This is a genomic window from Bacillus sp. AFS002410 (assembly GCF_002556365.1).
GTDB lineage: Bacteria > Bacillota > Bacilli > Bacillales > Bacillaceae_G > Gottfriedia.
The window spans coordinates 1-57671 of the sequence record NZ_NUEU01000028.1 but is presented as its reverse complement, the minus strand read 5'-3'; the positions used below and the strand labels follow the sequence as shown (position 1 = coordinate 57671).

Here is a 57671-nt window from a genome sequence, read left to right as displayed (position 1 = left end):
TGTTGCTGGCTGAGATAACATCCTTAAGATGTTGACTCTTAGAACCTGATCTGGGTGATGCCAGCGTAGGGAACAGTATCTCCTTTTAGATATGTTTTTTACAGCGCATTAACGCCCGGGTTATTATCCGGGCGTTTTCTTTTTGTATAAACCAAAAACAAAAGGGAGTATTAGTAAATGAAAAGATTAGTAGTTTTTTTAGTAGCTATTTGTTTAATGTTAACTGGGTGTGGTCAAAGTAAAACCGCGACTAGTGGAAAGGGCAAGCAATTAAAAAAGGTGACTGTCGTACTAGATTGGACACCAAATACAAATCATACGGGGCTATTTGTTGCGAAAGAAAAAGGATATTTTAAGGAACAAGGACTTGATGTAGATATTATCAGTCCAGGAGAAACAGGAGCAGATCAATTAGTTGCTTCAGGTAAAGCGGATTTTGGCGTTTCTTATCAAGAGTCAATTACACAGGCTAGAGTTCAAAATGTACCACTTGTTTCAATTGCAGCAGTTATTCAACATAATACTTCTGGTTTTGCATCGCCTGCGAAAAAAGAAATTAAGTCTCCAAAAGATTTCGTTGGTAAAACATATGGTGGATGGGGTTCACCGGTTGAAAAAGCCGTTTTAAAATCACTTATGTCAGAAGAACATGCGAATGTTAATAAGTTAAATATCGTTAATATGGGCGATGCTGATTTCTTTACAGCTGTAAAAAGAGATATCGACTTTGCTTGGATTTATCAAGGATGGACAGGTATTGAAGCTGAGCTTCGTGGAGAGAAGTTAAATATGATTTATTTAACAGATTATAGTAAAAAACTAGATTACTATACGCCAGTATTAGCTACAAACGAAAAAATGATTAGTAAAAACCCAAAAGTAGTAAAAGCGTTTGTTGCCGCTGCATCCAAAGGATATAACTTTGCGATTGATAACCCGAAGGAAGCTGCAGCGATTTTACTTAAAGATAATCCAGATCTAGATAAAAAATTAGTAGAAAAAAGCCAAGAGTGGTTAGCATCTAAATATAAAGACGATGCAAATCGTTGGGGTGAGCAAAAGTTAACGGTTTGGAAAAACTATGCAGATTTTTTAGCTGAAAATAAATTATTAGAAGGTAAATTTAAGCCAGAAGAAGCTTTTACAAATGAATTCTTACCAAAATAAGGAGGAGTAAAAATGAAAACTACATTAATGAGTGTTCAAATAATACCAAAAACAAATAATATTGAGGATGTCATTCCTGCAGTTGATGAAGCGATTAAGATTATTGATGAATCAGGTGTGAAATATCAAGTACAACCATTGGAAACAACAATGGAAGGTGATTTGAATGAATTATTACAAGTTGTTCAAAAAATGAATGAAAGAATGATCGAAATAGGTTGCCACAATGTTATAACTCAAATGAAAATCCTTTATCAACCACAAGGGATTACAATGGATGTGTTAACGGAGAAGTACCGTTAATGAAACGAAAAAATATGAAAGGATGGCAGCCATTTGTTGTCATCCTGCTTTTTTTAATCTGTTGGCAGCTCAGTATTAAAATTTGGAAAATAGAGCCTTGGCTATTGCCAGGACCAATTGCAATCTTTAAAGAAGGAATTCATTCTTTGGATTCTTTACTTCCACATATAACTTCTACAATTCAATTAACGATTATCGGATTGTTAATAGGGAGCTTACTAGGACTTTTAATAGCGTTTCTATTGCATTTAATACCAGGTGTAAAAAAAGCTTTTTATCCATTATTAATTCTTTCGCAAAATGTACCAATTATTGTATTGGCACCACTTTTAATTATTTGGTTCGGTTTTGGAGTACTACCAAAATTAATCATCATTTCACTTGTGTGTTTTTTCCCCATAACTGTTTCAGCATTGGATGGATTTCGACAAACACCAAGTGAGTTAATAAATTATATGAAAATGGCAGGAGCATCCAAAGCACAGATTTTTTGGAAAGTTGAATTTCCGTTTTCTCTACCTTCAATCTTTTCAGGCTTAAAGATTTCAGCTACCTATAGTGTAATGGGAGCAGTAATATCAGAATGGCTTGGAGCAAAATCAGGAATTGGAGTATATATGACTCTAGCTTCATCGTCATTTAGAACAGATCGAGTATTTGTTTCCATTTTTGTCATTATGTTTTTAAGTATGCTGTTCTTCTTCCTTATTGTAATGATTGAGCGATTTACTGTTAAATGGAAAATTAAAGGAGAGAAACAGAAATGACATTACAAGTGGAACAGCTATCAAAGGGTTATGGTAGTAATCAACAAGTACTAGACAATATTTCTCTTTATGTAAATGAAGGAGAATTTGTATCGATTTTAGGTCCATCTGGTAGTGGGAAAAGTACATTGTTCCATCTAATAGGTGGTTTATTAAAACCTGATTCTGGAGAAATAAAGTTAAATGGATCAATCATAAATGGTGAGCTTGGTCACATTAGTTTTATGCCACAGGATCATGCGCTTCTACCTTGGAGAACGGTATTGAAAAATATTGTTTTGTCGCAGGAATTAAAGCATAAACCTGACGAAACGTTAGCGAGAGATTGGCTTAAAAAGACAGGGTTAGAAAACTATGAAAATGCTTACCCTCATGAACTATCTGGTGGGATGAAACAAAGAGTTTCATTTTTAAGATCATTACTGGCACCGCAATCATTTATGTGTATGGACGAGCCTTTTTCAGCCTTAGATGAGTTTACTAGACTTGAAATGCAACAATGGCTTTTATCCATTTGGGAAAAGCAACGACGATCTATTTTATTAGTTACCCATAATATTGATGAAGCGCTGTTATTGTCTGATCGGATTTATATATTTTCTGACAAGCCCGCCAAAATCAAAGAAGAAATCATTGTGCCATTTCCAAGACCACGAAAAAAAGAATTATTATTAAGTGACGAATTTACGGCGTGGAAAAGAAAAATCTATTTGGCTTTAGAGAAGGAGTAGTACGATGAAAATGATAGATGCTCATATTCATTTAGATTCTTATGATGCTAGTCAAAGAGAAGAAATAGTAAATAGTACGGAAAGTCACGGAATCGAAGCAATCATTTCAGTTTCAATGGACTTAAAATCTAGTAAGAAAAATTTAGATTTTAAAAAACAAAATAATAATGTCTATCCAGCATTCGGATTTCATCCTGAACAACAGCTCCCTTCTGATAATGAGGTTGAAGAATTGATCGAATGGATGAAAGAACATCAGCATGAAATGGTCGCGATCGGGGAAGTTGGATTACCTTATTATAAGAATTTAGAAGAACTAATTGACTATGATCCTTATATTCAATTACTAGAAAAATTTATCTCACTTGCAAACGAGTTAAATAAGCCGATTGTATTACATGCAGTATACGAAGACGCCGAAATCGTATGTAATTTATTAGAAAAATATTTTATTCAAAAAGCTCATTTTCACTGGTTCAAGGGTGACGATCTTACAATTAGTCGGATGATAAAAAATGGGTATTTTATCTCAATTACACCAGATGTATTATATGAGAAAGAAATACAAGATCTAGTAAATAAGTATCCGATCGAGTTGATGATGGTTGAAACAGATGGACCGTGGCCATTTGAAGGACCTTTTGAAAATGAGTGGACACATCCTAAATTTATGCATCAATCGATTGAAAAGATTGCAGAGTTGAAAAATTTAGATTTAATAAGTGTTTATAAAATTTTGTATGAAAATACTAGAAGGTTTTATGGAATAGAAATTTAGGCAAATATTGATCGCATGAAAGAGGTTGTCTCATAAGTGTTCTTATGGGGCAACCTTTTTTATTTAGGTGAGCGGCGAGCAGTGTTTGTCCATTTTTATAAGAGTATGTGCTTTAACATAATAATAGAAAAACACGAACACTATGTGAACTATATTGATAAAGCTGTGAACTCGGTTGATATATTGCTGTTTCTCGTTGATATTTAGTAATTTCTCGTAGATATATTACAAAAACAGGTTGATATATTGCGATTTGATCGTCAAACCGAGCCATAATCACTAAAAACCACTCAAAACTTGGGAGTATAATGAACGAGAGATGAAAAAAGACAAAATAAATCCCCCTCTAGTAGTAAATCTATCCTGTTTTTAAGATAGGCTTTTTAAACTACTATAAGCAGGGATATAAATGTAAGCTTTTTATTTTAAGATAATCAGATATTTTACGAGCAAGAAAATAGTGAAATGTAAACATTAATTTCAATGTAAATACCAAAACCGGCATGTCGGTTAGAATGCCGGCAGTATGTTGGTTTGTAGAAGAATTCTACAAGTAACTACAGTTCAAGCTCTCCCATACGAAGAAGCTCAATAACTGCTTGTGATCGCCCCTTAACCCCAAGCTTCTGCATTGCATTTGAAATATGATTTCTCACAGTTTTTTCACTTATAAAAAGTTCTTCAGCAATTTCTCTTGTAGTCTTATCTTGAACAAGAAGCTCGAATACTTCTTTTTCACGCTTTGTGAGTGTGTGCTTTGTTTGATAGTCTCTATCCTTCAACTGTGCTAACCCTCCTTGCTTGACCGAGCTGTTCTTCGGATGGGTATTCATTTAGTCTTTTTATCATATGAACGATGTGCGTATTAGGTGAATATTTCCAGTAAATTTAGAACTAGATTTAAATTATTTATTTTTTTCTTTTTAGCTTGTTCTAAAAAATGTACATGCTCGTATAAATAATAAAAAAGCGTGGGGGGAGTATGGTGATGAAAAAAAGATTGTTAGTAACAGCTGCTGCAGTTTGTGGAATTGCGACAATGAGTGGATGTAGTTTACTTCCGACTAAATCTTCTACAGATATTGATCCGCCAAAAACTGTAGTTTATAAAAGTGATGAGCCTTCAAAACAAGTACAAGCAAAGAAAGAGGAAATGGTAAAAAGGGAATTGTATTTAATTGACCGTAATGGATATGTCGTACCGCAAACCTTCCAATTACCAAAATCTACAAGCTTGGCGAAGCAAGCGTTAGAGTATTTAGTAAAAGATGGTCCTGTTACTGATGAACTACCGAATGGCTTCCAAGCAGTTTTACCTCCTAATACGGAAGTGTTGGGGGTTACGCAAAAAGATGGAACTATTATTGCTGATTTTTCTCCGGAGTTTAAGCAATATCGTGCTGAAGATGAATTAAAAGTATTCCAAGCGGTCACTTGGACGTTAACTCAGTTTGATAATGTTACAAAAGTAAAGATTCGAGTAAATGGGAAAGAACTAGCTTCTATGCCAGTAAATAAAGCACAGATTGGCGATGGGCTGACAAGAGATGATGGGATTAATTTTGATAAAGGCAACATCGTGGATATTATGAACTCTCGCCCAGTTACTTTATACTATGTTTCTCAAGGTGAAATGGGAGACACTTATTATGTCCCTGTTACAACAAGAATTTCAAATGCTGAATCAGATTCTTATTCAGCAATAGTAAGTGAACTAATACAAGGGCCTTCAGAATATTCAAATTTAATTTCAGATTTTGGTGCAGATACGAAATTAGTCAGTCAACCTGTCTTTAAAGGTGGCAAGCTAGTGCTTAACTTTAACGAAGGAATCTATGGCAATATTGCAAAAAGTATGATCAATAATGACGTATTACAGCCACTCGTTCTTTCTTTAACAGAGCAAAAAGGAGTTAAATCCATTGAGATTCAAATTAATGGCAAGCTAACTGCTTTAGACCAACAAGGCAAACCATTAAGCCAACCAGTATCTAGACCTAAAGACGTAAATACGAAAAAACTATAAAGCAAAAGAGATCAGTTAATAGGATTTGGTGAATAAGCAAAAGACAGTTTTTTACTGCCCATTGCATATTCCTTATTCCTTTACGAATTATTTACCTGCATTTAAAGCCTTGAACATTTTGTTCAAGGTTTTTTCACATTAAGCGAGTTTTCTTTACATTTATCTTATTAATTACATTTAATTAGTAGAAATGAAATCGTATTTTTGTCTATACTAGTAATTGGAAGATTTTGTAGGAGGAACAAACATGACAAGAACAGATGGAAGATTAAATAATGAACTAAGACCAATTGAGATTATTACTCATTATACGAAGCATGCTGAAGGCTCTGTGCTTATTTGCGTTGGTGATACAAAAGTAATTTGTAATGCTACTGTTGAGGACCGTGTACCTCCATTTTTAAGAAATAGTGGAAAAGGTTGGATTTCAGCGGAATATTCTATGTTACCTAGGGCTACGCAAGACCGTACAATTCGCGAGTCATCTAAAGGAAAAGTTACTGGTCGTACGATGGAAATTCAACGTTTAATCGGTAGAGCTTTAAGAGCGGTAGTTGATTTAGAAGCACTTGGTGAAAAGACAATTTGGATTGATTGTGATGTTATACAAGCAGATGGAGGAACTAGAACTGCTTCTATTACTGGAGCGTTTGTTGCAATGATGCTTGCCTTTGATAAATTAGTTAAAATGGATAAATTAAAATCTTATCCAGTAAAAGATTATTTGGCGGCAACTTCTGTTGGTATTTTAGAAGAAGTTGGACCAGTACTAGATTTGTATTATGTAGAAGATTCAGCTGCAAGTGTCGATATGAATATTATAATGACTGGGAAAGGTCAGTTTGTTGAATTACAAGGTACTGGTGAAGAAGCGACTTTTTCTAGAGAAGAATTAAATGAATTACTATCATTAGGGGAGTTAGGTGTTAATTCTCTAATTGAAAAACAAAAAGAAGTATTATTACAAGAAGGCATTAAGTTCCAATCATAATTTCGAGGAGAGACTTTAAGGATGGATACGATCATTATTGCGACTAATAACAAGGGTAAGGTGAAGGACTTTGAAGCTCTTTTTAACCCAATGGGATTTCAAATTAAATCTTTAAAAGACTTTCCTGGAATTCAAGAAGTTGAGGAGACAGGAACTACATTTGAAGAGAATGCGATTTTAAAAGCTGAGTATTTAGCTAATGAGTTAAAAACACCTGTTATTGCGGATGACTCTGGTTTAATAGTTGATGCACTTGAAGGTAGACCTGGTGTTTATTCTGCTCGATATGCTGGATTACATAAGAGTGATGAAGATAACTTACAAAAAGTAGTAAGCGAGCTAAATGGAGTTTTCCCTGGTAAAAGAACTGCGCGATTTTATTGTGCCTTAGCTTTAGCGGTTCCTGGTAAAGAAACAATCACTGTAAATGGAACAGTTGAGGGGTATATTGCCAATGAAAAAAGAGGAACAAACGGTTTTGGCTACGATCCGATATTCTTTTTGCCCGAATTAGATAAAACAATGGCTGAATTAACAACAGAGGAAAAAGGTGGCTTAAGCCATCGAGCAAATGCAATTAAATCATTAATGAATGTGATAAATAATGAAGGTAAAGAATTTTTATTTAGAGGAACAAATTAATGAAAGTATTAATTGTAAGTGACAGTCACGGATTGACGAAACCGTTGCAAGAAATCGCTGACCAATATCGAGACAGTGTAGATTTAATGATCCACTGTGGAGATTCGGAATTAGAGTTAAATGCTAAAGAATTAAAAGATTACAATGTAGTTCGAGGTAATTGTGATTTTCGAGGAGAATTCCCTGAAGAATTTATTCATCATGGAAATGAACATACAATCTTTGCTACTCATGGCCATTTACATGAAATAAAGCAGTCATTACAAAAGCTATATTATCGTTGTAAAGAAGTTGGAGCGACAATCGCATGTTTCGGTCATTCACATGTATTAGGAGCCGAGGTAATTGAAGGGGTACTTTTTATCAATCCTGGTAGTATTCTTTTACCTAGAATGAGGAAAGAAAAGACATATGCAATTCTTGAAACAATAGATAAGAAAGTAAATGTTACGTTTTATAATACTGACGGCACGGAACTTATCACTACTTCGTTTGAAATATAATAAAAAATGGAGGTTAGTAGCTATTAGCTGCTAACCTTATTTAAAAGCGAAAAATTTGTAAGTACTAAAAGCCATATAGCCTTAATAAAATAAGGTAATTCTAGGTGATTTAAAAAATTTCCTTTATTTTGGAAAAAAGTTTAAAAATAGTGTTGACTTTCTTTTGCCTAGCGACTATACTAAGTTATGTCGACAGGGGATGTCGCAAAGAAATAAAAAATATGCGGGTGTAGTTTAATGGTAAAATAGAAGCCTTCCAAGCTTCGGTCGTGGGTTCGATTCCCATCACCCGCTCCATATGTCCTGGTAGCTCAGCAGGATAGAGCAACGGCCTTCTAAGCCGTCGGTCGGGGGTTCGAATCCCTCCCAGGACGTCCAAAAGACACTTGTTTTACGTAATGTAAAATAAGTGTCTTTTTTTGTATTTTAACCAATTTCCAAATTATTGAAGAATGACGAATTATTTTAAAAAAAGTGTAACAATAATACTACATAAAACAAAAAGTATTAGAGATCCATAACAGAAGTGAATGATTTGTAAATAGACTCTAATAGTATTTAGATATGATATTCTAAAATAAAAAAAGTGTGGAGTGATATAAATGAACGAAAAAGAATTTTGGGGTTTAATTTCAAAAATGCATATTGTTGAAGAACCTTATGAGTGGGTAATAAGTCATTTAGCGAAACAGTCAGATGAGGAAATAGCTGGTTTTGAAATTCAGTTTGAAACCGCGTTTTCTAATGCGTATAATTCAAAGTTACTAGGAGCTGCATGGGTTACTATGGGAGGTTGTTCTGAAGATTCATTTGCTCAATTTAGAGCTTGGTTAATTGGTCAGGGTGAACAAGTATATAAGAAAACGTTAAATGAACCGGATTATTTAGCTGAATATATCTTCCCAATTTATGAAGAAGAGGGACTGACTCCAGAATTAGAGGAGATGCTAGATTTGGCATTACAAGCATTTACGATAAAGCGTAAAGGCGATGAAGATTGGGATGATCAGTTGTGGAATGAGTTTAATTCACTAATAGAAAGCAAGGGTTATCATTACCCAGAACAACAATTAACAGTGGATTGGAAGTCGAATGACGAATTAAAAAGTAAATTTCCAAATTTATGGAAACGATTTGGTCAAAAGCCATTAGGACATTAATATGTGGGTAAAATAGATTCAGTCAGAAAGTGGATTGAATAAAGAATTTAATTAGACTGTTAATATAAGTATCTTTCATATTTTAAATAAAATTAATTCATGATACACTTTTTCATAACTAGATTGTGCAGAGAATAACAAATGTTAGGGGGAGAGTAGTATGGAAGACAATATTGTCTTTTTTCCTAAACTAAAGGATCGGATAATAAATTTAGGTAAGAAAGCGTTAGAAGAAAAAGATTTTATTAAAGCGTTAAAGTTATGTGATCAATTAAAGGAAATGAATCAGCATAATTCACAAACAGAACTAGCTGCAGTTGCATGCTTATTGGAAGGTAATCGGGCTAAGGAAGCTAGAGAAAGATGCGAGGAATTAGTTTTCGGTCCATTTGAAAGTGATGAAGCGATTGAAATATACATAAGTATTTTGTTTCAAATAAAAGAATACGAAGAATTACAAAGAAGTATAAAAAGACTGCTTACTCAAAATCGCATTGATGAAAATCAAATGGATAAATTTCAAGCGATGCTAACATTGTCTAAAAAAGTAGTTTCAGATCGTGAAGGCGGAAAGTTCCAAACGCTTGATTTACATAATTTAGTCGAAAATTCAGAGCCGATTAATAAACAACTAGAACTAATTAATGAATTACGAGCAACGGATTGTACGCTTGTTTTAAATCAAATTGGTGATATTTTAAAAAGCTCTAAAGCTAACCCTTTAATTCAAAGTTTTATTTTATTTATATTACAAGAACAATCCATTGAAAAAGACTTTGAAATCAACAAAGTAAACCAACGAATGACTTGGAATGTAACAATTTCAGTAGATGAACACAACTCTTTTGTAGATGCAATTTTAAAAAAATTAAGTGAAATATTAGAAAGTGAAAACCCTTCAGCATTTGAAATTGCAAAAGAACACTTTCGACATTTTATGACGATCTACTTTCCTTTCGTACCAATGCCGGCTGAAGTAAATACATGGGCAGCATGCTTTTATTACATTGTTCAACAATATTTTGATCACGATGTAGACGAAGAAGAACTAAAAGACTTATTTAATGTAGAATACTTTCCAGTAAAAAGTGCAATTGCTTTAGTAAAGCGTTTTGAGGACGAAGGATATTTTAACATAACGAATTAGTTAGAGCTTAAATAGTTCTTTGACTATGAGTTGTAGTATTTTTGGTGATCCAGTAACCATTGATCTTAAGACTGAGATTAAAAAATCCTAATATTTTTGCTTTAGATTTGAAATATCAAAATAGGAAATATTGAAACAAAAAAGTAATGTGTTATAATAGAATGGTTGTAGCGACTATTTACTTAATTATACCTGCATGATCTTGGGAAAACGGACAGGCATGTATAGTACGAAAATACGTAAACACATATATATTTTTAGATAATTTTGGAGGGAACTAACAATGACTGCTAAATGGGAAAAATTAGAAGCTAACGTTGGTCTATTAACTGTAGAAGTTGAAGCTTCTGAAGTAGATAAAGGTTTAGATGCAGCTTTCAAAAAAGTTGTAAAAACAATGAACGTACCTGGATTCCGTAAAGGGAAATTACCACGTCCAATGTTCGAACAAAAATTTGGTGTTGAAGCACTTTACAATGATGCTTTAGATGTAATCTTACCAGAAGCTTACAGCAAAGCTATTGAAGAAGTTGGTATTGAGCCAGTTGACCGTCCAGAAGTTGACGTTGAGCAAATGGAAAAAGGTAAAACTTTAATCTTCAAAGCAAAAGTAACTGTAAAACCTGAAGTAAAATTAGGCGAATACAAAGGCTTAGAAGTTGAAGAAATAGATGCAACTGTATCTGAAGAAGACGTACAAGCTGAATTAACTGCTTTACAAGAGAAACAAGCTGAGTTAGTAGTTAAAGAAGATGGTACTGTTGAAAACGGCAATACAGCTGTAATTGATTTCGAAGGTTTCGTTGATGGCGTAGCTTTCGAAGGTGGTAAAGGTGAAAACTATCCACTAGAAATCGGTTCTGGTTCTTTCATTCCTGGATTTGAAGAAGCTTTAATCGGCGCAAAATCAGGTGTAGAAACTGATGTTAATGTAACATTCCCAGAAGAATACCACAGTGCTGAGTTAGCAGGAAAATCTGCAACTTTCAAAGTAACTGTTCATGAAATTAAAGCGAAAGAACTTCCTGAGTTAAATGATGAGTTTGCTAAAGACGTAAACGATGAAGTTGAAACTTTAGAAGCTCTTAAAGCTAAAATCAAAGCTGACTTAGAAGAGTCTAAAAAAGCTCAAGCTGAAGGTAGCTTACGTGATGCTTTAGTTCAAAAAGCGGCTGAAAATGCTGAAGTTGAAATCCCAGAAGTAATGTTCGAAAGCCAAGTTGACCGTATGGTTAAAGATTTTGAACAACGCATTTCTGGTCAAGGATTAAACTTAGAGCTTTACTACCAATTCACTGGTACTAAAGAAGAAGATCTTCGCACTCAAATGCGTCAAGATGCTGAAGCTCGTGTAAGAATCGACTTAACAATCGATGCAATCATCGAAGCTGAAAAAATTGATGCAACTGAAGAAGAAATGAACGAAGAATTAACTCGTTTATCTGCAATGTACAACATTCCTTCTGAGCAATTAGTAACTATGCTTGGTGGAACTGACGCAGTACGTGATGATATCCAAATCCGTAAAGCTGTTGAGTTATTAGTAGATAGCAGAAAAAAATAAGCGTTATATAAACATACAAAGATTCAAACAAGGCGCGAAATTTTTCGTGCCTTGTTTTTAAATAAAATGAAATATTTGGTAATAAGAACTGTTTCCTTTAAAACACACATATACATATGTTAGAATCTGTTATACAGATTTTTAAAATTTTTTGTGGCTATACTAAAAATAATTCTTTAAAAGAAGGATTATCTACTTTACATTAGAATATATATATTCTAAAAATTTAAATAATTTTAGAGCAGTAAATAATTGCATTGTTTATTTTGTATGCTATCATATAGCTACAAGATACATATTTTTTGGATTACATACATATTGAGTGGTTTTAGAAATTTTAGAGGGAGTGAACATATGTTCAAGTTTAATGAAGAAAAAGGACAGCTAAAATGTTCGTTCTGTGGAAAGTCACAGTCTCAGGTTAGAAAATTAGTTGCTGGACCTGGTGTTTATATTTGTGACGAGTGTATTGAGCTTTGTACTGAAATTGTTCAAGAAGAATTAGCAAAAGAAGAAGAAGTAGAGTTTAAAGATGTTCCAAAACCGAAAGAAATTTGTGAAATTCTTGATGAATACGTAATCGGCCAGGACAATGCCAAAAAAGCGTTATCTGTAGCTGTGTACAATCATTACAAACGTATTAATTCAAACAGCAAAATCGATGAGGTTGAACTATCAAAAAGTAATATTGCGATGATTGGGCCAACTGGTAGTGGTAAAACATTATTAGCTCAAACTTTAGCGCGTATTTTAAATGTACCATTTGCGATTGCTGATGCAACTTCATTAACAGAAGCGGGATATGTTGGGGAAGATGTTGAAAACATTCTCCTTAAATTAATCCAAGCAGCTGATTATGATGTTGAACGAGCTGAAAAAGGTATTATTTATATCGATGAAATTGATAAAGTTGCACGTAAGTCTGAAAATCCTTCAATTACACGTGACGTGTCAGGTGAAGGTGTTCAGCAAGCACTTTTAAAAATTCTTGAAGGAACTGTTGCAAGCGTACCTCCACAAGGTGGTCGTAAGCATCCACATCAAGAATTCATTCAAATTGACACAACAAATATCTTATTTATTTGTGGTGGAGCATTTGATGGAATTGAACAGATCATCAAACGTCGTTTAGGTAAAAAGGTAATTGGTTTTAGTGGCGATTCTGAAAAGAGCGATTTAAGCTCAAAAGAAATCTTAAACCACGTATTACCAGAAGACTTATTACGTTTTGGGTTAATCCCTGAATTTATTGGTCGTTTACCAGTTTTAGCTAATTTAGAGCAACTTGATGAAGAATCATTGGTTGAAATTTTAACGAAACCAAAAAATGCTTTAATTAAGCAATACCAAAAATTACTAGAACTAGACCAAGTTGATCTTGAGTTTGAGGAAAAAGCTCTTACTGAAATTGCTAAAAAGGCAATTGAGCGTAAAACTGGGGCTCGTGGACTACGTTCTATTATTGAAGGTATTATGTTAGATATTATGTTTGAATTACCTTCTCGCGAAGATATTCAAAAATGTATTATCTCTGCAGAAACTGTTAAATCTGGTGCAGCTCCAAAACTTGTATTAGAAGATGGAACAGAGTTAGATTTAAAAAATAAAGAAAAGAAAAATAAATTAGCGTAAATGAAAAAACCAAATGCACTTTTGCATTTGGTTTTTTATTTTGGAGTTATGTAAAAAATACTGAATCTCCTAAAGAGTGTTGAGTAACCTTTCACGTTGTAGTGTCTTTAAAACCATAGACTAAAGATAAGTTAATTTTAAATTATGGTTTATCCTTCCATTTCACGGGCGATACTAAAAGTAATTTCTACTTCAGTGGAGGGGTAAAAAATGAGTTTTACAACAATTATATTATTAGCTCAACTTGCATTAGGTACAATCGTTGCATTGTATTTTATTCATTTATTAAAAGGTCAACGGACAACAAAAGTTTCAATCGACAGAGAATCAAAAAAAGAAATGGAACAATTACGTAAGTTAAAATCAATTTCTTTAACTGTACCATTAGCAGAAAGAGTTAGACCGAGTTCTTTTGATGATATTGTTGGCCAAGAGGATGGAATTAAGGCTTTAAAAGCTTCATTATGCAGTGCAAATCCTCAACATGTAATCATTTATGGACCACCTGGTATAGGGAAAACGGCTGCAGCTAGACTTGTATTAGAGGAAGCTAAAAAGAGTCCGAATACTCCATTTAAACCAGATGCGGTCTTTATTGAATTAGACGCAACAACAGCTCGTTTTGATGAAAGAGGGATTGCTGATCCTTTAATTGGTTCAGTACATGATCCAATTTATCAAGGTGCAGGTGCAATGGGGCAAGCGGGAGTTCCGCAGCCTAAAAAAGGTGCTGTTACGGATGCACATGGAGGTATTTTATTTATAGATGAGATTGGGGAGCTTCATCCAATTCAAATGAATAAAATGCTAAAAGTTCTTGAAGACCGTAAAGTTAAATTTGAAAGTGCTTACTATCAAGAAGAGAATCCATCGATTCCAGCACATATTCATGAAATTTTTAAACATGGTTTACCGGCGGATTTCAGATTAGTTGGTGCTACTACAAGATCACCTGATGAAATACCTCCAGCAATACGTTCACGTTGTTTAGAAATATTTTTCAGAGAGTTAGAACAGGATGAAATTCAAGCTGTTGCTAAACGATCGGCAGAAAAAATTGAAATAAGCATTTCAGAAAAAGCTCTAGAATTAGTTGGTACATATGCTAAAAATGGTCGAGAAGCAATTAATCTAATTCAATTAGCCGGTGGAATGGTTTTAACTTCTGGAAGAAAAGAATTAATAGAGGATGATATTCAGTGGGTAGTTTCTGTAAGTAGATTATCACCTAGATTAGTAAACAAAATTCCAGAAGTTCCAACTGTTGGTTTAGTAAACGGTTTAGCGGTTTATGGAGCAAATATTGGTGCTTTATTACCAATAGAAGTAAGTGCAATGAAGGCAAAAGAAATTGGTAAAGGTTCAATTACGATAACTGGAATTGTTGAAGAAGAAAGCTTGGGTAATCAATCTAAATCAATTCGCAGAAAAAGTATGGCAAAAGGCTCTTTAGAAAATGTTACAACAATCTTACGTAAAATTGGTGTACCGATCGATGATTATACAATTCACATCAATTTTCCAAGCGGTGCTCTAATTGATGGACCATCTGCTGGGATTGCGATGGTAGTCGGAATATTTTCAGCAGTTAATAATGTTCCAGTATTAAATACGATTGCTTTGACTGGAGAAATGAGCATACAAGGTGATGTGAAGCCTGTAGGTGGCGTTCCAGAAAAAGTTAAGGCGGCTATTAAAGCAGGAGCTACAAAAATTATTGTTCCAAAAGAGAACGATCAAGCTTCATTACATCAATTTAAAGATGTAGAAATTTTAGCTGTTGATCGCATTGAAAAAGTTCTTCATGAGGTCTTTAAAGATAACTGGAAATTTGACATACCAACTCAAACTAAAAATGACTTCCAGCAATTAACATTGTTTGAAGAGAATCAATCGCAATCTATGTAGATAAAAATAAGTGTTCGAATCATTTCATTTTGAATAAATAAAGAATACAAACTCTTTTTGTATTCTTTTTATCAATGAAGTGGTGCGAACACTTTTTATTTGGTTTTCACTCGTTTTTTAGTTAATAGAAGATAATCGTTATGAAATCATATTAATAGGTTGTGTTCTAGGCCGATATTGACTGTTTATTTCTTTTCCACATTTCTTTTAATGCATATCATTGTAAATGATATGAGTGTTAAGGTAAAATAACTAGATAGAATGAAAAACTTGGAGGTGTAACGTAAATGAATGTTACAAAAGAAAAAGTTGTACCCCTCCTACCTTTAAGAGGAATTAGTGTATTTCCTGCCACTATTGCACATCTAGATGTAGGAAGAATGAAGTCGATTAAAGCAATACAAGAAGCTGATGAGTTAGATCATTTAATTTTTGTTGTTACTCAAATAGATGCAGATACTGAAAATCCAAAGATCGACGAATTGTACCAATTTGGAACGCTAGCTAAATTAACGCAAAAAATTACGCTTCCAAACGGAACGGTTCGAATTACTGTCGAAGGATTACACAGAGGAAAGATTAAATCAATAATTGATCAAAATGATTTCTTAACTGCGAAGGTAGAAGAATACCCAGATGTAGAAGATGAATCTAAAGAGTTACGTGCTTTAATGAGAACTTTATTGCAGCATTTTAAACAATATAGCAAATTGTCTAAGCGAATTTTGCCTGAGACAATCGCTTCTATTGTTAAACAAGAGCGCCCGGGTAATCTTGCGGATGCAATGATTGATTCAATTCCATTAAGAGAAGAAGAAAAACAAAAAATATTAGCAACAATTGACGTTACCGAAAGAATACATATTATCTTAAATTTCCTTCAGGATGAAAAGGAATTATTAAAGCTTGAAGAGAAAATTGGTCTTCAAGTAAAGAAAAATATTGATAAGACACAAAAAGAGTATTTTTTAAGAGAGCAATTAAAAGTTATTCAACGTGAACTAGGCGATCGCGAAGGTAAAACAGAAGAAGTTGATAAGTTTTTAACGAAAATTGAAGAAGCAAATATGCCTGAAGAAACGAAAGAAGTTGTCTTAAAAGAATTAGCTAGATATGAAAAATTACCTCCAAATGCTGCAGAAGCAGGAGTAGTTCGTACATATTTAGAATGGATGGTAGCTATACCATGGTCAAAACAAACAGAGGACACACTAGATATCCATCGTTCAGAAAAGATACTAAATAACGAGCACGAAGGTCTTGATAAAGTTAAAGAGCGAATATTAGAGTATTTAGCTGTACAACAACTTACAAATTCATTACGTGGCCCAATTTTATGTTTAGCTGGACCTCCAGGGGTTGGTAAAACTTCTTTAGCTAAATCAATTGCAAACGCATTGTCTAGAAATTTTGTACGCGTTTCACTTGGTGGTGTAAGAGATGAATCAGAAGTAAGAGGACATAGAAGAACGTATATCGGGGCAATGCCAGGTCGCATTATTCAAGGGATGAAGAAAGCAGGGACAAAAAATCCTGTATTCTTACTTGATGAAATTGATAAAATGTCTAGTGACTTTAGAGGCGATCCATCTTCAGCGATGCTAGAAGTACTTGACCCAGAACAAAATAATACTTTTAGTGATCACTATATTGAAGAGCCATTCGATTTGTCTCAAGTTTTATTTGTGGCAACTGCAAATGATTTATCAACTATTCCAGGGCCATTAAGAGATCGAATGGAAATTATTACTTTATCTGGTTATACTGAGCTTGAAAAAGTTAATATTGCCAAAAAGCACTTATTCCCTAAAAAATTAGCCGAGCATGGCTTAAATAAATCAACTGTTCAAATTCGCGAAAGTGCATTGAGCTCAATAATACGCCATTATACGCGTGAAGCAGGAGTAAGGTCTTTAGAACGAGTTCTTGCAACATTATGTAGAAAAGCTGCTAAATTGATTGTTTCAAATGAAAGACAAAAAATAATTTTTACTGACAAGAATATTGAAGAATTCTTAGGTAAGAAAACATTCTCATACGGTCAAATGGAAAGTGAAGATCAAATCGGTGTAGCTACAGGTTTAGCGTATACTGCATTTGGTGGAGACACACTTTCTATTGAAGTATCACTATATCCTGGAAAGGGTAAGCTAACCTTAACTGGTAAGCTAGGGGATGTAATGAAAGAGTCAGCACAGGCTGCGTTTAGTTATATTCGCTCTAAGGCTGAAGAACTAAATATTGAACAAAATTTCCATGAGAAATATGATATCCATATCCATGTTCCAGAAGGTGCTGTACCAAAAGACGGTCCTTCAGCAGGTATTACGATGGCAACTGCATTGATTTCAGCATTAACAAATAAACCAATCCGAAAAGAAGTAGGGATGACGGGAGAAATCACATTACGTGGTCGCGTATTACCTATCGGAGGATTAAAAGAAAAAATGCTTAGTGCGCATCGTGCAGGTTTAACTACAGTAATCATACCAAAAGAAAATGAAAAAGATTTAGAAGATGTGCCGCCAATGGTGAAAGAAGGTTTAACAGTTATACCTGTTTCCCATTTAGATGAAGTGCTGGCACATGCAATAGTAGGAGTGAAAAAATGAAAGTAACAACAGCGGATATTGTCATTAGTGCAGTCCGACCAAATCAATATCCAGATACTCAATTTCCCGAAATCGCTTTAGCAGGTCGTTCAAATGTTGGGAAATCTTCGTTTATAAATAAAATGTTAAATCGTAAAGCATTAGCTCGTACGTCATCAAAGCCAGGAAAAACGCAAACATTAAATTTCTTCTTAATAAATGAACAGCTGTTTTACGTTGACGTTCCAGGTTATGGTTATGCTAAAGTTTCTAAAAAGGAACGAGAAGCATGGGGCAAAATGATTGAAACATATATTACAACTCGTGAACAATTAAGAGCTGTCATTTTATTAGTAGATTTACGTCATTCACCAACCCAAGATGATGTAATGATGTATAATTTCTTAAAGCATTACGGTATTCAAGTAATTGTTGTAGCAACAAAAGCAGATAAAATCCCTAAGGGTAAGTGGGAGAAACATGCGAAAGTTGTACGTGAAACGTTACAGATTGAAGAAGGGGATGAATTAATTTTATTCTCATCTGAAATTGGTCTTGGTAAAGAAAAAGCATGGTCTGCAATAGAGCGTGCGTGTAAATAAAAAATGCTGGTGGNNCCACCAGCATTTTTTATTTATGTAAAAAAGATGATAAATTTTTTAAGTAATATGTATAGTTATTGAACTGAATGAAACAATTAGAATAGATAAAATTAATATGGAAACATAATAAAAAGATATAAGTTTTTTCCTAAACGTGAGGAAATATAACATGGACACTCTTAGCATCTTATTTTTTAGAGAATAAAAGATATAATCCGACTACTGCAATGAAAATTGGCCAGTATTGTTGAAAATAAGAAACTTGTGACTGAAGTGAACTAAGCATTGATGAAAGCTTATCATTAAAAAGAAAAAATAAAGACATAATAAATAATAGTAAACCAGGTAATAAGTCACTTCTGCTTTTTTGGGATTGCAATAACATACCAAACGAGATAATTAGTGTAAGAACGGACCAATGGTTAGGCCAACTTTGAAAATGCTTGATTGCATAAAAATGAATTCCAAAACCAAGAACTACAACCCCTGGGAATACATATTGGAATTCACGACCTTTAAAGGCTTGAACTAGAAGTGCAATACCTGTTATGACGATCGGTGTAGTCCAATAAGTAAAAAAATGTAGTGCAGGGACATGCCATTTTGAAACAAGATAATAAGTGCCAAAGCCAATTAATAAGATTCCAATAAATAATCGATTTTTTTTCATAGTAACTCCCGTTTAACATTATTTGTAATCACTTTTATTTAAAAATTAATGTATAATAAACTTTGGATATAGTTCATATTATAATTCGGATTAAAAATTCTACAATTTATTACATTTATGATAGCATATTGAAGTGGAACATATTTATGATATGATATTTTGCTAAGTAAATATAGATATAAAACATCGTTTGTACAAGTTTTTTTTAGGGGGGCTTTAGGGATGCACATCATTACAATAGGGATAAATTATAAGACTGCCCCGGTTGAAGTGCGGGAAAGGGTAGCGTTTTCTCCAAATGAACTTCAAGATGCAATGGATTCATTAAAAAATGAAAAAAGCATTTTGGAAAACATTATTGTTTCTACTTGTAATCGTACAGAGATTTATGCAGTTGTTGACCAAATTCATACAGGTCAATATTATATGAAACGTTTTCTATTACAACGATTTGGATTAAAAGATGAGGAATTATCACCATATTTAATTATTAGAACAGGAAATGATGCAATTAGCCATTTATTTAACGTAGTTTGTGGCTTAGATTCAATGGTAATTGGTGAAACTCAAATTCTTGGACAAGTAAAAGATAGTTATTTACTTGCTCAAGAGAATAATGTAATTGGTACTATTTTTAATCAGCTATTTAAACAAGCAATTACATTTGCAAAAAAAGTTCATTCTGAAACTGGTATCGGTGAAAATGCAGTTTCTGTAAGTTATGCTGCTGTTGAACTTTCTAAAAAGATTTTTAGTAATTTAAAAGGCTGTAACGTTCTAATCGTTGGTGCTGGAAAAATGAGTAACTTAGCTTTACAAAACCTATATTCTCAAGGTGTAGGGAAAGTTACAGTAATTAATCGAACTGTTGAAAATGCGATTAAGCTTGCTGATCAATTTAATGGAATCGGAAAAGGATTAGAATCACTAGAAAACTCCTTAAAAGAAGCAGATATCGTTATTAGTTCAACTGGCTCAAAAGAATATGTGATTACTGAGAAAATGATAAACCGTATTGAAAAAGCAAGAAAAGGTAAAGCTTTATTCTTAGTAGATATCGCAGTACCAAGAGATATCGAGCCATCAATTCATAATATTGATAGTGCGTTTTTATACGATATTGATGATCTTCAAGGGATTGTTGCAGAGAATTTAGCCGAACGTGAGCGAGAGGCAGTAGAAGTTAAAAAGGCAATCAATGAAGAAATTGATAATTTCCAATGTTGGTTATCAATGTTAGGTGTCGTTCCAGTTATCTCTGCTTTACGTGAAAAAGCATTGGATATTCAGGCAGATACTATGTGCAGTCTTGAACGAAAATTACCTCATTTATCTGATCGAGACTTAAAAATTATCCAAAAGCACACGAAGAGTATTGTGAATCAACTTTTACGTGACCCAATTATGAAAGCAAAAGAAATGGGTACATCTAAACACTCAGAAGCACAAATTTCACTTTTTAAAGAAATATTTAATTTAGATGAAATATTAGAAGAAGCTAATGATGAAAAATACATGCAAACTAAACAAGAAAAAGAGACGATTTCTTTAAAACAAAGCTTAGGGTATTTATGAGGTTTAGATAATGGCGCTTTTGGAAAGTAGTTTTATTTACCACTTATTAATATTATTGTTTGCATGGAGTATCGTTTTTTCTTTTATAGATTTTATAGATTCAAACAGAATGGCAAGTAAAGTGGCATTTTATTTGCTTGCAATTGTTTGGGTGTTTTCTACTATTTTAATGATTTATACGATTAGCTATTATAGTTTATATTCCTTTATCACTTCTAGAGAAGGTCTATATATTTATGTATGGATCATTATCTCATTATCAATGATTATTAATTGGTTAGTAAAACTAGAGTATTTAGTTTTCTTTACAAATGTTGTTTCATTTTTAGTATTTTCATTATCCATTCTAATTCCAAAGGCTGGGAAAACGGCTACATCAGTTGAACACTTAAAATCGGAATTATTATATACCCATATTGGGTTAGCTTTTTTAGCGTACGGTGCTTTTACACTGTCCTTTATTTTTTCAGGAATGTACATTTTTCAATACGTTTTATTAAAAAAGAAGAAATGGTCAACGCATTTAAAGAAATTGGGGAGTTTAGGTAAGTTGGAAAAAATGTTTATTACATTTAACTTATTTGGTGTCCCTCTTATGCTAACTTCCCTTATTTTAGGGGCAAGTATTCGATTACACACATTTGTTTGGTATGATATGAAAGTAATAGGCTCAGTTTTCGTTTTAATCATGTATAGTACATTTATGTATTTAAAAGTAAGCAACCGTTTCTATGGCAAATCTCTTTGCATATTTAACATCTGTTGCTTTTTAGTATTGTTCGGAAATTATGTTGTTTCAAATCTATATTCAACGTTTCATTTATGGAGTACGTAAGGAGCTGTAAACTATGCGAAAAATAGTAGTTGGTACAAGAAGAAGTAAACTAGCATTAACACAAACGAAATGGTTTGTTGAGAAGCTTAAGGAAGTTGCGCCTGATTATGAATTTGAGTTAAAAGAAATTGTTACAAAAGGTGATGTAATACTTGACGTAACTCTTTCAAAAGTTGGTGGCAAAGGTTTATTCGTAAAAGAAATCGAACATGCAATGCTTACGAATGAAATTGATTTAGCTGTACATAGTATGAAGGATATGCCTGCAATTTTACCCGAAGGTTTAATGATAGGCTGTACTCCTAAGCGTGTTGATCCTCGTGATGCTTTACTTTCAAATAGTGGAAAAGGATTAATGGAGCTAGAAGAAGGAGCAATCGTTGGGACAAGTAGTTTAAGAAGAAGTGCTCAAATTAAGGCAGTACGCCCAGATATACAAATTAAATGGATTCGTGGAAATATCGATACGCGTATTCAAAAGCTTAAAGACAATGAATATGACGCGATCATTTTAGCAGCAGCTGGCTTAAAAAGAATGGGATGGGCTGAAGAAAGCATTACAGAGTATATCGATGAAACAATCTGTGTTCCAGCAGTAGGTCAAGGTTCTCTTTCTATCGAATGTCGTGAAAATGATGCCGAAATCCGTGAACTATTAAATAGACTAAATGATGATTTAACATATACAACAGTAGAAGCTGAACGTGTATTTCTTCATAAAATGGAAGGTGGTTGCCAAGTTCCGATAGCAGGATTTGCAACGATCAACGAACAAAATGAAATCTCGTTAACAGCTTTAGTAGCAAAACCAGATGGATCAATCATTTTAAAAGAGACAGTTAAAGGTACTGATCCAACAGAAATTGGTGAAAAAGCTGCAAAACTATTAACTGAACGTGGAGCTAAGGATATTATTGATTCTGTAAAAGAGGCAGCGGATGAATAATTCCTTAAATGGAATAAACATTTTAGTGACAAGGGCAGAGCATCAAGCTGATGAATTTAATCATTTAATTCATCAGCTTGGTGGATGTCCTATTAATCTTCCACTTCAAAAAATTGTTAAAAGTAATATTTCAATCAATGAATTAGAAAACTTAATTGATGAAACAGATTGGATCTTATTTACTAGCGTTAATTCGGTAAATTACTTTGTGCAATATATTACATATGAATTGAAAGTAAAAATGAATCAAAAAAAAATTGGTGCTGTTGGAGAGAAAACTAAAAGTCGATTAATTGAAGAAGGACTTCAAGTGAATTTTCTTCCGAGTCAATTTACTGGCAAAACATTTGCTTCTGAGTTAAGTTACATAGTAGAAAAAGGAACAAAATTTTTATTTATACGCGGTTCTTTAGCGAGTGATAATGTACCAAACATACTTGAAAAAAATGGCAATCTAGTTAACTTACTAACTGTTTATGAAACGATTGCAAATGTAACGATAAAAGATGATCTAATTAAGTTACTAAAGAATGAAAAGCTAGATGTGATTACTTTTTTGAATCCTTTTAGTGTAGAGCAGTTTTGTTTTTTAATTGAAAATATCATTTGTATGGAAGATTTAAAGAACATTAAAATCGCTTGTATTGGTGAAGTCACTGCACAAAAAGCTAAGGAAAAAGGCTTTAATAATATGATTGTTCCTGATAAATATACAATTGAATCTTTATTAAAAAAAATAGCTGATGATATTTAAAAATAATATCGTCCTATAGAAAAGAAGGAGAAAAAAATGACTTATTCAATTCCGTTTGATCGTCACCGTCGTTTAAGAAGTACACCAGCATTACGCTCAATGGTTAGAGAAAATCATTTGCATAAAGAAGATTTTATTTACCCACTTTTTGTTGTTGAAGGACAAGGCGTAAAAAATCCTATTAGTTCAATGCCAGGTGTATTTCAATTTTCTTTAGATGAATTAAGAAAAGAAATGGATGAAATTGTATCATTAGGTATAAAATCTGTTATTTTCTTTGGAATTCCTGATGTAAAAGACGCAGTAGGTTCAGAAGCTTACTGTGCTACTGGTATCGTCCAAAGAGCAATTTCTCAAACAAAAGAACAATATCCTGAAATGATTGTTATTGCAGATACATGTTTATGTGAGTATACAGACCATGGACATTGTGGAGTATTAGAAGATGGGTATGTTAATAATGATGAATCGTTAATACTATTAGCAAAAACAGCGGTAAGTCAAGCGCTAGCTGGTGCAGATATTATCGCTCCTTCAAACATGATGGATGGATTCGTAGCTACAATTCGTCATGCATTAGATGAAGCTGGATTTGATAATATTCCTATTATGTCTTATGCAGTGAAATACGCTTCTGGATTCTACGGTCCTTTCCGTGAAGCAGCTCAAAGTGCTCCAGGACAAGGTGATCGTAAAGCTTATCAAATGGATCCTGCAAATCGTTTAGAAGCATTCCGTGAAGCAGAATCAGATACAGTTGAAGGTGCAGATTTCTTAATTATTAAGCCAGCTCTTTCATATTTGGACATCATTCGTGACATCCGAAATAACTATCACCAACCAATCGTTGCTTATAATGTTAGCGGAGAATATGCAATGGTTAAAGCTGCTGCAATAAATGGTTGGATCGAGGAAGAAAAAGTTGTAATGGAAAAATTAATCAGTATGAAGCGCGCTGGTGCGGATATGATTATGACTTACCATGCTAAAGATGCTTGCAGATGGTTATCAGAAGGGAAGTAAGAATTTATGAGATCATATAACAAGTCTATTGAAGCTTTTGAAGAAGCGAAACAAGTACTTCCTGGTGGAGTAAACAGTCCAGTACGTGCATTTAAAAGTGTTAATATGTCACCTATTTTTATGAGCCATGGAAAAGGTTCAAAAATTTATGATATTGACGGTAATGAATATATTGATTATGTATTATCATGGGGACCGCTAATTTTAGGTCACTCAAATGAGCGAGTAGTAGAAGGCTTAAAACGTACTGCTGAAACTGGTACTAGCTTTGGAGCACCAACTTTAAAAGAAACAGAATTAGCTAAACTTGTGATTGAAAGAGTACCTTCGATTGAAGTTGTCCGAATGGTAAACTCAGGAACAGAAGCTACAATGAGTGCTTTACGTCTTGCACGTGGCTTTACTGGTCGTAACAAAATTTTAAAATTTGAAGGATGCTACCATGGTCATGGAGATTCTTTATTAATTAAAGCTGGTTCTGGTGTTGCTACACTTGGATTACCAGATAGCCCTGGTGTACCAGAAGGCGTTGCAGCTAATACAATCACTGTACCTTATAACGATTTAGAAAGTATAAGATATGCTTTTGAACAATATGGAGATGACCTAGCTGCAGTTATTGTTGAACCTGTTGCAGGAAACATGGGAGTTGTTCCACCAGTAGAAGGCTTCTTAGAAGGCTTAAGAGAAATTACTACTCAATATGGTACAATATTAATTTTTGATGAAGTAATGACTGGATTCCGTGTAGGATACAATTGTGCACAAGGTCATTTTGGTGTAACTCCTGATCTTACTTGTCTAGGAAAAGTTATTGGTGGAGGTCTTCCAGTAGGTGCATATGGTGGTAAGGCTGAAATCATGAATCAAATCGCACCAAGTGGCCCAATTTACCAAGCGGGAACACTTTCAGGAAATCCTTTAGCGATGACGGCAGGATACGAAACATTAAGTCAGTTAACTGAAGAAGACTATGTAGAATTTAATCGTAAAGCTGATTTGTTAGAAGCTGGTTATAAAGCTGCAGCTGAAAAGTACAATATTCCACATTGTATTAATCGTGCAGGTTCAATGGTTGGATTCTTCTTCACAAACGAAAAAGTTGAAAATTACGAAGCTGCAAAAACGTCTAACTTAGAAATGTTTGCTAAGTACTATCAACTAATGGCTGAACAAGGTGTATTCTTACCACCTTCACAATTTGAAGGATTATTCCTATCAACATCACATACAGATGAAGATATTCAAAAAACGATTGCGGCTGCAGAATACGCATTTTCGCAATTAGTATAAAAAAATTCGGTGTCCCTATTTTATAGGGGCATCTTTTTTTAGTTGGAATGTAAAGAGACAAAACGTAATAATATATACTGTTTTAACTCTTTGTTTCTAAATTTCTTAAACCTTACATTTAAGTTTTCTTATTCCTTAAACCCATGCATTTCTCTAGTCCCACACATGTTAAAACCATTCTTAAGAGAAATTAACAATCTTTTCTTCATAAATTTTTCGTTTCTTTCATAAAAATGTAATGTCATAGACCAAATTGGACGATGAGAGGAGGACATTAAGGTGTCTTCAGAAAATCAAACAAATATTCGCTTTTCATTGAAAGAAACTGTCTGGTTCCAAAAAGGACAGGAAGTTAAAGAGGTAAGATCACTCTCGTTAAATCCAGACATTACTATACAGCAATTTGATGAATATGTTCAAGTGAAGGGTGTCTTAACTTTAGAAGGGAATTACGCTCCTGATTTGGCAAATCAAGGTGATTATTATTCATTAAGAGAATTAGCTCCTTCTAGATTAGTTGAAAATGTAATCGTTCTTGAGGATGGAAGCTGTGATTTAAATCATCAGTTCCCTGTAGATATTTCGATTCCTTTAACAAGAATTACTGATTTAGAGAATCTATGTGTTACTGTAGAGACTTTTGATTATCAATTAGCAGAAAAAGGTAGCATTCAAATTGCTGCTGATTTATGTATTTCTGGTCTACATGATAATAATAGGGCAGTAGATACTTATCATGAACAAAGAGCCTATGAACAGTACAATAACTATGCATACGACAATGACTATCGTGCAAGTAACGAAGCATACGACAATGACTATCGTGCAAGTAACGAAGCATACGGCAATGACTATCGCCCAAGTAACGAAGCATATGGCAATGACTATCGCCCAAATAATGAAGCAGCATATGACAATGACTATCGCTCAAATAATGAAGCAGCATACGACAATGGCTATCGTGCAAGTAACGAAGCATATGAACATCAAGAAGATAGAGAACAAAATGAACAATTCCAGTTCTTTAATGAACCAGTGGCTGAGCAACAAACGAATGAACAAGATAATTTATACGGCAGTGATTGGATTCAATCTCTTGAAGAGGAAGAGGAGCAAGAAGAACAAGACAGCACATATCCAGGGCAGCCAACTTACTTAGAGGTTTTCCGCCCTGAAGAAGTAGCTGAAGGTGGAATTGAACAGAATGAAAATGATGCTGAACACTATTATGCAGAAGAAAATAATGATTACAATGCAGAAGAAGAAGAAGCTGATTTTGAAATTCAAGTTCAGTCTAATGAACAACAAGTAGATCAAGAAGAATTTGAAGAAGAAGTTCAAATGCAAGCTCAAGAAGAAGTTCAAGAAGAACAGTTTGAGGAAGTATTTAGAGGCTTTAATATATCAGCAGAAGCAATCGAGCCACAAACTGAGTATGTTAAACCTGACTTCTTAATGAACGAACAAAATCATGAGCAAACAGTTCAAAGTGAAAATAATATCCAGCAATCTAATCAATTAAATACTGCCTATAATGAACGACCTAGCTTTTTAAATAATGATTTTAATGTGCACAATTATTTAAATAATACTTTAAATAGTCAACCTAACTTCTTAAATAATGATTATAGTAATTTGCAAAGCCAAGGCAATACTGAAAATAATGCACAAAAAGAAATAGAAAAATATGAAGAAGAATACAAACGGACATTGGAGCAAAGTTATCAACCATATGTTAACCAGCAATACCAACAAGCACCATTTGCATATAATCAAAATCAGCAGCCATTCTATCAAAATCCATATCCTCAAGCAAATCAAGAAAATTCTTACGCAAATCCAAATGATGTTCGTCAAACACCTCCTTATTACGCAGAATATTATCAAGCCCAAGTAGAGGCTGCGCCACCACCGGAGTTACCTAAAGTGGAGGTAAAGGCTGAAGCAGAAGAAGTGAAGGAAGTAAGAAGTGTTAAAAGTGACAATCTTCTTTCAAGCTTATTTACTGGTGAAGGAAGAGAAGAATCTTATTCTAAATTAAAATTATATTTAGCTCAAAATGGAGATACAATCGAATCCGTCGCTAAAAAATATAATTTACAAACCCAACAGTTAAATCGCGTTAATAATTTGAACGATGAATTCTTGTCGGAAGGGCAAATTATTTATATCCCTGTAGCTGCTATAAAACAATAATTATATGGTGAGAGCTTTGTATTAGTTAGATACTTGTCTACTAATACAAGGCTTTTACGCATTTAGAAAGTGAGAGTGACGCATCTTGTATTCAAAACCAAAAGATGAAATAAGCGTCATTTTAGCACAGTACCATATAGTACCAAACTATTTTGAAACGGTTGGAAAAGTAGTGAAAGTTTATACAAACCAAGGTGTCTTTGCGCTAAAAGAAGCAAATGTAGATCGAGTTTATCGGAATAATTTGGTTGAAAATGTTCGTTCCTTACAAGATAAGGGCTTTCGTAGTGTTGTACCAATTTATCATACCCAAAACGGAGAATATATTGTTGAATTTAATACAAAGCATTACTACCTAATGCCCTGGATCGAAAGTGTTGATGCAAGATCAGATGAAAATCTACATTTTCAAAGAATGTTTACTTCTTTAGGCAAAATGCATGGTAGTACACAAAAGGAAAAAAAAGTTGATAAAGATCAATTACAAGTACACTATGATACATTAACTAAAAGGTGGAGCAAGGATAAAGATGTGCTAGAAAATTTTATTGAAGCTGCTGAAGGAAATTGGTATATGTCACCTTACGAACTAAGCTACTGCACGTACTTTCATAAAATATTAAGTGCACATCAATTCGCAAGAGGCCAATTAGATGAGTGGTTTAAAAAAATGAAGGATACTGAAAATACTAGGGTTGTAATGAACCATGGAAACTTGTCCATCTCACATTTTCTTGTAAATAAAAGAGGAGAAGGGGTTTTTATTAATCTAGAAAATGCACAAGAAACGACACCAATACAAGATCTAACAAACTACTATAAAGGTTCATTTAAAACGTATCCAATTCAACAGCCCGATCGTAATAATTGGCTTAAAATGTATGAAAAGAACTTTTCATTAAGAGAAGAAGAAAGATTGTTATTTTTAAGCTATATGGCATATCCAACTCAGTTTTCTTCCAAAATTAATAGTTACTTGAAGCGTTCTGATGGAAGTACTGAAAAAGATAATGTAAGAGATTTATTAAGTGCATACTGGCATATGATAAATATTGAATACTTTGTATCCAAAATACAAGAAGATGTAGAAGCGGCGAAGGCAATTGAAGATTTGTGAGACTTACCAATTATGATAAAAAAGAGGGTTTCCTAAAAAAGTGATACAACTTTTTTGGAAACCCTCTTTTTAAAGCTATTTATTTCACATGACGTTTAATCGCGTTTACTAAACTTTTGCGTACAAAATCTTTATCAGTAATATGGTCCTTGGAGAAAGAAATTCTAACATTATTTTCATCAGATCCAAATAACTTTGAAAACTTGCCTTGAGTTACTTTTTGATTTTGATCAAGTTGAACAATTAAGTCTACTGTTTTGTCAAAACTTAAATAATTAACTTCAATCTCTTCTAATTTACCACGAAATTCGCCATTCATTGGATAAAATTCAAACTCTTGAATGATCTTTCCGTATTTCTTTTTGTTTTCACTATCTCTTAATACAAATCCTTCTTCTTGAAGTGCTTGGATTACTGTTTTTAAACCAATTGAAGGGATAACTTGAACGCCATCTGCATCGTATTGGTCAACAGCTTTTTCTATTTCTAAATGAGTTTTAATCCAAATATGGGATTTGTGTAGTGATACTGGAGTATTTTCAGATAAGGTGAAAAAGAAAGGAATAGTCACTTCTTCATTTGCATTTATTATACGATCAACTGATACGATAAATTTTTGTAAAGTACCATTCTTATTAACTGTTTTATCATTGGATTCAACTTTATATTCAGTCATTACATGTAAAAAGACGGAATCTAGTTCTTGCTTTACTCTTCCACCTTTTATGTGTAATTCACCTTTTACTCTTTCTCCAGCTTGATATTCTGTTTTTTCAAGCTTTGTATCTATTCTCGTTCCTCCAATTCCGAGTACACGAGCTAATGTATTTTTAAATAAACCCATGAATATCCCCCTAAAAAGTTATATCTACATACTATATCATTATCGCATAATTAAATAAGTACTAGTATACCAGAATGTTAAATAATCATTACAATTATTTTTCGTATTTTTTTTATGTATTAAAAAATGAGGTACTTTATTGACAACTACTGAATATTCTAGAAAGAAATTAGAAATACTGTTGACTAAGCTTAAGGAAATTTTGTAGACTATTACATATATTCATAATGAAATGCAATGATAGGGAAGAGTACAACGAACTAATTCTTCAGAGAGGAAACCATTTGGTGGGAGGTTTCTAGAAAATAGAGTTGGAATGTCGCCCTTGAGCAGTGACTTCGAAAACTTTTCTGTGATTAGAAGTTACCGGATGATCCGTTATCTTTTTTAAGTGTGTCAGAGAAACACAAGTTTTTACTGACAAAAAAAGGTGGTACCGCGAATCCAACTCCATTCGTCCTTTTCAAGGATGAGTGGAGTTTTTTTATTTTTCAATAATTTTAGAGGAGATGATTCCGAATGGAAACAACACAAAAATCATTACCAACAAAGTATGATCCGAATTTAGTTGAAAAAGATCGTTACCAATTTTGGTTAGATGGGAAATTCTTTGAAGCACAAGTAGAATCGGAAAAGCCGAAATATACAATCGTAATTCCTCCACCAAACGTAACTGGAAAATTACACTTAGGTCATGCTTGGGATACAACTTTACAAGATATTTTAACTCGTACAAAACGTATGCAAGGATATGATGTATTATACTTACCTGGTATGGACCATGCTGGTATTGCTACTCAGGCTAAAGTAGAAGGCAAATTACGTGAAGAAGGCTTATCAAGATATGATTTAGGACGTGAAAAATTCCTAGAAAAAGCTTGGGAGTGGAAAGAAGAATATGCTTCACATATTCGTTCACAATGGGAAAAAATTGGTTTAGGCTTAGATTACTCACGCGAACGCTTCACACTAGATGAGGGTCTATCAGATGCGGTAAAAGAAGTATTCGTTAAGCTTTATAACAAAGGATTAATCTATCGTGGTGAATACATCATCAACTGGGATCCTGCGACGAAAACAGCGTTATCAGATATCGAAGTAATTTATAAGGATGTTCAAGGTGCATTCTATCACATGCAATATCCATTAACTGATGGTTCAGGAAAAATTCAAATTGCAACTACTCGACCTGAAACAATGCTTGGAGATACTGCAATTGCTGTACATCCGGAAGATGAACGTTACAAATCAATGATTGGTAAAACAGTAATGCTACCAATCGTAAATAGAGAGATTCCAATTATCGCCGATGATTATGTAGATATGGAATTTGGTACTGGGGTAGTAAAAATTACGCCTGCACATGATCCAAATGATTTTGAAGTTGGTAACCGTCATGACCTACCTCGCATTCTAGTAATGAATGAAGATGGTACGATGAATGAAAAAGCTGGAAAATACAATGGTATGGATCGCTTTGATTGCCGTAAACAAATCGTTAAAGATTTACAAGAGATGGGTGTTCTTGTTGAAATCGAAGAGCATATGCATTCTGTAGGTCATAGTGAACGTAGTGGCGCAGTTGTTGAGCCTTATTTATCAACTCAATGGTTCGTTAAAATGCAACCACTAGCAGATGCTGCAGTAGCATTACAAAACTCTGATGACAGCGTAAAATTTGTACCAGATCGTTTTGAAAAAACTTACCTACGTTGGATGGAAAATATCCGTGACTGGTGTATCTCTCGTCAATTATGGTGGGGACATCGTATTCCAGCTTGGTACCATAAAGAAACTGGTGAAATTTATGTAAACCAAGAGCCACCAGCTGATATTGAAAATTGGAATCAAGATAATGACGTATTAGATACTTGGTTCAGTTCAGCATTATGGCCATTCTCAACATTAGGTTGGCCAAACGAAGAAAGCAAGGATTTCCAAGCTTACTTCCCAACAAATGTATTAGTAACAGGTTATGATATTATTTTCTTCTGGGTTTCACGTATGATCTTCCAAGGGATTGAATTTACTGGTAAACGCCCATTTAACGATGTATTAATTCATGGATTAGTACGTGACGAACAAGGACGTAAGATGAGTAAATCCCTAGGTAATGGTGTTGACCCGATGGATGTTATCGAGAAATATGGGGCAGACTCATTACGTTATTTCTTAACAACAGGAAGTTCTCCAGGTCAAGATTTACGTTTCAGTATTGAAAAAGTTGAAGCTACTTGGAACTTTGTAAACAAAATTTGGAATGCCTCTCGTTTTGCATTAATGAATATGGAAGGCTTCACATATGAAAATATTGATTTAACGAAAGAAAAGTCAGTTGCTGATGAATGGATTTTAACTCGCTTAAATGAAACAATTGAAAGTGTTACATCTTTAATCGATCGCTATGAATTTGGTGAAGTTGGCCGTGTGCTTTATAACTTCATTTGGGATGATGTTTGTGACTGGTATATTGAAATGGCGAAAATTCCTTTATACGGCGACAATGAAGATGCAAAAAATATGACTCGTTCAGTTCTAGCACATGTGTTAGAAAGTACGATGAAACTTTTACATCCATTTATGCCATTCGTTACAGAAGAAATTTGGCAATCTCTACCTCACCAAGGAGAATCTATTACAGTATCTGCTTGGCCGACAGTTAAAGAGGAATTAACGAATAAAGAAGCTTCTGAAACGATGAAAATATTAGTTGAACTAATTCGTTCAGTACGTAATATTCGTGCAGAAGTAAACACACCAATGAGCAAAAAAGTTCAGCTAATGATTTCTGCTAAGGACGAAACGATTGCAGCGGCATTAGAAGCAAATCGTTCTTATATTGAACGCTTCTGTAATCCGGAAGAGTTAACAATTTCTACTAATTTAACGGCTCCAGAAAAAAGCATGTCAGCTGTTATTAGTGGAGCTGAGCTTTATCTTCCTCTTGAAGGATTAATCAATCTAGATGAAGAGAAAAAACGTTTAGAAAAAGAATTAGAAAAATGGACTAGTGAAGTTGAACGAGTTCAAAAGAAATTAAGTAACCAAGGATTCGTAGCGAAAGCTCCTGCAGCGGTAATTGATGAAGAGCGTCGTAAAGAAAAAGATTATCTTGAAAAACAAGAATCTGTAAGAGCTCGAATTGCAGAATTAAGCAAATAATAACATTGTAATGGGCTGTTATAAAAATTAGAAAGTTAAAACGACGAATTGAGTTTAATGATTCGTCGTTTTTTACTATAAAGGTGGGGGTAAGATGGTTAGTACATATGAAGAAGCACTGAAATGGATGCATAACAGAACAAAGTTTGGAATTGTACCTGGGTTACAGCGAATGGAAGAAATGCTCGTTCGACTAGCTAATCCACATCTTAACGTAAAAGCAATTCATGTAGCAGGTACAAACGGGAAAGGTTCCACAATCACATTTTTGCAAAGTATATTATTAGACGCAGGGTATACTGTAGGAGCTTTTACATCACCATATATATTAGATTATCGTGAACAAATTATGTTTTGTGGAGAAATGATTAGTGAGGATGAGTTTATTCATTTAGTAAATTGCATGATTCCTGTAGTTGAAGAAGTTGAACAATTGCCATGTGGTGCTCCAACTGAATTTGAGATTATTACAACAATGGCATTTTACTTTTTTGGTAAGGTAAAAGAAAACGATATTTTTATCGTTGAGGCAGGCTTAGGTGGATTAGAGGATTGTACAAACGTAGTAACCCCTTTAATTAGTATCATTACAAGTATCGGTCACGATCACCAACAAATTCTCGGTGAAACATTAGAAGAAATTACTAAGCATAAAGCCGGAATTATTAAAAAAGGGATTCCGATTGTTACTGCAGAGTTAAAAGAAGAAGCATTAAATATTATCCGTGATAAAGCGAAAACAAGTGAAGCTGATTATTTCGAATATGGAAAACATTTCTTTACTTCCTCAATGAAAGATCAACAGACTGAACAATTTTGTTACGAAGGGTTTGGCAATGCAATTGAAAATATCGAGTTATCAATGCTTGGCCAACACCAAATTAGGAATGCTTCATGTGCTATTACAGCAATTCAGCTATTACAAAAACATTATGGAATGAGAATTAGTGAACCTACTATCAAACATGGATTAAAAATAGCTCAAAAAGCCGGAAGATTAGAAAAAATAGTTTCTAGTCCGGTTATTTATATTGATGGTGCTCATAATGTTGAAGGAATAAAAAGTCTAGTGGAAACGATGAATGTTCATTTTAAAGATAAGGAAATAAAAATTTTATTTTCAGCTTTAAAAGATAAAAATGTTGAGGAAATGGCAAAAGAATTACGAGAAATGACAAATAATATTGTAATGACAACTTTTGATTTTCCTAGAGCGATGAATAGAGACGAATTAATCTCTAATGCTAATAGTCTAAATATAAATTACGAATGCAATTTACAGACTGCAATAGACGAGAATGTAAAGAATACTCGAGAAAACGAAATATTACTAATAACAGGATCGTTATATTTTATCTCAGTCGTAAGAAGTTATTTAATAAAAAAATACGTCTAGATTAGTAAAGGAGGGCCACCATTCATGCTTAGTAAGCAAAGTAATAGGTTTATATGGATTACATGGATTGTAATTATGCCTATCATTTTTTATTATGCTTATATGGTTAGCCCTCTTAAACACATCGAACGTTCTAATTTTTTGATTATAATAGCTCTTTTTTTAATTGTTTCAAATATGCCGATAAAAATAAATGATGCTACTTTCTCATTTATTTTCGGAATCTCGATTTTAGTTTTTTTATCGTATGGATTATTTGCAGAACTATTAATAAGTCAATTAGCTTATGCTATTTTATATATTAGATTGAGTATTACTAAAAAAACTCTTTATCGTATGCCACTTAATTCGATGATGTTTGCACTATGTTCAATTGGAAGTGCATTATTTTATGATTTAGCAGGAGGAAAAATTACTCCTACTGGTACGAAGGAAATTGTAAGTTGTATTTTTCCAGTTTTCATATACACGATTGCATCATTTTGGATTAATCAAATCGTTATTTATTTTGTAACAATTAATTTATATAAAATAGACACTAAATTATTTAATAGAGAATTTAAGTGGGATTTATTTATAAATCTACTAATGTTCCCAATTGGAATTAGTCTATACTTAATGCTTGAAACTAGGGGATATATTACTCTATTTTATATTTCTATTTACTATATAATCTTAATGATTATTTTAAATACTTTGTCATCAACCTTAAATATGAATAAATATTTAAAGAAGACGATGAGAATAAGTCAAAAACTGTCTCAAAAAATGGAAGAAGATGATGTAATAGACGAGTTTTTTGAACAATTAAGCACAATAATTCCTATTTCTAATGGAAATTTATTTTTAGTTGAAGATTCTTCACTCAAATTAAAAAGGTATTTTCAAAATAAGTTTGATGAAAAAAGATTTAGTTGTCCTTACTTTGATACACTTGAAGGCTCGATAACTGAGAAAGTGTATTATGAAAAAATAAGATATAATTTTAATAGGCGAACACAATGGATAACAAATGATCTTTTAAACTGTATTGATGCTGAAAGCTTATTATCAATTCCAATCATAAAGAATCAAGAAGTAGTTGGTGTACTAACAATTGCATCAGAACAAAAAAATGCCTATAAAAAATACCAAATCGTAATGATCGAAATTTTAGCACTATATCTTGCAATTGCGATTGAGAATGCGAGGTATTACTTAGAAACAAAAACTAGAAGCGAAACAGACTCTTTAACTGGCATTTATAATTTTGAATATCTCGAATCTAAAATAAAAGATGAATTTGTCCGTTTGAATTCTTCCAAAATTAAGTCAATTTCATTATTATTAATAGATCTAGATTATTTTAAAAGAATAAATGACCAATATGGTCATCAAGCAGGTAATGAAGTTCTATTCGAAGTTGCACAAAGAATTAAAAAGATAGTAGGCCATAATGGATTAGTTGCGCGTTTTGGTGGTGAAGAATTTTCAGTATTGACGGTTAATAATAACGAAGGTGAAACATATGATTTAGCCGAGAAAATAAGAAAATCACTTCAAAATATTCCATTTAGTATGACAAACTATCTGATCAATGATCATCAACAAATTAAATTAACTGTCACGGCGAGTATTGGAGCAGCAGTTGCACCATTTGTAGCAGAAGAACCAGCTGACTTAATTCGTTGCGCAGACAGAGCTATGTATTCAAAAGCAAAAAATGCAGGAAGAAATAAAGTAGCAATCTATCGTAAATGACCACCGAGGAATAGACTTCGGTGGTCTATTTATTTTTATAGAAAAGGCAGGATTTGCAGGCTTTTTGTAATTTTTTGTTGCACGATACATGGTTGTCCTCGACAAATGTCGGCGAGTTTTTTTGGAATTATATGTTAGTATTTTTTTACGTTTTAAAATAAAGTATTAGGAGGATTCATATGGACAAGTCCTCAAAGATATCGATTAAAATCAATGGTGAGGAAAAAAAATTTGCGGAAGGTGCTGTCACACCTAACGAAAATCAGGTGGAAAAAGATGGAGAATTCGGTTGGGTTTTACCTACTCCAGATGGATTAGGTAAAAAAGTAATTGTTTTGGATGATGTTAAAAAGAAGAAGAAGATGAAACCAGTTGAGAAGGTCAAGACGAAAAAGTCGAAAAAGAAGGCTTCTTTTTTCGTGAAAAAATCACCTTCAAAAAGTATTATTATTTCAATTATTGGTGCAAGTCTAATAGGATTATGCTTTGGATTTGTTTTTTTAGGTATTTTTAAACAAGCAAAACCAGATGCAACTACTCCAACAAGCATTATTGAAAAAGTTGCCGGTACAACTACTCAGGTGGAAACAAATATCCCAACTGTGAAATTTGATTTGGCACAAGTAGGGATGTATAAAACGATGGCAGCTGCAAAGAAAAATGTAAAAGAAGTTTCAAAATTAGGTTTTAAACCTGTTATTTATGAAAAGAATAATGCTTTATTTGTTGTTATTGCATTGAGTGGGAAAGAAAGTACATTTTTAGCAGATGAGGTAAAGACAAAACTTAATAGCGCGTATTTAAAAGAAGAAACAATTGCTGGACAAACTTATAAAGGTCCTAAACAATCCGTTGATATGTATAAGGCAGAAGTTGAAACATTTAATTTTATGCTATCATATTTAACAGATCAGAATTTTAATAATGCGAAGCAACTAGAACAAATAACTTCAACGATGCTAATTTTGAGCAAGCAAAAAGACTATATCAAAAATAAGCAATTATTAAAGGGGCTTAAATATCTACAAAATATCGAAAAAGTCTTGTCCTCAAATAACAAGCAAAGTTTAAATAAGACGACTGAAGCAATTCAAGATAATCTATTATCATTATTTAAAATATTAAAAGAACAAAAAAATACACTGACAAATTAATTTTTGTTAGTGTATTTTTTATTACAAGTTGAATTAAAAGAAATACTATTTTAGTTAAAAACTTCTTACTGCAATATAATTTTAATTAAATTTAATGCTAATTTTACATAGAAAACATAGGAATTATGCAATAAAACATTTAAAAATGAAATTTTAATATTAGGGTATTTTAATACATAACAAAACTTTCATTAATATTACATTTTAGTAACGAATAGACAACGGAAAGTGTTTTTTGCTAATTTGTGTTATAGTGATTATCTGGGTAGGATGGTCTTGTATCCTTCCTTTTAAAATTAAATAATAGGTGAATGAAATGAAAAAACTTATATTGGCCTCTGCATCTCCTCGACGAAAAGAACTTCTTAGTATGTTAAATATCCCTTTTATCATTGAAACTAGTGATGTTGAAGAAGTAATGGAGCAGAACTTGTCGTCTTCAGAGATTGTATTAAAATTGGCGGAAGAAAAGGCAACAGATGTATCAACTAAATTTCCAAATGCTGTTATAATCGGTGCTGATACAATCGTTACTTATAAAGACAAAAAACTAGGTAAGCCTACGTCAAAAGAAGATGCTTTTGCGATGTTAAAAATGCTATCAGGAAATACACATGAGGTTTATACTGGTGTTTCAATTATAAATGAAGGTATAAGTAGTAGTTTTTATCAATGTACAAAAATTACCTTCAGTGAGCTTAGTGATCAAGAAATAATTGATTATATCAATACAAATGAACCGATGGATAAAGCTGGCGCTTACGGCATTCAAGGATATGGTGGTACATTCGTAGAGAAAATAGACGGCGACTATTACTCTGTTGTAGGACTTCCGATCAATAAGGTTAAGAAAAAACTTAAGGAATTAAATTTTTAACTATTGATTTGAGGTGGTACCATGTCAAATTCGCTTCTCATTAGAGATTTTCCGAAAGATGAGCGGCCTAGAGAGAGATTGTTGAAATTTGGTCCAGGTAGTTTGACAAACCAAGAATTATTGGCAATTTTGTTAAGAACTGGAACAAAAAATGAATCGGTTTTAAACGTTTCGAACGAACTTTTATTAAAATTTGATGGACTAAGATTATTAATGAACGCGTCTGTAGAAGAAATTTCTAATATTAAAGGAATCGGTGAAGCGAAAGCTGTTCAATTAATTGCTGCCTTTGAGTTAGGAAAAAGAATAAATAGACTTCAATACGACGAAAGATTTATGATAAAAAGTCCAGATGATTGTGCTAAATTTATGATGGATGAAATGAGATTTCTTGAACAAGAGCATTTTGTATGTTTATACTTAAATACGAAAAATCAAGTTATTGCCCGCGAAACAATTTTTAAGGGGAGTTTAAATGCTTCAATTGTTCATCCACGCGAAATATTTAAAGAAGCATTCCGAAGATCAGCAAGCTCGATTATTTGTCTACACAATCATCCAAGTGGGGATCCAACTCCAAGTAGAGAAGATATTGAAGTGACCAAACGATTAGTCGAATGTGGAAAAATAATTGGAATTGAATTACTAGACCACATCATAATTGGTGAACATAAGTATGTCAGTTTAAAAGAAAAAGGTTGCTTTTAAGGGTGTTCATTAGTGGCTAATTGTTTTATAATGTAAGTTATGGATAAAAACCTGTTATTTACTAACGATAAGAAAATATAGTATAGATACTTTAAATATGAATTTAAGTTGTACGTTTTAGAAAGGAAGATACATATGTTTGGATTAGGCGGATTTACACGAGATTTAGGAATAGACTTAGGTACTGCAAATACTTTAGTCTTTGTAAAAGGAAAAGGAATTGTGGTTAGAGAACCATCTGTTGTTGCTTTAAAGACAGATACAAAACAAATTGTTGCTGTAGGTAATTCAGCAAAACTTATGATTGGTCGTACTCCAGGAAATGTTGTTGCAACTAGACCAATGAAAGATGGGGTAATTGCTGATTTTGAAACAACAGCAACGATGATGAAACACTATATTGATCAAGCTCAAAAGAGTAACGGATTTTTCTCACGTAAACCTTATGTAATGGTTTGTGTACCTTCAGGTATTACTGCTGTTGAAAAAAGAGCTGTTATTGATGCGACTAGACAAGCTGGTGCACGTGATGCATTCTTAATTGAAGAACCTTTTGCTGCTGCAATTGGAGCTAATTTACCAGTTATGGAACCGACTGGAAGTATGGTTGTTGATATTGGTGGAGGAACAACTGAAGTTGCAATTATTTCACTTGGTGGAATTGTTACAAGTCAGTCAATCCGTACTGCCGGTGATGATATGGACGAAGCGATCATTCAATATATTAAAAAGAACTATAACTTATCAATCGGTGAACGAACTGCCGAGCAATTAAAGCTTGAAATTGGTTCTGCTATCAATACTGATACAGATGAAAAAATGGATATTCGTGGTCGAGACTTAATTTCAGGTTTACCTAAAACAATTACGATTCATGGAGAAGAAGTTGCGGCTGCATTAAGCGATACAGTTGATGCAATTGTTGAATCTGTGAAAAATACTTTAGAGAAAACTCCACCTGAACTAGCAGCTGATATTATTGATCGTGGAATTGTTTTAACAGGTGGCGGAGCACTTCTTCGTAATCTTGATAAAGTAATTGCACAAGAAACAAATATGCCTGTAATTGTTGCGGAAGACCCTCTTGATTGTGTAGCAATGGGTACAGGTAAAGCATTAGACAATATCGATATATTCAAAAAGAATTTTACTTCAAATTCATATCGATAAATTTTTAGTGGCAGTGTTAAAAAATTCGCTAGTTTTCTAAAAGAAATAGCTCCTAAAGAAAGTTCTTTAATAAGAAGATTAGCAAAAAATGTGTAATCCTCACTAGTATTAGTGAGGATTACACGCATGAATACATTGGAATAAAAGTTGAAATGTTATAAGAGGGTGTAAGAATGCCACAATTTTTTCAAAATAAACGTTTAATGATTGTCCTAGCTGCTATTATCTTACTAGTGGCACTTTTAGGCTATTCTTTAAGAAGTAACAGAAACCTTTCAATTCCCGAGCAGTTTATTAAAGATACAGTAAGTTTGACTGAAAAAGTATTTAATAAACCCGCACAACTTATTGCGGGTTTCTTTAATAATATTGCGGATTTAAAAGATACATACGATGAAAATAAAGTGTTGAAAAGTAAACTTGATAAGTATGTTGAATTATCTGTACATGAGAAGGCTTTAGAAAAAGAAAATAAAGAATTAAAAGACATGATGGGAATTGACAAAAGTCTAAGCGATTATGATACATTTCAAGCTACTGTAACGATTAGAGATCCTGATAAATGGCAACAAATAATAACAATTGATAAAGGATCGTTAAGCGGAATAGAAAAAGAAATGGCTGTTATTACTGCAAAAGGCTTAATAGGAAAAGTGAAGAATGTTTCTAAATTTTCATCAACTGTACAATTATTAAGTTCTTCAGATCGAACGAATCGAATTTCTGCTAAAATCCAAGACAAAAACACGGTTTTTGGTTTGATTGAAGGTTATGATGTTGAGAAACAGGCTTTATTATTCAAACGAATTCCTTCAACTGCAAAAGTAAAAAAAGGACAAACAGTCGTGACTTCGGGTCTAGGTGGTGTTTTTCCGGCTAATTTAGTAATAGGAAAAGTTGAAGAGGTTGTTCCTGATGAACATGGGCTAACACAAACAGCGTATATCAAGCCACAAGCGGATTTTAATGATATTGATCACGTACTTGCTGTTAAACGTTCAATCGATCAGCCAAAGAAAGGAGAGTAGGGAGTAAATGAGTAAGTATGGTTTACCTCTGCTTTTATCACTTCTTTTTATATTAGAAAATATTTATGTTTCAACTGTATCGCCAAATATTCTTGGTCACGATGCGACAGTTGTTCCACATTTTTTATTTTTTGGATTATTATTTATGACGTTATATTATAATCCGAAAAAAGCACTGATTTATGGTGTTATCTTTGGATTTGTTTATGATATTGTTTATACAGAGGTTATTGGTATTTATTTGGCTGCTTTTCCTTTATTTATTTTCTTAATAAGTCAAGCGATGAAAATACTATACGCGAATTTATTCGTTCGAAGTATTCTTGTTTTAATATGGACTGCAGCATTAGAATATTTAGTATACGGGTTAAATGCTTTATTCGGATTTACAAATATGAATAATACATACTTTATGAATCATCGATTATTTCCGACATTATTACTGAATGCACTATTTATATTAATTTTTGCTTATCCTTTCTCATCATTATTAAGAACGATTCGTGAAAATAATGAGGAAAAATAAAGGATTTTTCGGGTGCATGTCGAATTATACAATCGGGGTGAACACTTATCATGGAACAGAGGCAACAATATGTTACAATTAAAGGAACGAAAGATGGTCTAACACTGCACCTCGATGATACATGTTCTTTTCAGATTTTAGTAGATGAAATTGAAGAAAGACTGTCTACCCACTTGTTTGAGAGCAATGATCGTCCCTTACTTGCAGTTCGTTTAAAAATAGGAAATCGTTTTTTATCTCCCGAACAAGATGAAATAATTCGTTCAATTGTTCGTAAAAAGAATAATCTTGTTGTCGAGACAATCGAAAGTAATGTTATTTCGAAGCAAGATGCTATTGAATGGATGAAAAGGGAGGAAATTGTACCTATTTGTAGAATGGTAAGATCCGGTCAGATTCTCCAAGTGAAAGGTGATTTACTGTTAATCGGTGATGTTAACCCAGGTGGAACTGTTATTGCGGGTGGAAATATCTTTATTATGGGTGCTCTAAGAGGTACTGCTCATGCCGGTTTTAATGGTAATAAGGAGGCAGTCATTGCGGCATCAATAATGAGACCAATGCAGTTGAGAATTTGCAGCATAATGAACAGAGCACCGGATCATTATGGTGATGAAGGCAATGAAATGGAATGTGCTTATATAAATGAAGACGGCCAAATCATTGTCGATCGCATACAATTTCTGACTCATCTTAGACCTAGTTTGACAAGGTTAGAAAGGGGCATGATGTAACTGTGGGAGAGGCTATAGTAATTACATCTGGTAAAGGTGGAGTTGGTAAAACAACAACATCAGCAAATTTGGGAACAGCTTTAGCAATGTTTGGTAAAAAAGTGTGTTTAATTGACACTGATATAGGCCTACGTAACTTAGATGTTGTAATGGGTTTAGAAAATCGTATTGTCTATGATTTAGTAGACGTTGTTGAAGGCCGCTGTAAAACGCACCAGGCACTAATAAAAGATAAGCGCTTTGAATGCTTATACTTATTACCTGCTGCTCAAACAAGTGATAAAACTGCTGTTTCTCCTGAACAAATGAAAGAGCTAGTTGATGAATTGAAAAAAGACTATGATTATATATTAATAGACTGCCCTGCTGGTATTGAACAAGGATATAAAAATGCAGTAGCAGGTGCGGATAAAGCGATTGTTGTCACGACGCCAGAAGTTTCTTCAATTCGTGATGCAGATCGTATTATAGGATTATTAGATCAAGAGGATATTGAACCTCCAAAACTAGTAATCAACCGTATTAGAAGCCACATGATGGAAAATAAAGATAGTTTAGATGTTGATGATATTACATCAATGTTAGCTGTCGATTTAATCGGTATTGTCCAAGATGATGAAAACGTTCTTAAGGCAACTAATAGTGGTGAACCTGTTGCAATGAATCCAAATTCAAAAGCCTCAATTGCATATAGAAATATCGCAAGAAGAGTGCTAGGTGAGTCTGTACCATTGCAATCATTAGAAACAGATAAGAGTATTTTCTTTAAAGTAAAAAAATTATTTGGTATTCGATAACACTTCGTAAACATGCGAAGTGTTTTTCTTTTTTTTAGCCCTTACCGACTAAGAAATTATGCTTTTACGCCTTGGATTACTTTTCAAATTATCTACTCATAAGTTGTCCTATCGACTCATATAAATGAATTAATAAGATTACGAGGAGAGGTGACACACACTTTGAGTAAGCGCGTAGACGATATAAGAAAGCGGATCGCTAAACGGCGAGAACAAGAGGAAAAATGGGGAAATCAGAATCAAATGATGAACAAATTTCCGGTAAAGGAAGTACAAAATGCTGAGGGCGGATACACTTACACTTATGATGATTTGGTAGAAGAGCAAGGGAAAAAGATAATGACAAACTCGAACTTTATGTTTAGGAGTTTGTTAGCTGCGATTATAGTACTTGCTTTAGCAATCATTTTAAAAAGTAGCTCACCTATTGCCTCTCAGGTTCGGCAAGGTCTTTCACAAGTTTATAATAGTGAATTTCAATTTGCTTCACTACAAAAGTGGTACGAAGATCGTTTTGGAACTCCACTAGCTTTTTTACCCCAATTAAATGATAAAAAAGAAAATGTTGGTAGTGATAATTACGCTGTTCCCGCTAGTGGGAAAGTACTTCAAAGTTTTAAAACGGATGGTCAAGGAATATTAATTCAAACAGAAGCAAATCAAAAGGTAGATTCAATTAAAAAAGGTCGGGTTATATTTGTAGGAAAGAAAGATAATTTAGGAAATACAGTTATCATTCAACATGCTGATGGCTCAGAATCATGGTACGGAAAGTTAGGCTCCACAAATGTAAAAGTTTATGATGAAGTAGATAGTAAAAAAGTGATCGGAACTGTATCTACTAATGATGATGGGAATCTAGGTACTTATTACTTTGCAATTAAAATGGGGGAAAAATTTATTGATCCGAAACAGGTGATTCCATTTGAATAAATGGCTTGCTCTTCCATCTAAAATTTCAGTTCATCCACTCTATTTATTAATAGCATGTATTGGAATTTTGACCGCAAACTTTTGGTCCGTATTGTTTGTTTCGATTATTATTTTCTGTCATGAATTAGGACACGCAATAGCAGCTACTTCATTTAATTGGCGAATTAACAAAATTACACTTCTTCCCTTTGGAGGTGTCGTCGATCTAGATGAACACGGAAACAGACCAACATACGAGGAATTTATTGTTACAATAGCCGGACCTATTCAACATTTAACGTTATATATTATTGCTAACATTCTGTTTCAAATGAACTTTCTGCCTGAAAATTTATATAATCTTTTTATTAATTTTAATGTTAGTATTCTTTGTTTTAATTTATTACCAATTTGGCCATTGGACGGTGGGAAATTAATCAATCAGTTATTTTCATTAATTTTCCCATTCGTAAAAGCTCATCTATATAGTTTATACTCTTCATTTGTCTTTTTAGTTTTAAGTTCAATCATTACGATTTTAATACAACCAATGAATATTACAATATGGGTTTGTCTATTATTTTTAATTGTTTCTTTATGGGGAGAATGGAAAAATAGGCATTTTGTTGTTATTCGTTTTTTAATGGAACGATTTTATGGAAACAAACCATATATCCAAAAAATTAAATCAATTTCCTTAAATAAAGAAACAAAATTATTTCAAGTCTTCTCTAATTTTCAAAAAGGCTATAAATACAATGTGGTTTTTACATTAGATAGAAAGAACCAACAAATGTTAGATGAAAATGAATTATTACATGCGTACTTTACCGAGAAGAAAGCAACTTATTCGCTTGAAGAACTGATCAGTTAGTTATAGACTCTTGGCACAATTACTATTTCCTAAAAGATAAGTTTAAACAAAAAAGATGGTCTCTACGTGAGGCCATTTTTTTATATAGCTAAACATACCAAGTAGGGTCTTTTGGAATATAATCATAATAATACAATATAGAATCTATTCTTTTTTGATTTTTTATATCACTTGAAACTCTTCTTCCCCATTCATCGTCTTCTCCAAAACTGATATTGAGAAATTTATGTGAAGATGCGATCTGTTTAGAATAGCACATTAAATGATTAGGTTTCCGGTAATAATAATTGTCATCTTCCCCATGTTCAAACTCTTTCCCATATTTACAAATCTTTGAATATTGGTTGTTAAAATTTACTAAAACATCAAAAACGATACAATCTACCTTTGGTGTTTCACAAATTGCTTGGCATAATAATTCTATATAATTTGATGCAATACGATCATCATCATCGATAAATACTACGTATTCTCCTTTTGCCTGCTCGATTAAAACATTTCTTTTTTCTCCAGTAGTTCTTTTTTTATTTTCTAAAAGAACCAATATTTCAACAGGATATGGTTTACACTGATTTTCCAATTCGTCAACAATACGCTTCAAATAGTCCATTCTTTCAGGTACAGTTGGAATAAGAATTGAAAGAACAATATTCATTTAATCACTCCAATTCTTGTTAAGTTTAGGAATTCAAAATTAAAATATGACTTCAGTTATATAGAAATATAATATTCAATTTTTAATATTCATGTGAGTAGACAATTTGGAATATATTAACTAGCTTTTTTCTATTTAAATGAATAAAATGATAGATACTATACATAGTTAGGAAGATGAGTTTGAAGAAAGTTATTATGAATGTTAAACATTCAGAGAAGAGAATTGCTGTAATTGAGGATGACCAGCTAGTAGAATGGTTTTCATCAGCAGATAAGAATACACATGTAGGAAATATATATATAGGGCAAGTCCAAGAAGTAATGCCAAAATTGAATGCCATTTTTGTAAATATAGGCTTAAATAAAAACGGTTTTTTGCGATTTGAAGATACAATTGAAGGTAAGGAATCTGACATAAAGATCGAATCCGTAATTAGACAAAAATTCCACAAAGGTCAATATATTTTAGTTCAAGTCATTAAGGATGCATTTGATGAGAAGGGTCCAAAGTTAACTAATAATATAGAGATTTCAGGTGATTATGTAGTTTATTTTCCACTTACAAAACAAGTAGCAGTTTCAAATAAGATCAAAAAAGAATCAAAACGAAATAAATTATATTCGTTAGGTAGAGAGTATACAAATGAACATGACGGAGTGATTTTCAGATCTTCTTGTGATAATGCAATAACGGATGAAATATTAAGCGAACTGAAAGCTTTTCAGTCATTATATGAGTCACTAAAAAGCCAAGATTATAAAAAAATTTCTTGTGTATGGGAAGCAAATTCGCTATTTACAAAATTTTTTAAACTGCATCCTAAAGATACGATAAGTGAATTGATAATTGATGATCTAGTCTCTTACCAAAATTATTTGCCAGCCGAAATACAAGTTACAAGTTATAGAGGGATCGAAAATATATTCGAGGCATTCAAGATTGAGGATCAAATCGAAAAATCATTTAAACAAATAGTCTGGTTAAAGAATGGCTCCTTTCTAATAATAGAACAAACAGAAGCAATGACAGTTATTGATGTTAATACCGGTAAGTTTGGTGGGAAAAATGATCGGGAAGATACTGTATACAAAACGAATCAGCTTGCTGCGATTGAAATTGCTCGCCAATTAAGACTTCGAGATATTGGCGGAATGATTATTATTGATTTTATAAATATGAAAACTACCGAGAAACAAAAAAGTATTTTTGATCTACTAAAGGAATCGTTTAAAGGTGATCGAGCATATACGAAGCTATTTGGATTTACTGACCTCGGCTTATTTGAGCTCACTCGAAAGAGAACGGCACATTCACATATTGAAGCAACACATCAGAAATGTCCTGTGTGTAACGGAAGTGGACTTGTGAAAAATACAGTACAGACTGTTTTTGAACTAGAAAGAGCACTTTGGGAACTTTCAGCAAACGATGTAGAGGCAATACTTGTTGAATGTAACGAAGAAGTTGCAAATGCGTTGAATGGAGAGCAAAATAATCATATTCAAAGACTAGAAAAAGCAATGTTTCTAAAGATATTTTTAAAGATAAGTTCTTCTAAAACACCATTTTACGAAATTGTTAGAACAGGTACGACCAATGAAATGAAGCTTTATTTAGAAGCAGCTAATAGTTAAAGAAGTTATTGACATTCGACATGCATCATGGTAACATCATAATGTTATTGTTTGTAGCGCACCCGTGCTACAACCGCTCATTGTGGGTATTAAATTGCTTTATAGCATGCCTACTTTTGGCGAGTCTTAGACTATTGAGGAGGTGCAATTATGTACGCAATTATTGAAACTGGTGGTAAACAAATCAAAGTTGAAGAAGGTCAAGTAATCTACATCGAAAAACTTGATACTAACGCAGGTGAAACTGTAACATTCGACAAAGTTTTATTCGTAGGTGGCGAAAACATCAAAGTTGGTAGCCCAACTGTTGAAGGAGCTACTGTAACTGCAAAAGTTGAAAAGAACGGTAAAGCTAAAAAGATTCTTGTATTCAAATACAAATCTAAAAAGAACTACCGTCGTAAGCAAGGTCATCGTCAACCTTACACTAAAGTTGTTATCGAAAAAATCAACGCTTAATTTTAAGTGATGACTAAAATAACAATTGAACGTTTAAAAGATGGACGTATAGGGTCCTTTAAAATAAGTGGACATGCATTTTTTGCTGATTCTGGTACTGACATTGTCTGTGCGGGTATTTCAGCAGTTTCGATTGGAACTATTAATGCATTGGAAGCAATTTGTCATATAGCTTCTGAATTAAATACGGTTATTGATGAAAAGAGAGCAATCTTGAAGTATCAATTACCAATTGATTTAAACGATGAAAATATGCAAAAAGCGCAACTTATCCTTGAAGCGATGATCGTATCTTTACAAACTATCGCTGCAAGTTACGGTGACTTTGTCACTATAAACGAGTAAAACAGGAGGTGTAACCATGTTAAAATTAAATCTTCAGTTATTTGCTTCTAAAAAGGGAGTAGGTTCTACAAAAAACGGTCGTGACTCAATGTCAAAACGTCTTGGCGCTAAACGTGCTGATGGACAATTCGTAACTGGTGGTTCAATTCTTTACCGTCAACGCGGCACTAAGATTTATCCAGGTGTAAACGTTGGTCGTGGTGGAGATGACACATTATTTGCGAAGGTTGATGGCGTAGTTAAATTCGAACGTTTAGGCCGTGACCGCAAACAAGTAAGTGTATACCCTGTAGCTCAAGAAGCTTAAGAAACTAACTTAGAAACTCTAACCTTTTAGGTTAGAGTTTTTCTTTACACAAGAAATTTTAATTTCTTAATTTCTAATAAATTGCTTTTCAACTTCAAAAAGAGTTGATCACGCAACCTCTCAAACAATATGCTCCGAGACTCGGCATTGTACTGGTTAAAAACTAGTTTGGGACGTTCAAAATGATTTACCAAAATGCCGAGTCTATTTAATAATTTTACCTTCATAAATACCAAAAATGTAAACCTATAGGAGAAATACAATGCAGGAGAAATGGGACGTTCTAGAGGTATTAAGACATTCACGTCATGATTGGTTAAATCGAATTCAATTAATAAAAGGATATATGGCCACTGGTCAAGCCGAACAATTAGAAGAAACGATGACGAAAATAGTCGCTGATTCTTTAAATGAAGCAAAAATTTGTTCGTTAAAAATTCCAGAGTTTGCAGAATTTATTATTACGTATAACTGGAAGCCTCGTACAATTGTGCTAGATTATGAAATTTTAGGTGAACCATGTTCGCTAAAAAATTTGGATCAAGTGATGACAGAATGGATTCAAATTTTTTTAGAAAAGCTAGAATCTTGGGTACATATTTATGAGGAAAATTTTGTTAGTTTAACAATTGAAATAAATGATAAAACAGTTAGTTTCTTTTTTGACTTCAGAGGTAAACTAACTAAGAAAGAAGAAATGTTGAAGTGGATTGTTTCATCATCAAATGACAGCTCGAAAATAAGAATGATGTCATATTTTTGTGAAACAGATGAGTGCAGTATCGAATTTAAAATGGAAAAATAAAGAGTGGTGGATTTATGTTTATTGATCAAGTCAAGATATATGTAAAAGGTGGTGACGGCGGAAATGGTATGGTAGCCTTCCGTCGTGAGAAGTATGTACCAAAAGGTGGCCCAGCTGGTGGCGACGGTGGTAAAGGTGCAAATGTTGTTTTTAGAGTAGATGAAGGATTAAGAACATTAATGGATTTCCGTTATAAACGTCATTTTAAAGCAGACCGTGGTCAACACGGTATGTCAAAAAGTCAACATGGTAAAGGCGCAGATGATATGATTGTAAAGGTACCACCTGGAACAATCGTTACAGACGCTGATACTGGCGAATTAATAGCCGACCTTACAATGGATGGTCAAACAGCTATTATTGCAAGAGGAGGCCGTGGAGGCCGTGGGAATAGTCGATTTGCTACTCCTGCAAATCCAGCTCCAGAAATTGCTGAAAATGGTGAGCCAGGTAAAGAAAGAAACATTCAACTAGAACTTAAAGTTTTAGCTGATGTTGGATTAGTTGGTTTCCCAAGCGTTGGTAAATCAACATTATTATCTGTTGTAAGTTCTGCTAGACCAAAAATCGCTGAATATCATTTTACAACAATTGTTCCGAACTTAGGTGTAGTCGAAACTGAAGATAGTCGTAGCTTCGTAATGGCTGATTTACCTGGATTAATCGAAGGAGCCCATCAAGGTGTAGGACTTGGACATCAATTCTTACGTCATATCGAAAGAACACGTGTAATTGTTCATGTTATTGATATGTCAGGTCTTGAAGGTAGAGATCCTTATGAAGATTACTTAACAATCAATCAAGAGCTTAAAGAATACAATCTACGTTTAACTGAACGACCTCAAGTAGTCGTTGCAAATAAAATGGATATTCCAGAATCTGAAGAAAACTTAGCTAAATTTAAGGAACAAGTTGGGGATGAGGTTCAAATTTTCCCAATTTCAGCAGTAACACGCCAAGGATTACGTGACTTATTATTTACTGTTGCAGATTTAGTTGAAACAACTCCAGAATTCCCACTTCATGATGAAGAGGAAGACAAACCATTACGTGTTCTTTATAAATACCAAAAAGAAGCGCCAAGTTTCGAAATTACTCGTGAAAGTGATGGAACGTTTGTCGTTAAAGGTGAAGAACTTGAGAAGGTATTCAAAATGACTAACTTTGAACGTGAAGAATCGATTCGTCGATTTGCTCGTCAAATGCGTGGTATGGGTATCGATGAAGCATTACGTGAGCGCGGTGCGAAAAATGGAGATATCGTTAAAATTTCTGAATATGAATTCGAGTTTATCGATTAATCATTTCAATATTAAAAGAGGGTGTCTTAAAAGATACCTTCTTTTTTTTAGTTACAAATAAGAAACTGCAAATGGAGTTATTAGTATCTCAGAAAAGTGAAGTATAGTGGAATCAAGCTACAAATAGGAGGAAGTAGAACTGCAAATAAAATTATCGAATCGCAATTAAAACCACAAAATCGCAAATAAAATCTCGGGAATCGCAAATAAATTGAAGTAATACCCATACCGGTTAGGGGATAATGACATGTAAATTGTGTAATGATAGAGCCATTCATATGGAAAACTGGCCAATTTTCTTTATCTCATTCTAAATCGCATAAAAATCTGCTCTTGTAATCCAAAAAAATCAAAAATATTAACTTCAAAAGAAAGTGCAACACAGAGATACCCCCCGCTCAAGCTACTATTACAATTAAAAAAGGGCACTCGTAGTCAATGACTCTGACCTACAAGACACCCTATTCTAAATGAACTAAAATTCCTAAATTGATCAGAACTCGTCGTACTAAGTACCAGCTATATCATAATAAGCAGAATTTCCTAAGAACCTGCTACTCAGGACAACTTCTCCTAATTACCTCTAAGGCATATCTACCAAAAAACCTGCATTTTTCAATTGTAAGATCGCACTTTCTATCTGATTTTCACTATCTGCCTCGATTGTATGAAGATGAGTTCCGTTTGTTAAGTTAGACAGAGGGACGGACCTTGTCTCTGCCATTTTTTGAAGAAATAAGTTAATATCATAACGATTTGTAATTTGTAATTGGGCTGTGATGTATCCGTAGACAGGATGTTCAACCATTACGTCTTTAACAGTTACGCCATGATCGACTAAAATTTCTAGTTCTCTTTGGGTATCTTCAGATGTATGGTGACAAATAATCACTTTTGTAATTTTGTCAGTTTCTTTATTAGGATGAATATAAATATATCCTTGAGCAGTTGCTAATATAGGCTCATTTTTCGCTTTTAATAGTGTAATATCACCTACAACTACTTGCCGACTGACATTGGCTCTTTTAGCTAAAGAATTGCCTGATAAGGGTGCCTCAGATTCCTTTAGCCATTGTAGTACTTTGTTTCTTCTTTCTTCTCCTAAAAGTTTCTTATTCATTTTTAAATTCCTCGATTAAAGATTTTGGTTAATAATTAATTTTAATACAGACGAAAATTGCTTTAAATCTTCTTCCGTTGTAAGTTTACCGATTGAAATTCTGAAAAATTGTTTAGCCTCATGTTGATTTCTTCCTATAGCAAGCATTGTTTCTGAAGGTTTTTGCATACCTATTGCACAAGCACTTCCTGTTGAAATGGCAAATTGATGTCGATTACATTCTAACATAACAAATTGTCCTTCAAGTCCAATAATCCTCATTCCAATTATATTTGGGATACATTCTTCATCTGAGCCTTCAAATTTCACAAGATGTTGAACGTCTTGTAATTGAGATTTTAATAATTTTTTTAAACGGTGATATCTCGCTTGCTCTTCTGATCGATTTTTTATTAAATGACCGGCTGCAGTGACAAATGAAGCGATCGCCGGCACGTTAACTGTACCTGGACGGATTCCGCTCTCATGAGATGTACCAGGATAGATTGGTTGGCACGTTAGTTTAGGATTTAAATAAAGAGCTCCTACACCTTTTGGGCCATATAATTTATGGCTTGAAATACTTATACTAGAGATTTCTGAATTTGATACATCAATTTCTAATTTTCCAAATGATTGTACACAGTCACAATGAAGTAAAATATTTGAGCGTTTAAATAAATTAGCGATTTCGTCTATAGGTTGAATTGCACCTATTTCAGAATTTACATGTTGGAAAATGCCTAAAATTGTATCTTCACGAATTGCGTTTGAAATTTGTTCTAATGAAATATTACCATTATTTGTAACAGGTAAATAAGTTATTTCATATCCTTGTTCTTTCAAAACTTGTAAATAATTACCAATTGAAGAATGCTCTAATGTTGTTGTTAAAATATGTTTTCCGACTTTTTTTGTACTTTTCAGCAGTGTTTGGATTGCAATTAAATTTGATTCAGTTCCGCCACTTGTAAAGTAAATTGATGCAGGGCTAGCCTTTATAAATTCCGCTAATTGTTTGCGGCAAGCTTCGAGTAGTAGTGATGCATTTGAGCCAATATCATGCAAGCTTCGCTCATTACCAAAGTAATTTTTAGAGGCAGTTACAAATGTCTCCAATGCTTCGTCACTCATTGGAGTTGTAGCAGCATAGTCTAAATAAATCAATTTGAAGCCTCCTTTTATTTACATTAAAAAAATATTTCTTGTCATTAGTTTAAATATATGTAAATATAGGTGTCAAGACAGCTTTTTTATCTGTATGATAAAAAGTTAAATTGATGTACTGAAAATGGAGGGGGCAACTATGCGAAATGCAGATGTTGTCATTATTGGCAGTGGAATAGCTGCTTTAATGGCTGCTGAGGAAATTTGTCAGTCTAAAAATGTGATTCTATTCACAAAGAAGAAAATTTGGGACAGTAATTCTATGCTAGCTCAAGGTGGAATTGCTGCAGTCATGTCAGAAGACGATTCATGGAAAATTCATAAAGAAGATACACTCATTGCTGGTTGTAATGTAAATAATATAGAAGCTGTAGAAGAGCTTGTTAAAAACGGAACAATGTCTATGAAAGATCTTGTTTCTATTGGTATGGTATTTGATAAAGATGAGACTGGCCAGTTTCATCTCGGTAGAGAAGGAGCGCATCGTAAAAATAGAATTTTACATGCTGGCGGAGATGCTACAGGTAAGCACTTAGTTGAAACTGTTTATGAGCGGATAAAAGATAAAATTACAATCATTGAAGATGAAATGGCAATCGATTTAATGATTCAAGATGGAAAATGCAAAGGCGTCTTTACTCTTAACGAAGCTGGTGAAATAATTTCTTACGTTGCTAGCACGACTCTACTTGCAACAGGTGGGATTGGGGCAATGTATCAATTTAGTTCTAATAATAAGTCCATAACAGGGGATGGAATTGCGATGGCTTATCGAGCTGGATGCGAGATGGCAGATCTTGAATTTATTCAATTCCACCCTACAATGCTTTATATTAACGGGGCATGTAAAGGGCTTGTGTCAGAAGCTGTTAGAGGAGAAGGAGCTTGTTTAGTCACTAAATCTGGTCGTCGCATTATGAAAGGACTACATCCTTTTGAAGATTTAGCACCTAGAGACGTTGTTAGTAGGGCAATATTTAATGAAATGCAAAATGGAGAAGAAATTTATTTATCAATCGAAATGATTAATGGATTTGAAAAACGTTTCCCGACAATTACATCAAATCTTATTAATAATGGAATTGATCTGAAAAAAGGTTTAATTCCCGTTGTTCCAGGCGCACATTTCCATATGGGTGGAGTAAAGACATCTACAAACGGAGAAACAACAATTCCTGGATTGTATGCGGTGGGTGAGGTGGCTTGTACAGGTGTTCACGGTGCAAATCGACTTGCTAGTAACTCCTTATTAGAAGGGATTGTGTTTGGGAAAAAAGTTGCTAAGTTTATTGCTAACCTTCAGTCTACTTCTACTAATGCGAATGAACAAAAATACATGATTCCACGACATAGGTCCTTACCAACAAAGGACGAAATTAAAGAAAAAATGATGAAATACATCGGCATAGTAAGAAATGAAGTAGATTTAGAGAAGGCAATCTCGTACTTTTCTTATTACTTAGAATCTGAAACATTAGATTCTCGACCAATGAGCAAAGATGAGTTAGAAAGATACAATATGTTAACTACTGGAAAATTAATTGCAGAAGCGGCATTGGGGAGAAAAGAAAGCATCGGCTCACATTTTATAGAATATATAGATCAACCAGCTACTATTTGAGGAGAGAATATAATGAATACATTAAAAGCTAAAAAAATGATTGAGCAATTTTTATTAGAAGATATCGGAGAAGGCGACTTATCTTCCATTCATATTTTTCCTATGCATGAACGAACAACTGGAAAAGTTCTTGCAAAAGCAGATGGGGTAATTGCTGGAACGGAATTAATCGAGATCACTTATAAACTACTTCATGAAAATGTTTCAGTTAATCTACATGTACAAGATGGTGAGTTAGTTAAAGCAGGTCAATTGCTTGCTGAAGTAGAAGGACCAGTTCAAGTTTTATTATCTGGGGAACGAGTTATGCTAAATCTTTTACAAAGAATGAGCGGAATTGCAACACTTACTTCACAAGCTGTAGAAACACTGAACGATGAGAAAATAAAATTAGTAGATACAAGAAAAACGATGCCTGGTTTACGTTTATTCGATAAATATGCAGTTACTTGTGGTGGGGGAGCAAATCACCGATTCGGTCTATACGATGCTGTAATGCTTAAAGATAATCATATTGCGTATGCAGGTTCTATAAAAAATGCAGTTGACGCATTACGAAATAAATTAGGTCACATGGTCAAAATTGAAGTTGAGACTGAAAATATAGATCAAGTAATTCAAGCAATTGAAGCTGGCGCGGATGTAATTATGTTTGATAATCGAACTCCTGATGAAATTAAAGAATTTGTTAAGCTTGTACCAGAATCAATTGTAACGGAAGCATCAGGTGGTATAACGTTAGAAAATTTAGCTAGTTTTCAAAACTGTGGTGTAAATGTTATTTCTTTAGGTTGTTTAACACATTCGGCAAAAGCATTAGATATAAGCTTCTATTTATAATAGAAAAGGGATTGGAGTGGGGATAATGAACGTTTTAGATATGATTCAAAAAAATGAGGGATATCAAATTCCTGATGAGTACTATAAATTATCAACTGAGGAAATGGAAAAAAGAGTAAGAGAAATTAAAGAGAGATTAGGTGAAGAACTTTTCATTCCTGGTCATCATTACCAAAAAGAAGAAGTTGTCGTTTTTTCAGACTCAACTGGTGACTCTCTTCAATTAGCACAAGTGGCAGCTAATAATAAAAAAGCAAAATATATAGTTTTCTGTGGTGTACATTTTATGGCAGAAACAGCAGACATTTTAACTGAAGAAGAACAGGTTGTTATCTTACCGGATATGAGAGCGGGCTGTTCAATGGCAGATATGGCCGATCATCATCAAACTGATCGTGCATGGGTAGAATTACAAAAGCTGTTCGGAGACACAATTTTACCGCTAACATATGTTAATTCAACTGCTGCAATTAAAGCGTTTGTTGGCCGAAATGATGGAGCAACTGTAACATCATCTAACGCTAAAAAGGTTGTTTCTTGGGCGTTTACACAAAAAGAGCGTATATTATTTTTACCAGATCAACATTTAGGCCGAAATACTGCGTTTGAATTAGGTGTACCATTAGAGCATATGGCGATTTGGAATCCGATAAACGACACTTTAGAATATGACGGCGATATTAATAACATCAAAGTTATTCTTTGGAAAGGTCACTGCTCGGTTCATGAGAACTTTACCGTTAAAAATATTGAGAATGTGCGAAAGAATCATCCTGATATGAGAATTATTGTGCATCCTGAGTGCTCTAGAGAAGTAGTAGCAGCAAGTGATGATAATGGATCAACAAAATATATTATTGACCAAATTGAGGCAGCTCCTGCTGGAAGTAAATGGGCGATTGGAACTGAAATGAATTTAGTACAAAGAATAATAAAAAATCATTCAGATAAAGAAATTATTTCTTTAAATCCATTTATGTGTCCTTGTTTAACGATGAATCGAATTGACTTACCACATTTATTATGGTCATTAGAAAATATCGAAAAAGGTACGATCCAAAATATTATTAAAGTAGATAAACAAACTGCTAAAGATGCAATTAAAGCGTTAGATAAAATGCTTGAGCTTGCTTAAATAATAATTAGTTTCAATCAAGTAAAGATCATTTAGTTCATTTGAGCTAAATGATCTTTTTTTGCAAATTAAAAAAGTTAAATAAATAGCGGTAAAGAAAAATCGACGTTTTACCAATTGTAATTATAAGTATTTGGGCAACTATACCTCTGTCTTCGCTTAGAGGCTCGCCAATTGGCGATTTTTCTTAATAGAAAAAGCAAGAAAAAAGTAAATATTTATACGAGCCTACTCATGCAATTTACATTTCCTCCTATCATAAATATAAATATTCAGACATACATTGTTGTGAGGTACTAATGTACAATCCAACGTAGAGGCAATTGGTCAGGAGGGGAAAAGGTGAGAATTCACATAGTTCTAAAGGGCGATACCCTTAAGAGCATTGCTCAAAAATATAATACTGAATATGAAGAGTTAGTTAAATTAAATGCCCAACTAAGTAATCCAAATATGATTTATCCTGGCATGAAAATAAAAGTGCCAGAAAGAAGCGAGAAACCAGCTCCATTAGGTTCTAAAAAGGAAAAACAAGTTCAACCTGTAGCTCAACCACAGCCTGTTGTTCAACCTACAGCTGAACAACCACAGCCTGTTGTTCAACCTGCAGCTGAACAACCAAAACCTGCTGTCCAACCGACTAGTAAGCCTGAAAAAAATCTTAATATTAATGTAGAGGTTTCACCGACAGTAAAACCAGTAATTCAGGTACCTATTCCACCTGCAAAACCGACTGTATCACCTGCGACAAATAATGCGAATCAACAAGTATCTCCTGTTCAAACTGGAAAACCAAATGCGAACAAACCGCAAGTTGTTTCGCCAGTGGCAGTTAAAATCCCGACAATTGATAATAAATCAAATGTGAATACCAAGGGAGGACAAAGCATGTCAGAGAAAAAGAACTACTTCCCAGGATCATTGGTTTCTCCAACAACACCAAATCCGAATTCGCAAGTATCGCCTGTGGAAACAGGAAAACCAAATCAACAAGTGTCACCAGTAGCAACAGGAAAACCAAATCAACAAGTATCGCCTGTAACAATTGGGAAGCCGAATCAACAAGTATCACCAATAGCGACTGGAAAACCGAATATGCAAGTATCACCAGCAGCAACAGGAAAACCGAATATGCAAGTATCACCAGCGGCAACAGGAAAGCCAAATGTTCAAGTATCGCCAGTGGCAACAGGAAAACCAAATATGCAAGTATCACCAGCAGCAACAGGAAAACCAAATATGCAAGTATCACCAGTAGCAACAGGAAAGCCGAATGCGCAAGTTTCACCGGTAGCTACGAATAAAGCACAAACATTGCCAGCATATATGGGACCAAATGCACCACAAACATTGCCAGCGTATATGGGACCAAATGCACCACAAACACTGCCAGCGTATATGGGACCAAATGCACCACAAACCTTGCCAGCATATGTAGGACCAAATCCAAATGCAGC

53 protein-coding genes, 2 tRNA genes, 1 riboswitch and 2 other annotated features (1 of these 58 running past the window's edge) are annotated in these 57671 nt (G+C 33.6%); of the genes, 49 read left to right on the top strand and 6 right to left on the bottom strand.

The window, feature by feature from the left end; all coding sequences use genetic code 11:
* A riboswitch (TPP riboswitch) is annotated at window positions 1–89 on the top strand (it extends 21 nt beyond the left edge of the window).
* 88 nt (window positions 90–177) lie between these two features.
* The 5 genes from CN692_RS16555 to CN692_RS16535 are packed head-to-tail and all read left to right on the top strand — an operon-like array spanning window position 178 to window position 3746.
* The gene (locus tag CN692_RS16555) at window positions 178–1167 is read left to right on the top strand and encodes an ABC transporter substrate-binding protein (RefSeq protein WP_098120276.1); all 990 of its coding nucleotides are present in this window, start codon (window positions 178–180) and stop codon (window positions 1165–1167) included.
* Window positions 1168–1179: 12 nt separating this feature from the next.
* A complete protein-coding gene (locus CN692_RS16550; protein ID WP_098120275.1) occupies window positions 1180–1470 on the top strand; it encodes a thiamine-binding protein in 291 nt (96 codons plus the stop codon).
* A complete protein-coding gene (locus tag CN692_RS16545; RefSeq protein WP_098120274.1) occupies window positions 1470–2237 on the top strand; it encodes an ABC transporter permease in 768 nt (255 codons plus the stop codon). The genes CN692_RS16550 and CN692_RS16545 overlap by 1 nt, the downstream gene beginning before the upstream one ends.
* On the top strand, window positions 2234–2968 hold the full coding sequence (locus CN692_RS16540) for an ABC transporter ATP-binding protein (RefSeq protein ID WP_098120273.1): 735 nt from the start codon (window positions 2234–2236) through the stop codon (window positions 2966–2968). The genes CN692_RS16545 and CN692_RS16540 overlap by 4 nt, the downstream gene beginning before the upstream one ends.
* Before the next feature lie 4 nt (window positions 2969–2972).
* Entirely contained in the window at window positions 2973–3746 is a 774-nt protein-coding gene (locus CN692_RS16535) for a TatD family hydrolase (protein ID WP_098120272.1), read from the top strand.
* 557 nt (window positions 3747–4303) lie between these two features.
* Here the strand turns inward: CN692_RS16535 and CN692_RS16530 are convergent.
* Window positions 4304–4528 carry a helix-turn-helix domain-containing protein gene (locus tag CN692_RS16530; RefSeq protein WP_056472461.1) on the bottom strand — a complete coding sequence of 75 codons (225 nt, stop codon included), beginning with the start codon at window positions 4526–4528 and terminating at the stop codon, window positions 4304–4306.
* Window positions 4529–4728: 200 nt separating this feature from the next.
* Between CN692_RS16530 and CN692_RS16525 the strand changes: the two genes are divergently transcribed.
* From CN692_RS16525 to yihA, 13 genes are all read left to right on the top strand, one after another.
* The gene (locus tag CN692_RS16525) at window positions 4729–5772 is read left to right on the top strand and encodes a GerMN domain-containing protein (protein ID WP_098120271.1); all 1044 of its coding nucleotides are present in this window, start codon (window positions 4729–4731) and stop codon (window positions 5770–5772) included.
* Between the two features lie 247 nt (window positions 5773–6019).
* Window positions 6020–6763: a ribonuclease PH gene (gene rph / locus CN692_RS16520; RefSeq protein ID WP_098120270.1), complete on the top strand. Its 744-nt coding sequence runs from the start codon at window positions 6020–6022 to the stop codon at window positions 6761–6763.
* Window positions 6764–6784: 21 nt separating this feature from the next.
* Window positions 6785–7405: an XTP/dITP diphosphatase gene (locus tag CN692_RS16515; protein ID WP_098120269.1), complete on the top strand. Its 621-nt coding sequence runs from the start codon at window positions 6785–6787 to the stop codon at window positions 7403–7405.
* Window positions 7405–7908 carry a YfcE family phosphodiesterase gene (locus tag CN692_RS16510; protein WP_098120268.1) on the top strand — a complete coding sequence of 168 codons (504 nt, stop codon included), beginning with the start codon at window positions 7405–7407 and terminating at the stop codon, window positions 7906–7908. Before CN692_RS16515 ends, CN692_RS16510 begins: the two co-directional genes overlap by 1 nt.
* Before the next feature lie 223 nt (window positions 7909–8131).
* A tRNA-Gly gene (locus CN692_RS16505) sits at window positions 8132–8205 on the top strand.
* A gap of 3 nt (window positions 8206–8208) precedes the next feature.
* A tRNA-Arg gene (locus tag CN692_RS16500) sits at window positions 8209–8282 on the top strand.
* Between the two features lie 228 nt (window positions 8283–8510).
* Window positions 8511–9068, top strand: a complete 558-nt coding sequence (locus CN692_RS16495) for a DUF4240 domain-containing protein (protein ID WP_098120267.1) — start codon at window positions 8511–8513, stop codon at window positions 9066–9068.
* A gap of 160 nt (window positions 9069–9228) precedes the next feature.
* Window positions 9229–10215, top strand: a complete 987-nt coding sequence (locus tag CN692_RS16490; protein ID WP_098120266.1) for a DUF3196 family protein — start codon at window positions 9229–9231, stop codon at window positions 10213–10215.
* Window positions 10216–10498: 283 nt separating this feature from the next.
* The gene (gene tig, locus CN692_RS16485; RefSeq protein WP_098120265.1) at window positions 10499–11779 is read left to right on the top strand and encodes a trigger factor; all 1281 of its coding nucleotides are present in this window, start codon (window positions 10499–10501) and stop codon (window positions 11777–11779) included.
* Between the two features lie 354 nt (window positions 11780–12133).
* Entirely contained in the window at window positions 12134–13411 is a 1278-nt protein-coding gene (gene clpX, locus CN692_RS16480) for an ATP-dependent protease ATP-binding subunit ClpX (protein WP_098120264.1), read from the top strand.
* Between the two features lie 210 nt (window positions 13412–13621).
* Entirely contained in the window at window positions 13622–15319 is a 1698-nt protein-coding gene (gene lonB, locus CN692_RS16475) for an ATP-dependent protease LonB (protein ID WP_098120263.1), read from the top strand.
* A gap of 287 nt (window positions 15320–15606) precedes the next feature.
* Entirely contained in the window at window positions 15607–17931 is a 2325-nt protein-coding gene (lon, locus tag CN692_RS16470; protein WP_098120262.1) for an endopeptidase La, read from the top strand.
* Window positions 17928–18512: a ribosome biogenesis GTP-binding protein YihA/YsxC gene (gene yihA / locus CN692_RS16465; protein ID WP_098120261.1), complete on the top strand. Its 585-nt coding sequence runs from the start codon at window positions 17928–17930 to the stop codon at window positions 18510–18512. The genes lon and yihA overlap by 4 nt, the downstream gene beginning before the upstream one ends.
* Window positions 18513–18699: 187 nt before the next feature.
* Here yihA and CN692_RS16460 read toward each other — a convergent pair whose 3' ends face one another.
* On the bottom strand, window positions 18700–19182 hold the full coding sequence (locus tag CN692_RS16460) for a LiaF transmembrane domain-containing protein (RefSeq protein ID WP_098120260.1): 483 nt from the start codon (window positions 19180–19182) through the stop codon (window positions 18700–18702).
* Window positions 19183–19404: 222 nt separating this feature from the next.
* Between CN692_RS16460 and hemA the strand changes: the two genes are divergently transcribed.
* The 8 genes from hemA to ysxE all read left to right on the top strand — a co-directional run bounded on the left by hemA (window position 19405) and on the right by ysxE (window position 28921).
* Window positions 19405–20757 carry a glutamyl-tRNA reductase gene (gene hemA, locus CN692_RS16455; protein WP_098120259.1) on the top strand — a complete coding sequence of 451 codons (1353 nt, stop codon included), beginning with the start codon at window positions 19405–19407 and terminating at the stop codon, window positions 20755–20757.
* 10 nt (window positions 20758–20767) lie between these two features.
* On the top strand, window positions 20768–21592 hold the full coding sequence (gene ccsA / locus CN692_RS16450) for a cytochrome c biogenesis protein CcsA (protein WP_098120258.1): 825 nt from the start codon (window positions 20768–20770) through the stop codon (window positions 21590–21592).
* A 13-nt stretch (window positions 21593–21605) separates the two neighbouring features.
* Window positions 21606–22538 (top strand): hydroxymethylbilane synthase, encoded by a 933-nt coding sequence (gene hemC / locus CN692_RS16445; RefSeq protein WP_098120257.1) that lies wholly within the window; start codon window positions 21606–21608, stop codon window positions 22536–22538.
* Entirely contained in the window at window positions 22531–23292 is a 762-nt protein-coding gene (locus CN692_RS16440; protein ID WP_098120256.1) for a uroporphyrinogen-III synthase, read from the top strand. The genes hemC and CN692_RS16440 overlap by 8 nt, the downstream gene beginning before the upstream one ends.
* 36 nt (window positions 23293–23328) lie before the next feature.
* Complete coding sequence (gene hemB / locus CN692_RS16435) at window positions 23329–24315, top strand: porphobilinogen synthase (protein WP_098120255.1); 987 nt, start codon at window positions 23329–23331, stop codon at window positions 24313–24315.
* Between the two features lie 6 nt (window positions 24316–24321).
* Window positions 24322–25608 carry a glutamate-1-semialdehyde 2,1-aminomutase gene (gene hemL, locus CN692_RS16430; RefSeq protein ID WP_098120254.1) on the top strand — a complete coding sequence of 429 codons (1287 nt, stop codon included), beginning with the start codon at window positions 24322–24324 and terminating at the stop codon, window positions 25606–25608.
* A 279-nt stretch (window positions 25609–25887) separates the two neighbouring features.
* A complete protein-coding gene (spoVID, locus tag CN692_RS16425; protein ID WP_098120253.1) occupies window positions 25888–27804 on the top strand; it encodes a stage VI sporulation protein D in 1917 nt (638 codons plus the stop codon).
* An 85-nt stretch (window positions 27805–27889) separates the two neighbouring features.
* Window positions 27890–28921: a spore coat protein YsxE gene (gene ysxE, locus CN692_RS16420; RefSeq protein ID WP_179865554.1), complete on the top strand. Its 1032-nt coding sequence runs from the start codon at window positions 27890–27892 to the stop codon at window positions 28919–28921.
* 79 nt (window positions 28922–29000) lie between these two features.
* Here ysxE and CN692_RS16415 read toward each other — a convergent pair whose 3' ends face one another.
* On the bottom strand, window positions 29001–29765 hold the full coding sequence (locus tag CN692_RS16415; protein WP_098120251.1) for a sporulation protein: 765 nt from the start codon (window positions 29763–29765) through the stop codon (window positions 29001–29003).
* Window positions 29766–29993: 228 nt separating this feature from the next.
* Window positions 29994–30230: a binding site (T-box leader), on the top strand.
* Window positions 30231–30284: 54 nt separating this feature from the next.
* Between CN692_RS16415 and CN692_RS16410 the strand changes: the two genes are divergently transcribed.
* From CN692_RS16410 to CN692_RS16350, 13 genes are all read left to right on the top strand, one after another.
* Window positions 30285–32927, top strand: a complete 2643-nt coding sequence (locus CN692_RS16410) for a valine--tRNA ligase (RefSeq protein WP_098120250.1) — start codon at window positions 30285–30287, stop codon at window positions 32925–32927.
* A gap of 94 nt (window positions 32928–33021) precedes the next feature.
* Entirely contained in the window at window positions 33022–34323 is a 1302-nt protein-coding gene (locus CN692_RS16405; RefSeq protein ID WP_098120249.1) for a bifunctional folylpolyglutamate synthase/dihydrofolate synthase, read from the top strand.
* Window positions 34324–34347: 24 nt separating this feature from the next.
* The gene (locus tag CN692_RS16400) at window positions 34348–36063 is read left to right on the top strand and encodes a sensor domain-containing diguanylate cyclase (protein ID WP_098120248.1); all 1716 of its coding nucleotides are present in this window, start codon (window positions 34348–34350) and stop codon (window positions 36061–36063) included.
* A 179-nt stretch (window positions 36064–36242) separates the two neighbouring features.
* Window positions 36243–37217, top strand: a complete 975-nt coding sequence (locus CN692_RS16395) for a hypothetical protein (protein WP_098120247.1) — start codon at window positions 36243–36245, stop codon at window positions 37215–37217.
* Window positions 37218–37533: 316 nt separating this feature from the next.
* Window positions 37534–38094, top strand: a complete 561-nt coding sequence (locus CN692_RS16390; protein ID WP_098120246.1) for a Maf family protein — start codon at window positions 37534–37536, stop codon at window positions 38092–38094.
* A gap of 21 nt (window positions 38095–38115) precedes the next feature.
* Complete coding sequence (gene radC, locus CN692_RS16385) at window positions 38116–38802, top strand: RadC family protein (RefSeq protein ID WP_098120245.1); 687 nt, start codon at window positions 38116–38118, stop codon at window positions 38800–38802.
* A gap of 135 nt (window positions 38803–38937) precedes the next feature.
* Window positions 38938–39972: a rod shape-determining protein gene (locus CN692_RS16380; RefSeq protein ID WP_098120244.1), complete on the top strand. Its 1035-nt coding sequence runs from the start codon at window positions 38938–38940 to the stop codon at window positions 39970–39972.
* A 173-nt stretch (window positions 39973–40145) separates the two neighbouring features.
* Window positions 40146–41000 carry a rod shape-determining protein MreC gene (gene mreC / locus CN692_RS16375; RefSeq protein WP_098120243.1) on the top strand — a complete coding sequence of 285 codons (855 nt, stop codon included), beginning with the start codon at window positions 40146–40148 and terminating at the stop codon, window positions 40998–41000.
* Between the two features lie 7 nt (window positions 41001–41007).
* On the top strand, window positions 41008–41526 hold the full coding sequence (mreD, locus tag CN692_RS16370; RefSeq protein ID WP_098120242.1) for a rod shape-determining protein MreD: 519 nt from the start codon (window positions 41008–41010) through the stop codon (window positions 41524–41526).
* 47 nt (window positions 41527–41573) lie between these two features.
* The gene (gene minC, locus CN692_RS16365) at window positions 41574–42260 is read left to right on the top strand and encodes a septum site-determining protein MinC (RefSeq protein WP_098120241.1); all 687 of its coding nucleotides are present in this window, start codon (window positions 41574–41576) and stop codon (window positions 42258–42260) included.
* A 2-nt stretch (window positions 42261–42262) separates the two neighbouring features.
* Window positions 42263–43057 carry a septum site-determining protein MinD gene (minD, locus tag CN692_RS16360; protein ID WP_098120240.1) on the top strand — a complete coding sequence of 265 codons (795 nt, stop codon included), beginning with the start codon at window positions 42263–42265 and terminating at the stop codon, window positions 43055–43057.
* 162 nt (window positions 43058–43219) lie between these two features.
* Window positions 43220–43990, top strand: coding sequence for a M23 family metallopeptidase (locus CN692_RS16355; RefSeq protein WP_257131713.1), 771 nt, complete (start codon window positions 43220–43222; stop codon window positions 43988–43990).
* Window positions 43983–44843: a site-2 protease family protein gene (locus CN692_RS16350; protein ID WP_098120239.1), complete on the top strand. Its 861-nt coding sequence runs from the start codon at window positions 43983–43985 to the stop codon at window positions 44841–44843. The genes CN692_RS16355 and CN692_RS16350 overlap by 8 nt, the downstream gene beginning before the upstream one ends.
* Before the next feature lie 88 nt (window positions 44844–44931).
* Here CN692_RS16350 and CN692_RS16345 read toward each other — a convergent pair whose 3' ends face one another.
* A complete protein-coding gene (locus CN692_RS16345; RefSeq protein ID WP_098120238.1) occupies window positions 44932–45498 on the bottom strand; it encodes a glycosyltransferase family A protein in 567 nt (188 codons plus the stop codon).
* Between the two features lie 182 nt (window positions 45499–45680).
* On the opposite strand from CN692_RS16345, the gene CN692_RS16340 reads away from it, so the two are divergent.
* From CN692_RS16340 to obgE, 6 genes are all read left to right on the top strand, one after another.
* Window positions 45681–47135 (top strand): Rne/Rng family ribonuclease, encoded by a 1455-nt coding sequence (locus CN692_RS16340; protein WP_179874464.1) that lies wholly within the window; start codon window positions 45681–45683, stop codon window positions 47133–47135.
* Between the two features lie 61 nt (window positions 47136–47196).
* Window positions 47197–47272, top strand: a sequence feature (ribosomal protein L21 leader region).
* Window positions 47273–47285: 13 nt separating this feature from the next.
* Window positions 47286–47594, top strand: coding sequence for a 50S ribosomal protein L21 (gene rplU / locus CN692_RS16335; protein ID WP_098120236.1), 309 nt, complete (start codon window positions 47286–47288; stop codon window positions 47592–47594).
* Between the two features lie 9 nt (window positions 47595–47603).
* A complete protein-coding gene (locus CN692_RS16330; RefSeq protein WP_098120235.1) occupies window positions 47604–47939 on the top strand; it encodes a ribosomal-processing cysteine protease Prp in 336 nt (111 codons plus the stop codon).
* Between the two features lie 16 nt (window positions 47940–47955).
* Window positions 47956–48246 (top strand): 50S ribosomal protein L27, encoded by a 291-nt coding sequence (gene rpmA / locus CN692_RS16325; RefSeq protein WP_025672162.1) that lies wholly within the window; start codon window positions 47956–47958, stop codon window positions 48244–48246.
* A 262-nt stretch (window positions 48247–48508) separates the two neighbouring features.
* Window positions 48509–49051, top strand: coding sequence for a Spo0B C-terminal domain-containing protein (locus CN692_RS16320; protein WP_098120234.1), 543 nt, complete (start codon window positions 48509–48511; stop codon window positions 49049–49051).
* Between the two features lie 14 nt (window positions 49052–49065).
* The gene (obgE, locus tag CN692_RS16315) at window positions 49066–50352 is read left to right on the top strand and encodes a GTPase ObgE (protein WP_098120233.1); all 1287 of its coding nucleotides are present in this window, start codon (window positions 49066–49068) and stop codon (window positions 50350–50352) included.
* Between the two features lie 583 nt (window positions 50353–50935).
* Here the strand turns inward: obgE and CN692_RS16310 are convergent.
* Together CN692_RS16310 and CN692_RS16305 are read right to left on the bottom strand one after the other, a co-directional pair.
* A complete protein-coding gene (locus CN692_RS16310) occupies window positions 50936–51472 on the bottom strand; it encodes a transcription repressor NadR (protein WP_098120232.1) in 537 nt (178 codons plus the stop codon).
* A gap of 15 nt (window positions 51473–51487) precedes the next feature.
* Complete coding sequence (locus CN692_RS16305) at window positions 51488–52618, bottom strand: IscS subfamily cysteine desulfurase (RefSeq protein ID WP_098120231.1); 1131 nt, start codon at window positions 52616–52618, stop codon at window positions 51488–51490.
* Between the two features lie 139 nt (window positions 52619–52757).
* Here CN692_RS16305 and nadB point away from each other — a divergent pair, with 139 nt between their 5' ends.
* The 4 genes from nadB to CN692_RS16285 all read left to right on the top strand — a co-directional run.
* On the top strand, window positions 52758–54239 hold the full coding sequence (nadB, locus tag CN692_RS16300) for an L-aspartate oxidase (RefSeq protein WP_098120230.1): 1482 nt from the start codon (window positions 52758–52760) through the stop codon (window positions 54237–54239).
* A gap of 12 nt (window positions 54240–54251) precedes the next feature.
* The gene (gene nadC / locus CN692_RS16295) at window positions 54252–55079 is read left to right on the top strand and encodes a carboxylating nicotinate-nucleotide diphosphorylase (protein ID WP_098120229.1); all 828 of its coding nucleotides are present in this window, start codon (window positions 54252–54254) and stop codon (window positions 55077–55079) included.
* A gap of 25 nt (window positions 55080–55104) precedes the next feature.
* A complete protein-coding gene (gene nadA / locus CN692_RS16290; protein ID WP_098120228.1) occupies window positions 55105–56214 on the top strand; it encodes a quinolinate synthase NadA in 1110 nt (369 codons plus the stop codon).
* A 342-nt stretch (window positions 56215–56556) separates the two neighbouring features.
* Window positions 56557–57671, top strand: a 1115-nt coding sequence (locus tag CN692_RS16285; RefSeq protein WP_142317535.1) for a LysM peptidoglycan-binding domain-containing protein, incomplete at its 3' end; no start/stop codon positions are given.

Coding starts and splice junctions, on each gene's coding strand:
- CN692_RS16380 (WP_098120244.1), top strand. CDS start 38,938: ATGTTTGGATTAGGCGGATTTACACGAGATTTAGGAATAGACTTAGGT.
- CN692_RS16525 (WP_098120271.1), top strand. CDS start 4,729: ATGGTGATGAAAAAAAGATTGTTAGTAACAGCTGCTGCAGTTTGTGGA.
- nadB (WP_098120230.1), top strand. CDS start 52,758: ATGCGAAATGCAGATGTTGTCATTATTGGCAGTGGAATAGCTGCTTTA.
- CN692_RS16310 (WP_098120232.1), bottom strand. CDS start 51,472: ATGAATAAGAAACTTTTAGGAGAAGAAAGAAGAAACAAAGTACTACAA.
- CN692_RS16320 (WP_098120234.1), top strand. CDS start 48,509: ATGCAGGAGAAATGGGACGTTCTAGAGGTATTAAGACATTCACGTCAT.
- hemB (WP_098120255.1), top strand. CDS start 23,329: ATGACTTATTCAATTCCGTTTGATCGTCACCGTCGTTTAAGAAGTACA.
- hemL (WP_098120254.1), top strand. CDS start 24,322: ATGAGATCATATAACAAGTCTATTGAAGCTTTTGAAGAAGCGAAACAA.
- CN692_RS16405 (WP_098120249.1), top strand. CDS start 33,022: ATGGTTAGTACATATGAAGAAGCACTGAAATGGATGCATAACAGAACA.
- nadC (WP_098120229.1), top strand. CDS start 54,252: ATGAATACATTAAAAGCTAAAAAAATGATTGAGCAATTTTTATTAGAA.
- rpmA (WP_025672162.1), top strand. CDS start 47,956: ATGTTAAAATTAAATCTTCAGTTATTTGCTTCTAAAAAGGGAGTAGGT.
- CN692_RS16555 (WP_098120276.1), top strand. CDS start 178: ATGAAAAGATTAGTAGTTTTTTTAGTAGCTATTTGTTTAATGTTAACT.
- rplU (WP_098120236.1), top strand. CDS start 47,286: ATGTACGCAATTATTGAAACTGGTGGTAAACAAATCAAAGTTGAAGAA.
- hemC (WP_098120257.1), top strand. CDS start 21,606: ATGCGAAAAATAGTAGTTGGTACAAGAAGAAGTAAACTAGCATTAACA.
- CN692_RS16510 (WP_098120268.1), top strand. CDS start 7,405: ATGAAAGTATTAATTGTAAGTGACAGTCACGGATTGACGAAACCGTTG.
- CN692_RS16545 (WP_098120274.1), top strand. CDS start 1,470: ATGAAACGAAAAAATATGAAAGGATGGCAGCCATTTGTTGTCATCCTG.
- CN692_RS16390 (WP_098120246.1), top strand. CDS start 37,534: ATGAAAAAACTTATATTGGCCTCTGCATCTCCTCGACGAAAAGAACTT.
- hemA (WP_098120259.1), top strand. CDS start 19,405: ATGCACATCATTACAATAGGGATAAATTATAAGACTGCCCCGGTTGAA.
- CN692_RS16415 (WP_098120251.1), bottom strand. CDS start 29,765: ATGGGTTTATTTAAAAATACATTAGCTCGTGTACTCGGAATTGGAGGA.
- mreD (WP_098120242.1), top strand. CDS start 41,008: ATGAGTAAGTATGGTTTACCTCTGCTTTTATCACTTCTTTTTATATTA.
- CN692_RS16395 (WP_098120247.1), top strand. CDS start 36,243: ATGGACAAGTCCTCAAAGATATCGATTAAAATCAATGGTGAGGAAAAA.
- CN692_RS16535 (WP_098120272.1), top strand. CDS start 2,973: ATGAAAATGATAGATGCTCATATTCATTTAGATTCTTATGATGCTAGT.
- CN692_RS16345 (WP_098120238.1), bottom strand. CDS start 45,498: ATGAATATTGTTCTTTCAATTCTTATTCCAACTGTACCTGAAAGAATG.
- CN692_RS16410 (WP_098120250.1), top strand. CDS start 30,285: ATGGAAACAACACAAAAATCATTACCAACAAAGTATGATCCGAATTTA.
- CN692_RS16330 (WP_098120235.1), top strand. CDS start 47,604: ATGACTAAAATAACAATTGAACGTTTAAAAGATGGACGTATAGGGTCC.
- obgE (WP_098120233.1), top strand. CDS start 49,066: ATGTTTATTGATCAAGTCAAGATATATGTAAAAGGTGGTGACGGCGGA.
- CN692_RS16490 (WP_098120266.1), top strand. CDS start 9,229: ATGGAAGACAATATTGTCTTTTTTCCTAAACTAAAGGATCGGATAATA.
- CN692_RS16460 (WP_098120260.1), bottom strand. CDS start 19,182: ATGAAAAAAAATCGATTATTTATTGGAATCTTATTAATTGGCTTTGGC.
- CN692_RS16550 (WP_098120275.1), top strand. CDS start 1,180: ATGAAAACTACATTAATGAGTGTTCAAATAATACCAAAAACAAATAAT.
- radC (WP_098120245.1), top strand. CDS start 38,116: ATGTCAAATTCGCTTCTCATTAGAGATTTTCCGAAAGATGAGCGGCCT.
- mreC (WP_098120243.1), top strand. CDS start 40,146: ATGCCACAATTTTTTCAAAATAAACGTTTAATGATTGTCCTAGCTGCT.
- lonB (WP_098120263.1), top strand. CDS start 13,622: ATGAGTTTTACAACAATTATATTATTAGCTCAACTTGCATTAGGTACA.
- CN692_RS16515 (WP_098120269.1), top strand. CDS start 6,785: ATGGATACGATCATTATTGCGACTAATAACAAGGGTAAGGTGAAGGAC.
- CN692_RS16440 (WP_098120256.1), top strand. CDS start 22,531: ATGAATAATTCCTTAAATGGAATAAACATTTTAGTGACAAGGGCAGAG.
- tig (WP_098120265.1), top strand. CDS start 10,499: ATGACTGCTAAATGGGAAAAATTAGAAGCTAACGTTGGTCTATTAACT.
- CN692_RS16540 (WP_098120273.1), top strand. CDS start 2,234: ATGACATTACAAGTGGAACAGCTATCAAAGGGTTATGGTAGTAATCAA.
- clpX (WP_098120264.1), top strand. CDS start 12,134: ATGTTCAAGTTTAATGAAGAAAAAGGACAGCTAAAATGTTCGTTCTGT.
- CN692_RS16400 (WP_098120248.1), top strand. CDS start 34,348: ATGCTTAGTAAGCAAAGTAATAGGTTTATATGGATTACATGGATTGTA.
- nadA (WP_098120228.1), top strand. CDS start 55,105: ATGAACGTTTTAGATATGATTCAAAAAAATGAGGGATATCAAATTCCT.
- ccsA (WP_098120258.1), top strand. CDS start 20,768: ATGGCGCTTTTGGAAAGTAGTTTTATTTACCACTTATTAATATTATTG.
- yihA (WP_098120261.1), top strand. CDS start 17,928: ATGAAAGTAACAACAGCGGATATTGTCATTAGTGCAGTCCGACCAAAT.
- lon (WP_098120262.1), top strand. CDS start 15,607: ATGAATGTTACAAAAGAAAAAGTTGTACCCCTCCTACCTTTAAGAGGA.
- rph (WP_098120270.1), top strand. CDS start 6,020: ATGACAAGAACAGATGGAAGATTAAATAATGAACTAAGACCAATTGAG.
- CN692_RS16495 (WP_098120267.1), top strand. CDS start 8,511: ATGAACGAAAAAGAATTTTGGGGTTTAATTTCAAAAATGCATATTGTT.